The 57,671-nt window shown below is 50.1% G+C and carries 41 protein-coding genes and 1 pseudogene (2 of these 42 only partly in view); 24 read left to right on the forward strand and 18 right to left on the reverse strand.

From position 1 onward, the window contains the following. The 8 genes from QUF18_RS03580 to QUF18_RS03615 form a co-directional block, all read right to left on the reverse strand. A protein-coding gene (locus QUF18_RS03580) for an arginase family protein (RefSeq protein ID WP_289385270.1) crosses the window boundary here: on the reverse strand, positions 1–532 show its 5' portion. It extends 275 nt beyond the left edge of the window; 532 of the gene's 807 nt are visible here — the first part of the coding sequence; it begins with the start codon at positions 530–532; its stop codon lies beyond the left edge, outside the window. A gap of 96 nt (positions 533–628) precedes the next feature. Then, the gene (locus QUF18_RS03585) at positions 629–2,470 is read right to left on the reverse strand and encodes an ABC transporter ATP-binding protein (RefSeq protein WP_289385272.1); all 1,842 of its coding nucleotides are present in this window, start codon (positions 2,468–2,470) and stop codon (positions 629–631) included. 15 nt (positions 2,471–2,485) lie between these two features. Continuing rightward, on the reverse strand, positions 2,486–3,340 hold the full coding sequence (locus tag QUF18_RS03590) for a sulfite exporter TauE/SafE family protein (protein ID WP_289385274.1): 855 nt from the start codon (positions 3,338–3,340) through the stop codon (positions 2,486–2,488). A 17-nt stretch (positions 3,341–3,357) separates the two neighbouring features. Continuing rightward, on the reverse strand, positions 3,358–5,160 hold the full coding sequence (locus tag QUF18_RS03595; protein WP_289385276.1) for a gamma-glutamyltransferase family protein: 1,803 nt from the start codon (positions 5,158–5,160) through the stop codon (positions 3,358–3,360). 19 nt (positions 5,161–5,179) lie between these two features. Then, entirely contained in the window at positions 5,180–6,040 is an 861-nt protein-coding gene (nikC, locus tag QUF18_RS03600) for a nickel transporter permease (protein WP_289385279.1), read from the reverse strand. After that, a complete protein-coding gene (locus QUF18_RS03605; RefSeq protein WP_289385282.1) occupies positions 6,037–6,984 on the reverse strand; it encodes an ABC transporter permease in 948 nt (315 codons plus the stop codon). Before QUF18_RS03605 ends, nikC begins: the two co-directional genes overlap by 4 nt. Before the next feature lie 131 nt (positions 6,985–7,115). Then, positions 7,116–8,633, reverse strand: a complete 1,518-nt coding sequence (locus QUF18_RS03610; RefSeq protein ID WP_289385285.1) for an ABC transporter substrate-binding protein — start codon at positions 8,631–8,633, stop codon at positions 7,116–7,118. Between the two features lie 137 nt (positions 8,634–8,770). After that, on the reverse strand, positions 8,771–9,496 hold the full coding sequence (locus QUF18_RS03615) for a FadR/GntR family transcriptional regulator (protein ID WP_289385287.1): 726 nt from the start codon (positions 9,494–9,496) through the stop codon (positions 8,771–8,773). Between the two features lie 312 nt (positions 9,497–9,808). On the opposite strand from QUF18_RS03615, the gene QUF18_RS03620 reads away from it, so the two are divergent. From QUF18_RS03620 to QUF18_RS03675, 12 genes are all read left to right on the forward strand, one after another. Next, positions 9,809–11,059, forward strand: coding sequence for a Zn-dependent hydrolase (locus tag QUF18_RS03620; RefSeq protein ID WP_289385289.1), 1,251 nt, complete (start codon positions 9,809–9,811; stop codon positions 11,057–11,059). Between the two features lie 290 nt (positions 11,060–11,349). After that, the gene (locus tag QUF18_RS03625) at positions 11,350–11,859 is read left to right on the forward strand and encodes a MarR family winged helix-turn-helix transcriptional regulator (RefSeq protein ID WP_374806463.1); all 510 of its coding nucleotides are present in this window, start codon (positions 11,350–11,352) and stop codon (positions 11,857–11,859) included. Positions 11,860–11,978: 119 nt separating this feature from the next. Further along, on the forward strand, positions 11,979–13,598 hold the full coding sequence (locus QUF18_RS03630) for an AMP-binding protein (RefSeq protein ID WP_289385294.1): 1,620 nt from the start codon (positions 11,979–11,981) through the stop codon (positions 13,596–13,598). A 58-nt stretch (positions 13,599–13,656) separates the two neighbouring features. Continuing rightward, the gene (locus tag QUF18_RS03635; protein WP_289385296.1) at positions 13,657–15,978 is read left to right on the forward strand and encodes a bifunctional salicylyl-CoA 5-hydroxylase/oxidoreductase; all 2,322 of its coding nucleotides are present in this window, start codon (positions 13,657–13,659) and stop codon (positions 15,976–15,978) included. Positions 15,979–15,991: 13 nt separating this feature from the next. Beyond that, positions 15,992–16,792, forward strand: a complete 801-nt coding sequence (locus tag QUF18_RS03640; protein ID WP_289385298.1) for an SDR family NAD(P)-dependent oxidoreductase — start codon at positions 15,992–15,994, stop codon at positions 16,790–16,792. After that, positions 16,789–17,640 (forward strand): enoyl-CoA hydratase family protein, encoded by an 852-nt coding sequence (locus QUF18_RS03645; RefSeq protein ID WP_289385300.1) that lies wholly within the window; start codon positions 16,789–16,791, stop codon positions 17,638–17,640. The genes QUF18_RS03640 and QUF18_RS03645 overlap by 4 nt, the downstream gene beginning before the upstream one ends. A gap of 1 nt (position 17,641) precedes the next feature. Next, positions 17,642–18,820 carry an acyl-CoA dehydrogenase family protein gene (locus tag QUF18_RS03650; protein ID WP_289385303.1) on the forward strand — a complete coding sequence of 393 codons (1,179 nt, stop codon included), beginning with the start codon at positions 17,642–17,644 and terminating at the stop codon, positions 18,818–18,820. 9 nt (positions 18,821–18,829) lie between these two features. After that, complete coding sequence (locus QUF18_RS03655) at positions 18,830–19,246, forward strand: acyl-CoA thioesterase (RefSeq protein WP_289385305.1); 417 nt, start codon at positions 18,830–18,832, stop codon at positions 19,244–19,246. Further along, complete coding sequence (locus QUF18_RS03660) at positions 19,239–19,634, forward strand: RidA family protein (protein ID WP_113944233.1); 396 nt, start codon at positions 19,239–19,241, stop codon at positions 19,632–19,634. Before QUF18_RS03655 ends, QUF18_RS03660 begins: the two co-directional genes overlap by 8 nt. An 11-nt stretch (positions 19,635–19,645) precedes the next feature. Continuing rightward, positions 19,646–21,652: a 3-hydroxyacyl-CoA dehydrogenase NAD-binding domain-containing protein gene (locus tag QUF18_RS03665; protein ID WP_289385309.1), complete on the forward strand. Its 2,007-nt coding sequence runs from the start codon at positions 19,646–19,648 to the stop codon at positions 21,650–21,652. Then, positions 21,649–22,851, forward strand: a complete 1,203-nt coding sequence (gene pcaF, locus QUF18_RS03670; RefSeq protein WP_289385312.1) for a 3-oxoadipyl-CoA thiolase — start codon at positions 21,649–21,651, stop codon at positions 22,849–22,851. Before QUF18_RS03665 ends, pcaF begins: the two co-directional genes overlap by 4 nt. Before the next feature lie 411 nt (positions 22,852–23,262). Beyond that, a complete protein-coding gene (locus QUF18_RS03675; RefSeq protein ID WP_289385314.1) occupies positions 23,263–23,991 on the forward strand; it encodes a GntR family transcriptional regulator in 729 nt (242 codons plus the stop codon). Positions 23,992–24,109: 118 nt separating this feature from the next. Here QUF18_RS03675 and QUF18_RS20475 read toward each other — a convergent pair whose 3' ends face one another. From QUF18_RS20475 to QUF18_RS03690, 4 genes and pseudogenes are all read right to left on the reverse strand, one after another. Continuing rightward, on the reverse strand, positions 24,110–26,086 hold the full coding sequence (locus tag QUF18_RS20475; protein ID WP_377700460.1) for an AAA domain-containing protein: 1,977 nt from the start codon (positions 26,084–26,086) through the stop codon (positions 24,110–24,112). A gap of 513 nt (positions 26,087–26,599) precedes the next feature. Beyond that, positions 26,600–27,316: pseudogene (locus QUF18_RS20480) on the reverse strand (AAA domain-containing protein); the annotation flags it as partial. Positions 27,317–27,885: 569 nt separating this feature from the next. Then, complete coding sequence (locus QUF18_RS03685) at positions 27,886–28,476, reverse strand: 3'-5' exonuclease (protein ID WP_289385320.1); 591 nt, start codon at positions 28,474–28,476, stop codon at positions 27,886–27,888. A gap of 90 nt (positions 28,477–28,566) precedes the next feature. Continuing rightward, entirely contained in the window at positions 28,567–29,475 is a 909-nt protein-coding gene (locus QUF18_RS03690; protein WP_289385322.1) for a LysR family transcriptional regulator, read from the reverse strand. 123 nt (positions 29,476–29,598) lie between these two features. Between QUF18_RS03690 and QUF18_RS03695 the strand changes: the two genes are divergently transcribed. The 4 genes from QUF18_RS03695 to QUF18_RS03710 all read left to right on the forward strand — a co-directional run bounded on the left by QUF18_RS03695 (position 29,599) and on the right by QUF18_RS03710 (position 34,121). Beyond that, positions 29,599–30,801 (forward strand): M20 aminoacylase family protein, encoded by a 1,203-nt coding sequence (locus QUF18_RS03695; RefSeq protein ID WP_289385324.1) that lies wholly within the window; start codon positions 29,599–29,601, stop codon positions 30,799–30,801. A 131-nt stretch (positions 30,802–30,932) separates the two neighbouring features. After that, complete coding sequence (locus QUF18_RS03700) at positions 30,933–32,243, forward strand: MFS transporter (protein WP_289385326.1); 1,311 nt, start codon at positions 30,933–30,935, stop codon at positions 32,241–32,243. Between the two features lie 147 nt (positions 32,244–32,390). Continuing rightward, entirely contained in the window at positions 32,391–33,323 is a 933-nt protein-coding gene (locus QUF18_RS03705) for a glutaminase (RefSeq protein ID WP_289385330.1), read from the forward strand. A 138-nt stretch (positions 33,324–33,461) separates the two neighbouring features. Continuing rightward, entirely contained in the window at positions 33,462–34,121 is a 660-nt protein-coding gene (locus QUF18_RS03710) for a lysozyme inhibitor LprI family protein (RefSeq protein ID WP_289385333.1), read from the forward strand. Between the two features lie 159 nt (positions 34,122–34,280). Here QUF18_RS03710 and QUF18_RS03715 read toward each other — a convergent pair whose 3' ends face one another. Next, positions 34,281–35,267 (reverse strand): 3'-5' exonuclease, encoded by a 987-nt coding sequence (locus tag QUF18_RS03715; RefSeq protein WP_289385335.1) that lies wholly within the window; start codon positions 35,265–35,267, stop codon positions 34,281–34,283. Positions 35,268–35,579: 312 nt separating this feature from the next. On the opposite strand from QUF18_RS03715, the gene lplAB reads away from it, so the two are divergent. Continuing rightward, the gene (gene lplAB, locus QUF18_RS03720) at positions 35,580–36,635 is read left to right on the forward strand and encodes a lipoate-protein ligase LplAB (protein ID WP_289385337.1); all 1,056 of its coding nucleotides are present in this window, start codon (positions 35,580–35,582) and stop codon (positions 36,633–36,635) included. Between the two features lie 60 nt (positions 36,636–36,695). Here lplAB and QUF18_RS03725 read toward each other — a convergent pair whose 3' ends face one another. Next, a complete protein-coding gene (locus QUF18_RS03725) occupies positions 36,696–36,899 on the reverse strand; it encodes a CsbD family protein (protein WP_289385339.1) in 204 nt (67 codons plus the stop codon). A gap of 484 nt (positions 36,900–37,383) precedes the next feature. Here QUF18_RS03725 and QUF18_RS03730 point away from each other — a divergent pair, with 484 nt between their 5' ends. The 3 genes from QUF18_RS03730 (at position 37,384) to QUF18_RS03740 (ending at position 46,272) form a co-directional block, all read left to right on the forward strand. After that, a complete protein-coding gene (locus QUF18_RS03730; RefSeq protein WP_289385341.1) occupies positions 37,384–40,704 on the forward strand; it encodes a S41 family peptidase in 3,321 nt (1,106 codons plus the stop codon). A 195-nt stretch (positions 40,705–40,899) separates the two neighbouring features. Further along, a complete protein-coding gene (locus tag QUF18_RS03735; protein WP_289385343.1) occupies positions 40,900–44,331 on the forward strand; it encodes an autotransporter family protein in 3,432 nt (1,143 codons plus the stop codon). Positions 44,332–44,601: 270 nt separating this feature from the next. Further along, the gene (locus QUF18_RS03740) at positions 44,602–46,272 is read left to right on the forward strand and encodes a sensor domain-containing diguanylate cyclase (RefSeq protein ID WP_289385345.1); all 1,671 of its coding nucleotides are present in this window, start codon (positions 44,602–44,604) and stop codon (positions 46,270–46,272) included. 144 nt (positions 46,273–46,416) lie between these two features. Here the strand turns inward: QUF18_RS03740 and QUF18_RS03745 are convergent, their stop codons facing one another. Beyond that, positions 46,417–47,106, reverse strand: coding sequence for a hypothetical protein (locus QUF18_RS03745; protein WP_289385347.1), 690 nt, complete (start codon positions 47,104–47,106; stop codon positions 46,417–46,419). Here QUF18_RS03745 and QUF18_RS03750 point away from each other — a divergent pair. The 3 genes from QUF18_RS03750 (at position 47,087) to QUF18_RS03760 (ending at position 53,790) form a co-directional block, all read left to right on the forward strand. Continuing rightward, positions 47,087–48,514 (forward strand): alginate export family protein, encoded by a 1,428-nt coding sequence (locus QUF18_RS03750; RefSeq protein ID WP_289385349.1) that lies wholly within the window; start codon positions 47,087–47,089, stop codon positions 48,512–48,514. The genes QUF18_RS03745 and QUF18_RS03750 overlap by 20 nt on opposite strands. Positions 48,515–48,641: 127 nt before the next feature. Next, positions 48,642–49,880 carry a serine hydrolase domain-containing protein gene (locus QUF18_RS03755; protein WP_289385351.1) on the forward strand — a complete coding sequence of 413 codons (1,239 nt, stop codon included), beginning with the start codon at positions 48,642–48,644 and terminating at the stop codon, positions 49,878–49,880. A gap of 583 nt (positions 49,881–50,463) precedes the next feature. Beyond that, positions 50,464–53,790: an autotransporter outer membrane beta-barrel domain-containing protein gene (locus tag QUF18_RS03760; RefSeq protein WP_289385353.1), complete on the forward strand. Its 3,327-nt coding sequence runs from the start codon at positions 50,464–50,466 to the stop codon at positions 53,788–53,790. A 257-nt stretch (positions 53,791–54,047) separates the two neighbouring features. Here QUF18_RS03760 and QUF18_RS03765 read toward each other — a convergent pair whose 3' ends face one another. The 3 genes from QUF18_RS03765 to QUF18_RS03775 form a co-directional block, all read right to left on the reverse strand. Beyond that, positions 54,048–54,362 (reverse strand): DUF2834 domain-containing protein, encoded by a 315-nt coding sequence (locus QUF18_RS03765; protein WP_289385355.1) that lies wholly within the window; start codon positions 54,360–54,362, stop codon positions 54,048–54,050. 240 nt (positions 54,363–54,602) lie between these two features. Then, positions 54,603–55,217: a class GN sortase gene (locus QUF18_RS03770; RefSeq protein ID WP_289386123.1), complete on the reverse strand. Its 615-nt coding sequence runs from the start codon at positions 55,215–55,217 to the stop codon at positions 54,603–54,605. Further along, positions 55,217–57,463, reverse strand: a complete 2,247-nt coding sequence (locus QUF18_RS03775; protein WP_289385356.1) for a marine proteobacterial sortase target protein — start codon at positions 57,461–57,463, stop codon at positions 55,217–55,219. The genes QUF18_RS03770 and QUF18_RS03775 overlap by 1 nt, the downstream gene beginning before the upstream one ends. Before the next feature lie 167 nt (positions 57,464–57,630). On the opposite strand from QUF18_RS03775, the gene QUF18_RS03780 reads away from it, so the two are divergent. Further along, a protein-coding gene (locus tag QUF18_RS03780) for a helix-turn-helix domain-containing protein (RefSeq protein WP_289385359.1) crosses the window boundary here: on the forward strand, positions 57,631–57,671 show its 5' portion. It continues 724 nt past the right edge of the window; the window shows 41 of its 765 coding nt (coding positions 1–41); its start codon is at positions 57,631–57,633; its stop codon lies beyond the right edge, outside the window.

Consider the following 57,671-nt stretch of genomic DNA (forward strand, 5'->3'; position numbering starts at 1 on the left):
CAGGGGCAATAATCCGGATACCGGCTTTTGCCAGCATTGCAGCTTCTTCTTCATCAATATCACGACCGCCGATGATGATAACCTGTTCAGGGCGCAAACCTGCACCATGGCCGCTGTCCCACAAACCGCTGGCGGCAGCGACAACCATGCCGCCGAGATAGCCGGAGCCGGTGGTCTCTGGCGTATTGAAATCACCGTGCGCATCAATCCAGAGCAGAACACTGTCCGGTCGCTCACGCGCAACAACCGGCAGGCTTGCCAGACTGGCAGAGCAGGTATTGGCAACGAGCACCGGTATCTGATTGTTTTTGAGTGTGGCGTCCAGAGCGTCGCTGATGCCGTTTAATGTGTCACGCGCTTGCGGCAGGCTGACGGACCAGTCATCAGTGACGACCGGTGAAAGAGAGCCGATTGTTGTTACAGGAGCAGAGGTGAGTTTCTCTACCAGTTTTGCTGTCAATGCCGCACCCGGAATTGCGCCTACGGTGCGATCGGCAATGCGACCCTGTGAAAGAATAATATTATAGGCCATGCCAACTCCCGCTTTATGCCTGTTTGATTGGACAGTTAGAGCGCATGCGAAAAAGTAGCAACCGGCTTTAACGCCGGTTGCTTGTTGATGTGTGAATTAATGCCACTCATCGCCCCATTGTTGCACATAGTGGTCAGGTCCCGCTTCCAGCATCTGGCGAACAGGCGGTTGATAATCCATAGCGCGTACAGGGCTTTTCAACTCATTAACTTTGAGCTTCGGCTTGGAGCCGCGTGTTGCAGGATCAGGCACCGGCACCGCTGATAGCAGGCGCTTGGTATAAGGATGCTGCGGATTGCTGAAAATGCTTTCCCGTGCGCCGATTTCAACAATTTCTCCCAGATACATCACGGCCACACGGTGACTGATCCGCTCCACTACGGCCATGTCATGGGAGATGAAGAGGAAGGCCAGATCAAGCTTGTCCTGTAATTCCAGCATCAGATTGACAACCTGTGCTTTGATGGAAACGTCGAGCGCAGACACGGCCTCGTCAGCAATAATGATCTGCGGATCAAGTGCCAGTGTGCGTGCAATACAGATACGCTGACGCTGCCCGCCGGAAAATTCATGCGGGTAGCGGTCATACATAGCCGGATTAAGCCCGACCTGATTCAGCAATTCTTTGGCTCTTTCCCGTGCTTGTGAGGCACTGGCCAAACCATGCACGATCATCGGTTCTGCAACAGCTTCACCGATTTTCATACGCGGGTTAAGGCTGGCAAAAGGATCCTGAAAGATCAGCTGCATCTGACGACGCTTATCGCGAAACTGCGACTGGCTGATACCAAGAATATTCTCGCCGTTGAGAAGAATTTCACCGGATGTCGGCTCATTCAGCCGGATGATCGAGCGGCCGGTGGTGGATTTGCCGCAACCGGATTCCCCGACGAGCGACAGGGTTTCCCCTGCTTTAATCGCGAAGGAGACATTCTCAACGGCATGAACCCGTCCTGCCGGTTGCCGGAACAGGCTCTTTGGCAGATCGAAATATTTACGCAGATTGCGAACTTCGAGAACGGTTCTCGGTTCTGCGGTACTGGTTTCCTGTTTTGCAGAAGAATGATCTTCCTCCGCGGGTTCCACCGGCAAGCCTGTGCTGCGATCAATCTCAGGGAATTTTAGCGGTGCGCTTTCCCCTTTCATTGAGCCGAGTTTCGGCACCGCAGACAACAAAGCACGGGTATATGGATGCTCCGGTGCCGCAAAAATATCGGCTGTGTCTCCGGTTTCAACAATATTACCGTGCAGCATCACGATGGTACGGTCTGCGATTTCTGCCACTACACCCATGTCGTGGGTGATGAAGAGCACAGCCATGCCTTCTTCTTTTTGCAGCTCTTTGATCAGATCAAGAATCTGCGCCTGAATAGTCACGTCCAGCGCCGTGGTCGGCTCATCGGCGATCAGCAGTTTTGGTTTACAGGCTAGCGCCATGGCAATCATGACACGCTGGCGCATCCCGCCCGAGAGCCGGTGCGGATAATCTTTGACACGTGTTGCCGCAGACGGAATCCGCACACGCTCCATCAGATGAACCGCCTCAGCCTCGGCTTTCTCGCGGGACATGCTGCGATGGGTCATCAGCACTTCCGCAAGCTGGAAACCAATGGTCAGGCTCGGATTGAGCGAGGTCATTGGCTCCTGAAAAATCATGGCGATTTCATTGCCGCGGATTTGGCGCATTGCGCCATCATTAATCTGCGTGAGCGATGCACCGTTGAAGACTGCATTGCCTTCAATCTTGCTGTTGAGCGGCGGCAGCAAGCGCATCAGCGAGAGTGCCGTAACACTCTTGCCAGAGCCGGATTCCCCGACAATGGCAACGGTTTCACCAGCCTTGATGTCAAAGGAAATGCCATGAACAACCGGCGACCATTGACTGCCGGTGCGGAAGGAAACTTTGAGATCTTTGACGGACAGAAGAGCTTCTTGCATGCTAAAACCTTTCTATCAATAAAAGACGCTGATTAGAAAACGCAGACAAATCAGCAGCAGGAAGGTGCCGAAAAAGACTTCGAGCTTACGTTTTGACAAGCTATGTGCCAGTTTCACGCCGATAGGGGCGGCGAAAATACTGGTCGGAATAACCAACAGAAAACCGAGCAGGGAAACATAGCCGAGTGCCAATGGTGGCTGAAGCGCCGCAATTTCCGGAAACTCGGCGGCACGCGGCCAGCCTGCATAAATATAGCCCAGCGCACCCGGTATCGATATCAGGATGCCTAAGCCCGACGATGTGGCAACAGCCTGATGGATCGGCCGGTTATAGAAGGTCATGAACAGATTGGAGAGTTGTCCGCCGCCAATACCCATCAGCGATGACAGGATACCGATCACCAGACCGACCATACGGATTGCCAGCTTGCCCGGCAGCTCGTCTGCAATTTTCCAGCTGTCTTTACCAAACAGCAGACGGATTGCGGAAACACCGGCAACCAGAATGAAGATGAACTTAAACACTTCCGCCGGTGCATAACGCGCAATAACACTACCGGCAATAACGCCAAGAACAACCGGCACCGCCCAGAGTTTGAGCAGGCTGGTATCAACCATGCCACGGGCACGATGTGCATTATAAGAGCGGATCGACGTCGGGATAATAATCGCAAGCGATGTACCGATGCTCAGTGGCATCAGGACATCATTGGGAACGCCCATAATCCGGAACAACTCATAGAGCACCGGAACCGCGACGGTACCGCCGCCGACACCAAACAGGCCTGCGAGCAGGCCGGTGATCCCACCGGCTGCCAGCATCGCCAGAGCAAGCCAAAGCAGCTGCTGTATTTCAATACCCATTATCACTGTGAAGCTTTCCCGAGTTAGCGACCAACCGCATAGGCCTGCATCAGGCGTGGTGTTGCAGCGGCACGCAGCAATCCGTTATTTTCGCGCTCTGCTGCGGTCAGACGGCCGACTGTCCACTCATCAACAATCTCGACATCATGGCCGCGTGCCTTCAGCTCATTGAGCACGGCTTCACCAATGGATTTTTCAATCACAAGGCGACCCGGAATAGCTTCACGCGGATAGAAAGATGACGGGAAATGCATGGTGTGGAACAGCGGAAGATCAATGCCTTCCTGCAGGTTCAGGCCATGATGGACACGGCGCAGGAACAACAGTAGCTGCCATTGGTCCTGCTGATCGCCGCCCGGTGTGCCAAAGACAAGGCGCGGTGTGCCCTGATAGCTGGCGAGCGACGGGGTGAGTGTGGTGCGCGGGCGCTTGCGTGGCGCAAGGCTGGTTGGCAGATCAGGCTCCAGCCAGAACATCTGCGCACGGGTATTGAGCGGGAAGCCGAGTTCCGGAATAACCGGAGAGGACTGCAACCAGCCGCCGGATGGCGTGGCAGAAACCATATTGCCCCAGCGATCAATCACGTCAACATGCACGGTATCACCGCGTTTTTCAGTACGCAGGTGCGCCATGGTCGGTTCACCGGCACCCGGTGCGAGATTGGCGTTGGCATCGGCATAGCGGAACTGTGCGACGCCACGCTCATGCTGGGCTTCATAACCTGCAACCAGACCCGGACGCAGCTCATGAGAGGCACTTGTGCCGATCATGTTACGGCGTTGTTCATTGTACTCTTCCGATAGCAGGTGCTCCATAGGCACATCGACAAAATTCGGATCGCCATAATAGATTTCACGATCTGCATAGGCCAGTTTCATGGCTTCAATAGTAGTGTGGACAAATTCCGCACTATCCGGTGCCATCGCTGCAATATCGGTGTTTTTCAGCAGAGCGAGGGTTTGCAGGAATGCAGGGCCCTGGCCCCACGGGCCGGTTTTGGAAACTGTCCAGCCGTGATAATCATAGGTGAGCGGTTCTTCATAAGTGGCACTCCAGCGCGCCATATCATCGACTGTCAGAATGCCTTTATGGCGTTTGCCGCTGGTATCCATGGCCTCTGTGCTACGGCAGAAATCCTCAATCGCCTGTGCAACAAAGCCACGATAGAAACCGTCGCGTGCATGATCGATAATCTCTTCACGGCTGCCGCCTTTGGCTTCAGCTTCATCCACCAGACGCTGATAGGTCTTGGCCAGCACTTCATTGGTGAACAGTTCATGAGCCTGCGGGAGATTGCCGTTGCGAGCCCATGTGGCATAGGAGGTCGGCCATTCTTTTTCAAAGAACTCAGCCTGATCGTGGATTGTATTGGCAACGCGCGGCAGCATCGGATGGCCGGTGCGGGCATAATAGATCGCCGGTTCCATCACATCGCGCAGGCTCATGCTGCCGTGATCGCGCAGCATCAGCATCCATGCATCAAAGGCACCCGGAACGACGGTTGCAAGCAGGCCCGAACCCGGAACCAGATCAAGCCCTTCCTGTTTATAGCGCTCGATTGTTGCTGCACCCGGTGTTACGCCCTGACCGCAAACCACTTCGGTTTTGCCGGTTTTAGCGGAGTGAAAAATAATCGGCACTTCACCGGCAGGGCCGACCAGATGCGGCTCGACAATCTGCAGAACAAAGCCTGCTGCAACTGCGGCGTCAAATGCATTGCCGCCGCGCTCAAGCAGCGCCATACCGGCAGAAGAGGCCAGCCAGTGGGTGGACGTGACAACACCAAAGGTGCCGAGAATTTCAGGACGGGTTGTAAACATACTCATCGGAATTTCCTCAAAATTATTAATATTCGCGCGGATCAATAGCGTCGCGCAGGCCGTCGCCAAGCAGATTGAAACCCAGAACCACGAGGAAGATTGCGGCTCCCGGCCATACGGACATCCATGGCGCTTGTGAGATGAAGTTTTTCGCTGTGTTCAGCATGGAACCCCATGACGGGTTCGGTGGTTGCTGGCCAAGACCGAGAAAGGACAGGCTGGCTTCGGCAATGATTGCCGCTGCAATGGTCAGCGTTGCCTGCACGATAATCGGTGACAAAGCATTGGGCAGAATATAGCGCAGGATAATGCGCGGATGACGCAGACCCAGAACCTGAGCGGCCTCAATATATTCCTCATTACGGATGGAGAGCACCTGACCACGGGTCAGGCGGGCAAAGACTGGTGCAGCAGACAAACCAATGGCAATCATCGCATTGGTGAGGCTGGCACCGAGAAAAGCCGCCAGTGCAATCGCCATAATCAGAAACGGAATGGCGAGCATCGCATCAATCAGCCGCGAGATAATACTGTCTGCCCAGCCACCAAAATAACCGGCGATAATGCCGAAAGGCACACCGACAATCATTGCAATGAAGACGGAAACAACACCCGCCATCAGCGATGTGCGTGCGCCATAGGCCATGCGCGAGAACAGATCACGTCCCAACTCATCGGTGCCTAACCAGTGCAATGCTGACGGTGGTTTGCGGATCGCGGTGAAGCTGGTTTGCAGCGGGTCATAACCGGCAATGAGCGGCGCCAGAATAGCGAGAAGGGCGAAGAAGCCAACCAGAATAGCGCCCAGAACAGCGGCTCTGTTTGAGAGGAATTTCTGTAAGGTGCGGTTGGGTTGTTTCTTAACCGGAATTGCGAGCGCACTCATGTTGCATCCCTCAGTCTCGGATTGACGATAATATAGAGAATGTCGGCGAGGAGATTCATCAGGATGAAGCCAACCGCAGTACACAACACCACGCCCTGCACAACAGCATAGTCACGGGTGAAAACCGCATCGACGATCAGTTTGCCAAAGCCCGGAATGGTGAAAATTTGTTCGGTCAGAACCGCACCGGCGAGCAATTCACCAAACAGCAAAGTGGTCAGTGTGATGATCGGAACGAGGGCATTACGCAGTGCATGGCGCAGGATAACCGTCTTTTCATTCAAGCCTTTGGCGCGGGCTGTACGCACATAGTCTGAGCGTAATACGCCGAGCATGGCAGAGCGGGTATGGCGCATCAACACACCGGCAAGGCCGGTGCCCAGCACAAAGGCCGGCATAATCATGGTGCGGATATTCTGTCCCAGATCTTCAAGCGGCGATGTGTAGCCGGACGAAGGCAGCAATTGCCATTGAACGGACACCACCAGAATAAGCAGAATGCCAAGCCAGAAATTCGGAATAGACAGGCCGGAGAGTGCCGCCACATTGATCGAGTAATCGGTCAGCGTGCCTTTGCGCACGGCAGATATGATCCCCGCAGGCACACCGATGAGCAGCGCAACGATCATGGCAAAAGCTGCAAGCTGCAAGGTTACCGGCAATTTTTGTACGATCAGTTCCAGCACCGGTTTTTCTGTGCGGATGGAAATACCGAAATCACCGGTCAGAATACGGCCAAGCCAGCTGGTATATTGCGTGACTATCGGGTCGTTGAGCCGGTATTTTTCCTGAAGATAAGCAATGGTTTGCGGATCACGGTCTTCACCGGCCAGCGCCAGAATAGGGTCGCCTGGCAGCAATTTTTGCATGCCGAAAACGATGACCGAGACCAGAAACAGGGTCGGGATCACCACTAAGCAGCGCCGGATAATTAATTCGAACATAGAGTGAGTTCCATTATCTTGAAAACAGAACAGCGGGCATCAGGCCTGAAGCGGTAAAGCTTAATCAGTCTGTGTTGCAACAAGGTACCCGACGATTATGCCAACCGGCATAATCGTCGGGTAACGCGCTGTTATTGTTCCAGAGTCACGCCTTTCAGGCGGATCATGCCATCCGGATGAGCCGAGAAACCTTTGAGGTTTGCACGGGTCGCAAAGATCCATGGTTGGTAATAAAGATAGATAATCGGCAGTTCATCCTGCAGGATTTCCTGTGCCTGATCGTACAGTGCTTTGCGTTGTGCCTGATCCTGAAGGCCACGGGCTTCATTCAGCAATGCATCAATTTTTTCATTGCAGAAACCGGCATCATTGAGGCTGCCTTTGCAGGTGTCAAACTGATGGATATTGCCGTCCGGATCAGCACGGCCTGACCAGCCGCTCTGGCCGACTTCGTAGCTTTTTTCTTTCAACGTGCTCTGCAATGCCGCAAACTCGGTCGGGCGCAGGGAAATGTCGAAACCGGCTTCGGAAGACATCGCCTGAATAAGCTCATAGACCTGCTGGGATGTTGTTGAATTGCCGAAAGCCAGTTCAAAACTGATGCGCTCATGGCCGGCTTCTTTCATCAGCTGTTTGGCCTTTTCAACATCACGCGTCACCGCGTCATATTTTGGATTATAGGCAAAGCTTGAAGGCGGGAAAGGCTGATGTGCAGGCTGGAATACGCCTTGTCCGACAACTTCATTGATAGCATTGCGGTCAAGGGAAAGCTCGAAAGCCTGACGGATGCGTTTGTCATGACCAATCGGGAAACTGTCTTTGTCACCTTTAGTCATGTTGAAGGTCAGCGCCTGATAACCGATGCTGGTGACCGGCAGATATGTCAGGTTGCTGTCGCCTTTGGCGGCTTCAATATCCGAAGATGCAAGGCGCTCGATCAGGTCAAAATCACCAGAGCGCAGATTGGCAAAGCGGACTGTGGAATCCTGAATTGGCAGATAGGTCACTTTATCAAAGTGATAATTGGCGGCATCCCAATAATCGGCAAATTTTTCCAGAACAATACGGTCATTTTGAACGCGGCTGGTAAATTTATACGGGCCTGAGCAGATCGGATTTTTTGTAAAATCGCCATCCGTAAAGGCTTTAGGCGACAAGATCATACCGGCACGGTCTGAAAGCTGGGTGAGCAATGCCGCATCATGTTTTGTGACGTGAATGTCGAGCGAGGTGTCATCAACCACCTCAATCGTATCAATAGCTGCGACCTCACTTTTGCGCAGGGATTCCGGCAAAGTTTTAGCGCGTTCCAGATTGGCTTTGACATCGGCGGCAGTAATCGCTGTGCCATCATGGAATTTGCCGTCGTCGCGCAGTTTGATGTGCAGCGTCTTGCCGTCTTCAGACCATTTCCACTCTTTAGCGAGCTGCGGCTGGATTTCCAGCTTGTCATTGATATCAAACAGCTTATCGCACATGGATGACAGAACAATACGACCGACAAAGGTGCGGGCGCGGTGCGGGTCCAATACGTCCGGATCATCCTGCAGGCCGATACGCAAATCGGCAGCCAGTGCCGGTAAAGTTAAAGCGATTGCTGCGGCTGATAATGTCGCGCTTTTCAGCGCAATCTTATAGATTGATTTCATCTCCACCCCTTATCTTGTTCTTTTGAACAGTCACATCATGCGTTGGTTTTCATAAAGTCTGGACAGAACGGGTTTTCTCCTCCGGTCGAAAAACCGTTCTGCTGGTGATCCGCATTTCTTAATGCGGATCGGAATTGTTAGTCTGTGTTGTTGATCTGGCGCGCCTGCGTCCGCGCAAAGCCACCGATTTCTTCAACAACGGCCTCGCGCAGCGAGATCAGATGCGTGCGCATTGCTTCCTCGGCATCCAGCGGATGAAACCGCCGGATGGCATCAAGAATGGCATTGTGCTGGGTCACTGATAGCGAGTTACGGCCTGTGGAACGGACGCGTGCCCGAAATTGCTGCCATGCTTCATTGCGACGGATTTCATCAATAATGCTCATAATGGCGATGAAAAGCTGATTGCCGGATGCATCGGCAATCTTGCTGTGAAATGCTGAATCCCACTTCTCCCATGAGGCGACATCGTCGGCCTGCTCCGCTTTTTGCGCCAGTTTTTCCAACTGCTCAATCAGAGCCGGTGTTGCACGCGCTGCTGCCATGCGCGCCAGCGCTGGCTCAATTTCGATGCGCACATCCATCACTTCAATCGGATTGGTAAAAGTCGCAATCTGGTTGACAGGCATATTACCGGTCGGACGACGTTCGCCGCTGAACGTGCCTTGGCCTTGGCGACGCCAAATCTGGCCTTCGTGTTCCAGAATATCGAGCGCTGCACGTAACGCGCGACGGCTGACATTGAACTTTGCAGCCAGATCCCGCTCAGATGGCAGACGGCTTTCCTGATCTGCACCCTGATCGGCCAGCAGAGCGCGTAATTTTTCTAAAGCGAAATCTGAATTGTGGCTGAGATCATTCATTCTATTAAACAGTGCGGATCAGTTGAACCAATTAATTTATTGGTAGCATGATTCTCGGAGATGTGAATGATTTAGTGCATTTTATGTCCTAATAATTATATTTTAAGCGTAAATAGCAAAGTTAATGTCGCGAAATTAGTAATTTTAAGAAGAATAACGACGAACCAATTTAATATTGGTTCAAAATAGTTTGAGTGTTGCGCTGCGTTTTCATAAGCATCATAAATGGCTACAGCATAAAATGCTTGAGCGGCCTTTGTGCGTCCAAGAGTACGCATGGCGCTCTAGTCCCAATATTCGCAGGTTTTCGTAATGCCCAAGTTTTCTGATCCGCAACGCCTTCAAATTCTGATTGACGGGCTGAACCAGTTCAACGCTACTCCTGATAAAGGTACAACCCGACTGACCTATAGTCCGGAGTTCCGTCAGGCTAGCGATTATCTGCGTGTGCAGATGGAGGCGGCAGGGCTGACTGTGCGTGAAGATACGGTCGGCAATCTTATCGGGCGTCTGGAAGGGCGTACCCCTGATTTAGCGCCCGTTCTGATCGGTTCACATTTTGACTCGGTGCCAAATGGTGGCAAATTTGACGGTCAGGCAGGTGTGATCGCAGGGCTTGAAATTGCCTTTCAGCTACAGGAGCGCGGCCTTGCGCCGGAACGCCCGATTGAGTTTATCGCGATGATTGAAGAAGAGGGAACGCGTTTCGGCGGCGGCCTGCTGGCTTCACGTATTATGACCGGCAAAGTGGATATGGCTGAGTTGCTGGATTATGCAGATGATGCAGGCGTGCTGTTTCGCGAGGCGATGCAGAGCTATGGTCTTGACCCTTCCAAAGCGCATGAAGCCGTGCGCGAGGCGGGTTCGGTTCACGCGTTTCTGGAGCTGCATATTGAGCAGGGACCGGTGCTGGAGACGAGCGGCGATGATGTGGCTATTGTCGACCGCATTGTTGGTCTCGGACAGCTGAAGGCAATATTTCGCGGGCAGGCGGGACATGCAGGCACGACGCCGATGAATGCGCGTCGGGATGCTCTGGTCGGTGCCGTGACGGCGCTGGCGCAATTGCCGGATTTAGCGCGGACAATTGGTGAGGATGCTGTTTTGACTGTGGGTAAAATGGAAGTTCATCCGGGTGGTGCGAATGTCATACCTGATCGTGTGGTCTTTACCGCAGATATCCGTGCGCCAAAAGAGAATGTGGTACGTGCACTGCTGGATCAGGCGCGTGATATTATTGAACGCGCAGGCGGTAATGATTTGTCGGTTGATGTGGAGCAGCAAATCTACATCTCGCCGGTGCCGCTCTGTGCGCAAATGCATCAACGCTTACAGTCTCATGCCAATGCACTTGGCCTGAAAAGCCGGACGATGGTCAGTGGCGCAGGGCATGATGCAATGGTGATGGCCGATTTCGCACGAACCGGTCTCGTTTTTGTGCCGAGCCGCAATGGTATTTCCCATGCACCGGAAGAATGGACGGATTACGATCAGATGGCCAAGGGCGTTGATGTGCTGTTTCTGATGCTTTGTGAGCTCACAGGTATAGAACTCGCTACTTGAGTTATTTTTAGTTCATATTTGTAGATGCTTTAATCACAAAGGCTTGCAGTCAGATCTGGCTGCAAGCCTTTGTCGTTTGTGTTTTGCAATGCTCAAACTATTGAAAATAATTGTATTAAAGCGAAAATTTGTAAAATAATTTTAAGTATGAAACTTTATGCTTGAAATTATTTTTGAAAGTGACACCATGAGATCAGATTTTTTTTGGTGTCAGGATTCCCGTTGGTTTTGGTTCCCTGACACGTGATGCAAGAGGCGATCCGGATCGCGGATCGCAACGAGGTCAGATGATGAAAAAAGCAGAAGGGCAGTTAGCGGAGCAAAGTCCGGTAGCGGAGACTGTGCCGTCTAAACAGAGCCTGCGCGCATGGCTTAAATTGCTGAAATCAACAAAGCATGTTGAAGCCGTGATCCGTGAAAAACTGCGTACGGAGTTTGATACGACCCTGCCACGCTTTGACGTCATGGCTGCGCTTTATCGTTTTGAGAGCGGGCTGAAAATGACAGAATTGTCTGCCGCCCTGCGTGTTTCCAATGGCAATGTTACCGGCATTATCGAGCGTTTGGTCAGTGATGGTCTGGTGCTGCGTGTACCTGTGGAAAATGACAAGCGTGCAATGCTGGTTTGCCTCACCAAAAAAGGCCGCGAAGAGTTCGCTAATCTGGCCGCAGCGCATGAGCGCTGGATCAGCGAGATTTTCAGTGTTTTGTCGCCGCAACAATCAACCGAGCTGGTCACAGTGATTGATACGATTGAGCATGCTCTGGCGCTGCAAAACGATCATGATCATCTGCCTTAAAACAGGTAGAACACCCGCTCCAGTGCCAATATCAGGATATGCATGACACGATAACAATTTGAAGTTTCTGACATTTTTAAAAATAACGATGCGGGCATAAGCTTGCCGGGGAACAAAAAATGCTTGGACCAACAGCACATACGGACCATTTTACGCGCAATAATTTGCCGCCGGAAGACCTCTGGCCGGAACTCCCATTAGGCTCTATTACCTATCCGCAACTACTCAATGCCGGATATGAACTTTGTGATGCCATGGTGGAAAAGGGCTTCGGAGATAATACGGCGCTGATCGGCAACGGGCGACGCCGGACTTACAAAGAACTGGCCGATTGGAGCAATCGTATCGCTCATGTGTTGGTCGAGGATTATGGTTTGCAACCCGGCAACCGCGTTCTCATCCGTTCGGCGAACAATCCGGCAATGGTTGCCTGTTGGCTGGCGGCAACAAAGGCCGGTGCTGTGGTCGTCAATTCGATGCCGATGCTGCGGGCCTATGAGTTGGGGCAAATCGTCAATAAAGCTGAGATTTCCATTGCCCTTTGCGATACGCGCCTGATGGAAGATATGCAGCTTTGTGCGGCAGAGAGTGCTTATCTTAAAACTGTGGTCGGTTTTGATGGCAGCGCCAATCATGATGCGGAACTTGACCGGCTGGCATTGAATAAGCCGGTGCGTTTTGATTGTGTGAAAACCGGCCGTGATGATGTGGCATTGCTTGGTTTTACCTCCGGCACAACCGGCGAGCCAAAAGCCACAATGCATTTTCACCGTGATTTGCTGCTGATTGCCGATACTTATGCCAAAGAAGTATTGAATGTGCAGCCGGACGATATTTTTGTCGGCTCGCCACCTTTGGCCTTTACTTTCGGCCTTGGCGGTCTGGCGATATTTCCTCTGCGTTTTGGTGCTGCCGCGGCATTGCTGGAACAGGCAACGCCACCGAAAATGGTGGAGCTGATTGAAACATATAAAGCAACAATCAGCTTTACCGCGCCGACCGCCTATCGTGTGATGTTGCAGGCGATGAGTGAGGGCGCGGACTTGTCATCATTACGCATTGCGGTTTCTGCCGGTGAGACCTTACCGGCACCGGTTTATAATGCATGGATGGAGACGACCGGAAAGCCGATGCTTGACGGGATTGGTGCGACAGAGATGCTGCATATTTTTATCAGCAATCGTCTTGGGGATTCCGCTCCGGGACAAACCGGCAAGCCGGTGACCGGCTATGAAGCTAAAATCGTTGACGAGACTATGCAGGAAGTGCCGCGCGGTCAGATCGGGCGGCTGGCAGTGCGCGGCCCTACAGGCTGCCGCTATATGGCTGATGAGCGCCAGAAGGTCTATGTCCGTGATGGCTGGAACCTGACCGGTGATAGTTTCATTCAGGATGAAGACGGCTATTTCCATTTTGCGGCACGCGCTGATGATATGATTATTTCATCCGGCTATAATATTGCAGGGCCTGAGGTTGAGGCGGCTCTGCTTGTCCACCCCGATGTGCGTGAATGTGCGGTTATCGGTGTGGCGGACGCAGAACGCGGCCAGATTGTCGAAGCGCATGTCATCTTACGGGATGGTGTTGAGCCATCGGCAGAGATGGCTAAAGCCCTGCAAGAACACGTGAAAAGCATTATCGCGCCCTACAAATATCCGCGCTCGGTGCGCTTCATTCAGGATTTGCCGAAAACGGTAACGGGCAAGATTCAGCGCTTTATGCTGCGGCAGAGTGCCTGAAGGAAATGACCATGATTGATGCCGTTACAGTTCGGTCAGACAAAGGGAGATACTAAAGATGCGTATCGTTTGTATTGGTGGTGGTCCGGCCGGACTTTACTTCGCTCTGCTGATGAAAAAGAACCATCCGGAACATCACATCCGTGTTGTGGAACGCAACAAGCCTTATGATACTTTCGGTTGGGGCGTCGTATTCTCAGACGCAACCATGGATTCCATGAAGATATGGGATGAAACAAGCGCCGCACAAATTCAGGATGCTTTCAATCATTGGGACGATATCGAGGTGCTGTTTAAAGGCACACGCCAACGTACCAGTGGTCATGGTTTTGTCGGCATCGGCCGCAAAAAGCTTTTGAATATTCTGCAAAAACGCTGCGAAGAGCTGGGCGTTGAACTGGTTTTTGAAACCGATGTCGATGCCGATACACAATATCCGGATGCAGATTTGATTATCGCTTCGGATGGTCTGAATTCCAAAATCCGTAATCATTATGCTGATATTTTTGAGCCGGATATGGTGGTGCGGCCAAACCGTTATATCTGGCTTGGCACGGATAAATTATTTGATGCTTTCACCTTTGATTTTCGCAAGACGGATCATGGCTGGTTTCAGGCGCATATTTATAAATTCGATGACAAAACATCGACATTCATCATTGAAACGACGGAAGAGGCTTACCAGAAACACGGTCTGGGCGGCATGTCCCAGCAGCAGTCGATAGATTTCTGTCAGGATCTGTTCTCGGAAGTACTGGAAGGCGCGCCGCTGATGACCAATGCACGGCATCTGCGCGGTTCGGCATGGCTGAACTTCAACCGTCTGATTTGCGGAAAATGGAGCCATTATAACGGCAATTCCCATCTGGTACTGATGGGCGATGCGGCGCATACGGCGCATTTTGCAATCGGTTCCGGTACCAAACTGGCGATTGACGATGCAATTGAATTGACCCGTCAGTTCCAGCTGCATGGCCATGATAAGAGCAATATTCCGGCAGCACTGGAAACTTACGAAGAAATTCGTCGTGTGGATGTCGCACGCATTCAGAATGCTGCGCGCAATGCTATGGAATGGTTTGAAGTAGTCGGGCATCGTTATGCCGATACGCTGGAACCGGAACAATTTATGTATTCCATGCTGACCCGCTCGCAGCGTATCAGCCATGAAAACCTGCGCCTGCGCGATAAGACCTGGCTGGAAGGTTATGAAAAGTGGTTTGCGGAAAAATCCGGTCTGCCGGTTAATACCAATACTGGTAGTCGTCAGACACCACCGATGTTTACACCTTATCGCCTGCGCGATGTGACCCTGCCAAACCGTATCGTCATGTCACCTATGGCGATGTATTCGGCACAGGATGGTTTAATCAATGATTTCCATATGGTGCATTTAGGCGCGCGCGCGCTCGGTGGTGCTGGATTGATTTTTGCGGAAATGACCTGCGTTTCACCCGATGGCCGTATTACCCCCAATTGCCTTGGTCTGTGGAATGATGAACAGGCAGCAGGCTGGAAGCGGTTGGTGGATTTTGTGCATCAGAATTCTGATGCTAAAGTTGCGATTCAGCTTGGCCATGCAGGGCGCAAAGGCGCGACCAAACCGGCATGGGAGGGCATTGACCAGCCGGTGAGTGACGATCAGAGCTGGCCGTTAGTTTCGGCATCTGCCGCGCCATATTTGGTGAATAGTCAGACACCGAAGGCAGTTGATCGCGCGGATATGGATCGCGTTCTGGCTGATTTTGTCCGCTCTGCTGAACTGGCTGTGACCACAGGTGCAGACTGGCTGGAATTGCACTGCGCCCATGGCTATCTGCTCTCCAGTTTCCTGTCGCCGTTGACCAATCAGCGTACCGATGAATATGGTGGCAACCATGAAAATCGTGCCCGTTATCCGCTGGAAGTGTTCCGCGCAATCCGTGCTGTCTGGCCGGAAGGCAAACCGATTTCAGTTCGTCTTTCCTGTCATGACTGGGCTGAAGGTGGTAATACGCCGGATGATGCAGCGATTTTTGCGCAAATGTTTAAAGATGCCGGTGCTGATTTGATCGACTGTTCTTCCGGTCAGGTTGTGAAGCATGAGAAGCCGGTTTATGGCCGCCTGTTCCAGACCCCGTTCTCGGACAAAATCCGCAATGAAGTGAATATTCCAACCATTGCTGTTGGTGCGATTTCGGAAGCCGATCATGCCAATTCGATCATTTCGGCAGGACGTGCGGATTTGTGCGCGGTCGCCCGCCCGCATCTGGCAGATGCGGCCTGGGTATTGCATGAGGCTGCCAAAATCGGCCTGACCAATGTGGCTTGGCCGAAGCAATATTACTCCGGAAAAACACAATATGAGACGAATTTAAGCCGTGCGGCGCAGGCTAAGTGAAGTGAGACAATTCATGAATGATATGCAGTTTACGGACAAACATATCCTGATTACCGGTGCTGGCAGTGGCATCGGAGCGGCTATTGCCCGTGAATTTGTTGCCAAAGGTGGTAATGTTACGCTGGCAGGCAGACGGCATGAGCCTTTGACGGTCTTGGCAGCAGAACTTGATCAGGCAGCAGGGCGCAAAGCCTGCCATGTTGCCGGTGGTTTTGATGTGACGGACGCGCAGGCAATTCGCATCGGTTTGCAAGCGGCGCAAGCCAATTTCGGTGCGGTTTCAATTCTGGTCAATAATGCCGGTGAAGCGCCTTCCGCTCCGTTTGAAAAGACCACCGAGGACATGTGGGCGCGGGTGATCTCCGTTGATCTGACCGGTGTTTTTCAGGTCACACAGGCGGTTTTATCGGACGTTAAAGCCGCTGGCGGTCATGGCCGGATTATCAATATTGCTTCAACTGCCGGGCTGACAGGCTATGCCTATGTGTCTGCCTATTGTGCCGCGAAACATGGTGTTGTCGGGCTGACCCGCGCTTTGGCACTGGAACTGGCGACCAAGGGCGTGACGGTCAATGCCGTTTGCCCCGGATTTACAGATACGCCGATTATCCGCGATGCCATTGCGCAGATCATGGAGAAAACCGGACGCAGTGAGGAAGAGGCGCTGGCGCATTTCGTGCAGAGCAACCCGCAGAAGCGGCTGATCCGGCCTGAGGAAGTGGCACATACAGTATTATGGCTGGCATCATCGGATGCCGCCTCCATCAATGGACAGGCAATTGCGGTTGCCGGTGGCGAGGTATTGGCAGGATGAGTGAACAGAGCATCAGCATGAACAGTCATTTGAAAGCGTTCAAAACCTATCAGGCGCAGCATTTTCTCTGGGAAGTGAGCGAAAACGGACGGGTGGCAACACTGACACTGAACCGCCCTGACCGTAAAAATCCGCTGACTTTTGAAAGCTATGCCGAGCTGCGCGATTTGTTTCAAAATCTGACCTATGCTTCAGATATCCGGACAGTCGTGCTGATAGGTGCGGGCGGTAACTTCTCTTCCGGCGGTGATGTATTCGAAATTATTGAACCGCTGACCCAAATGCCGATGCCGGAATTGCTGGCTTTTACGCGTATGACCGGTGATGTGATTAAAGCCATGCGCAAATGTCCGCAGCCGATTATTGCGGCTGTTGACGGTATTTGCGCCGGAGCAGGCGCAATTCTGGCGATGGCATCGGATTTGCGCCTTGCAACACCGGAAGCCAAAACCGCTTTCTTGTTTACCCGTGTCGGTCTTGCCGGTGCGGATATGGGAGCCTGCGGTATTCTGCCACGAATTATCGGGCAGGGGCGTGCCGCAGAACTGCTCTATACTGGCCGGTTTATGAGTGCTGAAGAGGGCAAAGACTGGGGCTTTTACAATCATCTGCATGCGCAGGAAAATCTCCTTGGTGAGGCGCAGAAACTTGCCGGAACGCTCGCTGATGGCCCGTATTTTGCTCATGGGATTACCAAGACCATGATGCGTCAGGAATGGGCGATGGGCATTGAGGAAATGATTGAATCTGAAGCGCAGGCACAGGCGATTTGCATGGCAACGCAGGATTTCCGCCGTGCTTTTGAAGCTTTTGCAGCCAAACGCCGTCCAGAATTTGAGGGGAACTGATATGACAGCCAGCCTTTGCCGTTCAGCCCCCGTATTGGAGCATCTGGAACTGCCGTTTTTTGAGCCGCAGCAACATGAATTTGTGCAGAAGCTCAACGCATTTGCAGCCTCCGGTGTTTTGCAGACAATTGATCACAGCGATACCGATGCTGCTTGCCGTCAGGTGGTGAAGCAGCTCGGGCAAGCCGGATTGCTTACAGCAGTGACCGGCGACAATGGCCGGACAGAGATTGACTCGCGCTCCGTTTGTCTGGCGCGTGAAACGCTGGCATGGCACGATGGTCTGGCTGATTTTGCCTTTGCTATGCAAGGGCTTGGTACCGGAGCGATTGGTCTTGCCGGATCAGATGAGTTGAAGCGGCAGGTGCTGCCAAAGGTGACGTCCGGCGAATGGCTGGCGGCTTTTGCACTGTCAGAAAAAGATGCCGGTTCCGATGTCGGCGCTATGCAATGCGCGGCGATCCGTGACGGTGATGATTATATCCTCAATGGTGAGAAAACGTGGATTTCCAACGGCGGCATCGCTGATGTTTATACGGTGTTTGCCCGCAGCGGTGAGGCGGCAGGCACCCGCGGTATTTCTGCTTTTGTAGTCTATGCCACTGATCCCGGCTTTTCGATTGCCGAGCGCATTGATGTGATTGCACCGCATCCTTTGGCAACAATCCGTTTTGAAAATTGCCGCATTCCGGCTTCCCGTCGCTTAGGTGCAGGTGGCGAGGGCTTCAAAATCGCCATGCGCACGCTCGATATTTTTCGTGCATCGGTGGCTGCTGCCGCTCTCGGCTTTGCCCGTAGGGCATTGGATGAGGCTTTGCATCACGCTTGCAACCGAAAAATGTTTGGCTCGGCATTGAGTGATCTGCAATTAACGCAGGCTATTCTTGGTGAGATGGCAACGGAACTGGATGCCGCAACGCTGCTGACTTATCGCGCTGCATGGCGCCGCGATGTGCAAAAACTGCCGACAACCATGCAGGCCGCTATGGCGAAAATGACCGCCACAGAATCCGCGCAGATGATCATTGATCGCGCTTTGCAGATGTTTGGCGGGCGTGGTGTCAAAACCGGCGAGATTACCGAAAAGCTGTATCGTGAAATCCGCGCTCTGCGGATTTACGAAGGGGCAACGGAAGTACAAAAGCTCATCATCGCCCGCGAATTGCTGAAATCAATGTAAGGGCAGATCATGGCATTTCACACGACAAGACCTTTGCGTTTCGGGGATTGTGACCCTTCGGGCATCGCTTACTTCCCTTCCTATCTGAATATTCTGATAGGCGTGCTGGAGGACTTCTTTGCCTCGATTGGTGCGGACTGGAAAACACTTAACCAGCAAAGGCAGATTGCAACGCCGACCGTTCGCCTTGATCTGACTTTTGTGAAGCCCGGCTTTCATGCAGACCAGCTGGAATTTACGCTCAAAGTTATGGCTGTCGGCGGCAGTTCAGTGTCGCTTGAGCATGAAATCCACGCCAATGGCGATTTATTATGGTCGGCAAAACATAAAATTGTCGCCACTTCTATGACCACTCATAAAGCCTGCGCATGGCCTGACGATATTCGCGCTGCGCTCTCAAATCATCTGGAGACACAGAATGCATAAGATTTTACAACCGGATAACTGGGTTGCGCCGATTGGCTATTCGAATGGTATTTCTGCCCGTGGCCGCACAATTTTTGTCGGCGGACAAATCGGCTGGAACGAACAATGCGAGTTCGAAACCGATGATTTCGTTGAACAGGTTCGCCAGACGCTTAAGAATATTGTTGCTATTCTGGCCGTTGACGGCGCGGGGCCTGAGCATATCACTACGATGACATGGTACTTCACCGATAAGCAGGAATATAAATCCAATATGCGTGGTCTCGGACAGGCTTATCGCGATGTGATCGGTAAGCATTTTCCGGCAATGGCGGCGATGCAGGTGGCGGGGCTGATTGAAGATCGTGCCAAAATTGAAATTCAGGTCACAGCTGTCGTGCCGGACTGACGGGAGTGAACATGCCTGCCAGTTCTGAAACAAAGATCATTCATTTTTCAGATGCCGTTTCGGGTTTTGTTGATCATGGCCTTTTGCAGGTCACGATCAGCAATCCGCCGGTCAATGCGATTTCAGCCGCTATTCGTGAGGGGCTGATGCAGGCCATGGATATGGTTGAGACCTATAGTGTTGTGCACGGGCTGATCATTCGCGGTGAGGGGAAGTTCTTCGCAGCGGGGGCGGATATTCGGGAGTTTGATCTGCCACCGTCAGAGCCGACACTGCCACAGGTTACCGCGCGGATAGAGGCATTAGCAAAACCGGTTATTGCAGCGATTAACGGGCCTACGCTGGGCGGGGGCTGTGAAGTTATTCTGGCTTGCCATTACCGGATCGCTTCAGAAACGGCAAAGTTTGGTCTGCCGGAAGTGAAGCTGGGGCTTGTGCCGGGCGCGGGCGGAACACAACGCCTGCCACGTTTGACAGGGCTGACTGCTGCTTTGGATATGATTGGTACAGGATGTACGATTTCAGCGCAGGAAGCATTGAAGAATGGTCTGATTGATGAGGTTGTCGCTCCGGAAAATCTAATGCTGACGGCGCAAAATGTTGCAAAAAAGCTGATTGGTACACAGCCGCGCCGCACATTGGAGTTATCTGTAAAAACAGAAGATACCGAGCAAACCGCAGCAAAAATTCTGAGCAAAGCGCGTGGTCGTGGTGCGCCATCAGAAGCATTGCGTCTGGTTTCGCTCTCTGCAACATTGCCAGCGCAACAAGCTTTGGCCGAGGAGCGCGCAACCTTCCTGCGCTTGCGCGAAAGTGAAGAAGCCCGTGCGTTGCGCTATGTGTTTTTTGCTGAGCGCGACGCCGGAAAACAGAGCGCTGACAGCACAGTTGCAACCCGCAAAGTGACAACCATTGGCATAGCAGGTACCGGTCTGATGGGTTCAGGTATCGCGGTATGCGCGTTAGCCGGTGGCTATCAGGTTATTGGTTATGAGCAAAGCGAAGAGGCTGCGCTTGCCGGATATCAGCGCATTACTGCCTTGCTGGACAAGCAGTTCCAGACGGGGCGCTTGAGCGAACAGGCATTGCAGCAACAGAAGGCTAATCTCAGCGTCAGCGCGGATATTGCAGCACTCTCAGCTGCTGATCTGGTTATCGAAGCCGTCTTTGATGATCTGACAGTTAAGTCTGAGCTATTCGCTAAGCTGGACAAAGTGTTACGTCCTGATGCGATTGTGGCGACCAATACCAGCTATCTTAACCCTGATGAGCTGGCTGTACAGATCAGCCATCCGTCGCGGGTTGTCGGCATGCATTTCTTCTCTCCAGCACATATTATGCGGCTGCTGGAGATTGTGAATTGTGCGCAAACTGTGCCGGATGTTTTGGCAACCACCGTTGCTGTGGCCAAAAAGCTTAACAAGCTGGGCATTGTTTGCGGCGTGTGTGAAGGCTTTATCGGCAACCGGATTTTCTCGGCCTATCGTCGTGAAGCAGAATTTATGCTGGAGCAGGGCGCTCTGCCGCACGAGATTGATGCAGCCTTGGAAGATTACGGTTTCGCGATGGGATTATTCGCGGTCTATGACATGGCCGGATTGGAAATCGCCTGGGCAAAGCGCAAACGGCAGGCGGCAACACGTTCTCCAGATGAGCCTTACTCCCCGATTGCCGACCGGCTTTGTGAGGCAGGTCGGTTCGGTCAAAAAAATGGCAAAGGCTGGTATCAATATCAGGATGGCAAGCGTCAGATCGATCCTGATGTCACAACATTGATTGAAACCGTGCGGCTTGAGAAAAACATTCAGGCACGCAGTTTTACGTCAAAACAAATTATCGCTCAGCTCTTGCAGGTCATGGCGGATGAAGGCACGCAATTGCTTCAGGAAGGCATTGCTGCATCCCCAAGTGATATCGATCTGGTGCTGATCAATGGTTATGGCTTTCCCGCCCATAAAGGCGGGCCGATGTTTACCGCAGCACAAAGCAAAACAAAAACGACGGGAACAAGTGCATGAGCGAAGCCTATATTATCGGCGGTGTCCGCACACCTATTGGCCGTTATGGCGGGGCGCTTGCATCGGTGCGGCCGGATGATATGGCAGCCCATGTTATCCGTGAGGCACTGGCTCGTTTTCCGTCACTTGGCAATGCCGTGATTGATGAGGTGGTGTTTGGCTGTGCCAATCAGGCCGGTGAGGACAATCGCAATATTGCCCGTATGGCGGTTTTACTGTCTGGCCTTGGTGAGAGTGTTCCGGCAACAACCATCAATCGTCTTTGTGGTTCGGGGCTTGATGCGGTTGGTTATGCCGCCCGTGCAATTAAGCTTGGGGAAGCCGATATTATTATTGCCGGTGGTGTTGAGAGCATGTCGCGCGCACCATTCGTGATGCCCAAGGCAGACGCGGCCTTCCAGCGGCAGAATGCGGTTTATGACACAACCATTGGCTGGCGCTTTATCAATCCGCTGATTGACGGCAAATATGGTTCTGAATCCATGCCGGAAACGGCTGAAAATGTGGCGCAGAATTACGACATCAGCAGACAGGATCAGGACGCTTTTGCCCTGATGAGCCAGACCCGTGCAAGCCATGCCATTCAAAGCGGTCGTCTCGCACAGGAAATTGCACCTTATGTGATTGCGGGGCGAAAGGGTGCTACAACCATTGTGGCACAAGATGAGCAACCGCGCGAAACCTCGCTGGAAAAACTAGCCGCACTCACAACGCCGTTCCGCCAAAACGGAACTGTAACGGCAGGTAATGCATCGAGCGTCAATGATGGTGCGGCAGCTGTGATTATTGCCTCAAAGCAAGCTGTTGAGCGCTACGGACTGACAGTGCTTGCACGTGTTGAAGGTATGGCGACGAGTGGTGTTGCCCCCCGAATTATGGGGATCGGCCCTGTATTCGCAACACAGAAGCTGCTGCATCGCCATAATCTGAAACTTGCTGACATTGGTGTGATTGAGCTGAATGAAGCTTTTGCTGCACAATCCTTGGCGTGTATGCGCCAGCTCGGGCTCTCCGATGATGCAGCCCATGTTAATCCTAATGGTGGTGCAATTGCGCTTGGCCATCCGCTTGGTATGTCTGGTGCCAGACTGGCTTTAACCGCCGCAATGGAACTGCAAAATCATGATACGCAACATGCTTTGGCAACCATGTGTGTAGGCGTAGGGCAGGGGATATCACTTTTACTTAGCCAGCCTTAAGGCAAATACAGAGATAGCGTCCCAAACTGAGTAAGCCGCCATTGCATATCAGTGCCTGCGGCGGAATAATCAGAATATTGGTTTTGACAGCGTAGCGACACAGCGCAATGGCCGCTTTATTCAGGTCTTACACGGCACTGATCCCGCCGGAATACTGTTTTATGCTGTAGATATAAGGTGTTATATCAAAGCTCATTGAGTGAAACTCATTGGACTTTGGTTAAGCCTGTGTGGCAATGGAACATTTTCAAGACATGATGCGTTAGCATCTTGAGCCGTCTTGGTATTAGAGTGCCATATCCTTTTCGGATGAAGGTACCCGCGATTTGAAGCTCATATTGATAATGACGCAAATTATATAATTTACTTTTCACCCAATTATGAGAGTAATGGTGAGAAGGGGACAAGTTGTTGAGCCAAGAAACTGTGACAAAAACAGAGCATGCCTACCAAACCTTACGGCAGGATATTTTAGAAGTGCGGTTGGCGCCGGATACTCCGCTCAGGCTCGGTGCAATCCGCGAGTCTTATGGTGTTGGGTGGACGCCATTGCGTGAGGCATTATCTCGTCTTGAAGCTGAGCATTTAGTGCAGTCTACCGCGAATAAAGGTTATGTCGTTGCTTCGGTTTCAATTGCTGAATTAGCCGATTTGACTAAAACGAAAGGCATGATTGAGCTTCAGTTGCTGCGTGAATCTATGGAATTTGGTCATCAGGAATGGGAGGCAAGGATAGTTGCAGCGCATTACCGGTTGTCGCGGGAGGTTCCGCCGTTCGAGCAAGAAGGTGATCAGGAACATTTTACAAGCTGGTCTCATCTTCATGATGCTTTCCATAATGCGCTGATTTCTGCCAACCAATCTCCGTGGTTGAGCCGGTTTTACCGTCAGGTGACAGATCATATGCGCCGTCATGGGCGGGCTTTACGCACAGCGATGCCGCATATGGAGTCTGAAGCCTCTTCTGCTGCTTTGAAAGCTTCACCGGCATTGCGGATGTCTTTTTCGCTAGAGCCGCATACGGCCTTGATGGATGCTGTGATCAACCGCCAGATTGCGCAGGCGGTGAATCTGATACAGGAACATAATAAGCTGACTATGCTTGCTTATGACGAAATAAATGACGGCTTCGCAGAATGAGATGTTTATGGGCTGCGCCAGTTTAAATCTATATGTTTAGTTTGAGCCTATAGATCTAGACCAGAGCATCACATCAGTATATTGGCGTCAATATTTCTGTCGGGTGTAGTGTTCATTTTTATTCGTCGGGAAAAACCGGCTCCGAAGTCTTTCTTTGCTCTAGGCTTTCCTGAATAGTTTTGATCTCGTTGTTTAATACATTGCCTTTGTAGACAAGTGATGTTTCGTGTCTCGTATATTCGCCATTCCGGTCTGCGCTTAACCAGTTAAACGATCCTACAGAAAGTATTTTCTTATCGATAATAACGATTTTACTATGCATCTTACGGACATAAACAATCGTAACGCCAATGTTTGTGAGTGCCTTTCTGATAAAATTTAAATAATTGTAAGATAATGATGCGCCATTCATTCGGTTATCTGCATTCAGCTCAGGATCGATATAAACGCTTATGCGCGTTCCGCGTTGCACAGCTTCCTGAAAGGCTTTGAGAAAGCCAAATTGTTGTAGTGGCTTCAATTTTATCCAGGGTGACACAATATGGATGTCACGCGCATTTAATTTCAGAGAGTGTAAGAGAAATTGGTCATGTTCTTCTGCATTCTGTAAGTGGATAAGTTCAGAATTGCTATCTTGAAGGTCGCCGCGAGCGGGAACGGAAAATGGGAGCGCATTCTCCTTTCTGGCAAACATATAACTTGCCAGCAGACCACGCGAAGTACCGGGCGAAGCTGATGCAAAAACATCCATGTCGCCAAATAGCAAAAAACTGTCCTTGGCTCTGGATACAGCAACATTGAGCATGCTTTTTGACAGATCAATGAAATTACCGTCTTCATGTTTGGAATAGACTGACGAGAAAAGAATGATCGCGCGCTCTGCGCCTTGCAGTGCATGGACTGTTCCGACAGTTATATCATTTTTACCGGTTCCTGCTGCGATATTCTGTTTGTGGCAGGCATTGATGATTGTACGGCTTTGTGCAGCAAAGGGCGTTACAACGCCTACAATATTTTCAATGTTCTGGCCGTAATGTTGTTCCAGAACCTGCTTATTCTCGGCTAACCAGAGTGCTATTGTTTCAGCTTCCAGATGGTTGACACGGCTTGTGCCGCTGGTGCGGCAGAACCCGTGAATATGAAGATATGCCATAGGTGGAAATGGCGGCTTTGTATCTGGAATCCGCTTTGGCAGGAGTTTGCCCTGATAAGAAAGCTCGTTGCAGTAATTGATGATTTCAGTGAGACAGCGGTGATGCTCATACAGGTAGAAGCCACGCTCCATTTGCGGATCATAATGATAGCGGCATGCATGTTGTGCAACTTGCATTACGCTGCCGGAGGAAGCTAATTTGCCGGTTGTTTTTAAACGCTCCCAGCCGTCTTCACTAATTTCTCCCTCAATGATCCCGCTGCCCAGTAAGTTACCCAGATCGACACGCTGAGAGATCGCCCATATAGGTTCAATCTGGCGCGTATCACCGATCACGATGGCTTTTTTGGCTAATGTAAAAGAGGCACCGGCAACTTCCGGCAAGACTTGTCCTGCTTCATCAATAATCAGGAGATCAATGTAGTTATAAAGATAATCATCACTGTACACATCGTTTATACATTGACGTACCCGAAGTTTCTGCGGCAGCATTGCAAGGGTGGAAACGGCACAAGGTGTCAGCATCATACGCCTGCGCCACCGCGCTTCGATTGTCTTACGGCCAGTTTTTCCGCGCTGTTGCTCAATGGCCGGTAAATTGTTTTCCATTTCAAGCAGCCAGCGACCTTCCCAGTAATGGGTGGTCAGCAGAAATATTTTAAACCGCACAAGCTTGTCAGTCTCAGCGTCAATTTCTGAAAAGTCATTTGATGACGGCAAGCCAATAGATGTCAGCGTGTTGTCCCACTGTTTTTGACACTGTTCTTGATTGTGAATTAAGGACTGAGCCTGAGATACCGCTTGGTATTGCAGGCTCAGCTCCTGATCGAGCCGTCTGACATCTGCCTTGATCGTATTTTCAATTTCGGCAAATTGCCGGATACTTTCCAAAGAGCGCGGGTCAGGCCAGATGTCGCGTAAAAACAGGCGTGCTTTTTGCATCCGCTTTTTGGCCACCACAGGCAGCCAGCCGAAGGCAGAAAGTAAAATGGATTCCTGAGCCTGATATTCTTCCCAGCGCCGGTTCAATGTTTCAATGCCGGTTTTCTGTGCGGATATAATTGCTGCTTTAAGTTGACGTGCTGCAAGCTCGCCTTGCGGGTCATGAGAAAGTACTTCTGTACAGCTGGCTGTAGCCGATGACAGGGATGCCCACGCGTTTTGTAAGTGCTGTAACTTGTCCGCTTCATTATGGAGTGCGGATTTCAGTTCGTTGACGATTGCTTCAACGGTCACTGTTCCCAAGTCAGGAAATGCGCGTGCGCCTGCTGCAATAAAGGCGGCTTTTGCTCTGATGACATAATCCGGAGTTTCGATTTTTTCAAAGAAGGATTCTGTCTGGTATTTCTTGCTCGCGTCTTCTTCGCGCGCTTTTGATGGCAAATATGTACCGAAGCTTTTCAGTTCAGGTAGCCAGCGGCCTGAAAAGGAGCCGGTTCTTTGCGAGAAATTCTTTGCAAAAGCATCGAGAATATTTGTAACGGCCTGATTGTTGGTTGATGCAGCGACAATGACAGGCGGTTCTTTTCCCCGCATTGCGGCACGCGCCCATTCCACGGCGACTATGGAAAGCAGCATTGTGGTTTTGCCGGTGCCCGGAGGGCCGTTAACGGCAATAATATCACCATTGTCAGAGGTGCAGCTATGGGAGACGACATCACGCTGTGCTCTTGCTAATGGAAATGTATCGCTGGAATGGCCAAGACGGGCAGCAAAACTCACATCACTCGATAAGCATGGTTCCGGTTGCAAAACCTGCTCGCTGGCATAGCGATCAAACAGGGGCGCCTTGATTTTTGCCTGCCGGAAATGATCGTAGAGTTTTAAAATGTGAAAAGATGCGAAAACGACTTTATCTGATTCCTCGAAATACCATCCCTCTGCAATCTGGTAGCTAGTATCATCGCTTGGCCAGTTACCGGTGATCTGGTTCAGAAGTGTGTGATAATAATCGCGAAATGCATTCCAGTTTTTGGTGTGGACTGCGTGGCGATCATGCGAGTCCTCTGCGTGTTCTTCTTCCTCATCCGTCATAACAGGAACGGATGCTGTGCTGGCGAAATGATCTAAATCCTCAACTTTACCGATTGCGAGACTTCCTTGGCCGACTGGCTCCAGCAAATCGCGGGGAACGGATGCATCGGTAAGAAATAAACGGCCGTCACGTGCCATTGACCCTTTTAAAATGATTGGTGTTACAATAGCAGGCAGTCCGTCATTTCGGAGCTGACCGTGCTCTGATATGCGATGGGCAATGATCGGCCGGATTGTTATTTCAAGTAATTTTGTATCTTTAGGCCTGTCTTTAAAAAGCGCAGAGACAAATTTATGCTCAACAATACCTTCTTTTAGCTCAGAAAGCGGGCGCTCATTGAACCGCCTGGCCTCTTTTGGGGTAAAGCCTCCCTGGTTGAAGGCACTATCTGCAAGGCTATTACGCCAGTATGATGCATAAGACTGTGATTTCAATTTTCTGACTATTATTTTTTAAGTGAATGTACTCATTTGGAAGGTGTTTGAGAGCTGAGACAAAAAATATTTAAATGCGTATTGAATAATTTTATAAGCATATCAGCAATGAAATGCCAATATACATGACGTTTTGGTTTTTATTTGTCATTTTCTGATAGTTTATATTTTAATGTGTAATTTTTATCGTTATTTCAAAGTAATATATTGTAAAATAGGGCGTCAGCTCAAATAATTATATTGCAAATATTTGCTGATTTAATGACTTGATATTATTTTTTGCGACTGGTGCAGGCTTCGTAGCCACTTGAAAATAGGCGGCCAGGGCGCATCCCGATCATTTTTGGTACATCTGATAATGTCGGGGCACGCAGAGATTGTGTCATGGCGATTGTCGCTTGCGCGCAAATCGCGGCATCTTCAGCTGCATTATGATGATGGAAGCTCAAACCAAGATAATTGGCCAGAACATTCAGTTTGTGGGATGGCAAATGCGGCCAAACTTTCTGCGCCATTTTAACTGAGCAGAGATATTGGAACTCAGGGTAATTCTGCCGGTACAAATCCAGAGACGCACGCCAGACACTGAAATCAAAAGCCGCATTATGAGCAATCATCATTGCGCCCGCAAAATCATCGGCAAATTCGTCCATAACGTCCGGAAACTCTCCGGCATCTTCAACATGCTCAGGGCGAATGCCATGAATAGCGATGTTAAATGAAGAAAATCGCATATCTTTTGGCCGGATGAAGCGTTCTTCAACCCGCACAACCTGATCATTCTCGATCCATGCCAATCCGACAGAGCAGGCGCTGGCGCGTTGTTCATTGGCGGTTTCAAAATCGACAGCGATGATTTTCAAGAGATGCTCCGGTTGTAATCAGACGCTTGTGTTACTGAAGAAAAATCATGGAAGGGTCAAGAACGGAAGTTGCTCAAGCGCGTATGGCTGTCAAATCGCACTCCATTCCTCCATTCTCCCGCGGATAAGATGGCGCAGGATCGGAAACATCGGTGGTTGAGAGCGCCCCGACAACCGGATGATCGCAAATTGCGAGGTGTCAGAAACAGGGCGGACAGGCACTTCTACCAGCTGGCCCGATGTTATCAGATCATGTGCGGGAGCGATCACGCCGTAATAAATGGTCTGACTGCTAAGTGTGGTTTGCAGCAAGCCGTCAATCGCATCAGAATGGAACGTGACGCTTTCATCGGGATGCGCCTCCGGCCCGTAGATCGCAATCATATTGCGGATTTGCTCCGGTGCCAGAATTGTCGTTGCCAGCGGCCATGGTCGCAGATCAGAAAATTGCACTTGCTGTTGTTGTAATAAAGGGTGGCCTTGGCTGACAAGGAAACCTGTGCGCAATGCAGGCAACATCTCAATTTGAAGATCAGCTGTTACCGATACACCTCTGATTTCGACCACCAGCATGTCCAGCGTTCTGTCCCGCAGCGCCTGAACCTGCAACGGAATAGACCCGCGCATCAGCAGAATGTGCAGTGACGGATTGGTGGTTGAAAAGCGGCTGAGCAATGGTGCTGTGAGCAGGGCACTCGGCGTCGAGCCTAAGCCAATTCGTATCCGTCCGGCACTGCCTTCATGTTGTTGTTTGACGACACGATAGAGCTCTTCTGTTTCAAACAGAACCCTGCGTGCATGATCTAGAACCACATTGCCAAAAGCGGTCACTTCACAGCGTTTGCCAATGCGGTCGACGAGCTTCATTCCCAGTTCTGATTCCAGTTGCGCAATGCTGCGCGATAAAGCCGGTTGTGTCAGATGGGCATGTTCGGCTGCCCGTGTGAAGGAACCCTTCTCAGCAAGCGCAATAAAATGTCGTAATTGCTGTAGGTTCATGAAATTTTCCTAAATTGATATGCGCTCTATGCATGATTATCAAATTTACTATGCATTGGACAAATGAAAATGCAACTCGTAGCTAACATTGGAAATGGTTTTGAAATCTAGGAGGGTGCAATCATGAACGACATCAGAGCACTGATAGAACGTGATGTTGAGGAATTTACGACGCTTAGGCGCGATCTTCATCAGCACCCGGAACTGGCTTTTCATGAAATCAGAACCGGTGGCATTGTCGCTGATCTTTTAGAGAAGTGGGGCTATACGGTTGAGCGCAATATCGGCACAACCGGTATTGTCGGACAGTTACGCCATGGTGAGGGTTCAGCGGCCATTGGCCTGCGCGCCGATATGGATGCGCTGCCGATTTTGGAAGCGACCGGTTTGCCTTATGCCAGCGTTAATAGTGGTGTGATGCATGCTTGCGGACATGACGGTCACACAACAATGCTGCTCGCTGCTGCGAAGACACTGGCCGAGCGCCGTAATTTCAACGGCACTGTAAATTTGATTTTTCAGCCGGCAGAAGAATATGGCCGTCCGGACAGTGGCGCAGCGCGTATGGTTGCTGACGGTTTGTTTGAAAAATTCCCGTGCGATGCCGTCTTTGGTATTCACAATATGCCGGGTTCTCCGCAAGGCCAGTTGCAATTTTATGACGGGGCGATGATGGCATCGTCCGACAGTGTTTCCATCAAAATTACTGGTCGTGGTGGCCATGGTGCGCAACCGCATACAACGGCAGATCCGATTGTTGCAACTGCCGCTATCGTGATGGCATTGCAGACTGTCGTTGCCCGCAATGTTAATCCGCTGGATGCCGCCGTGGTAACAGTCGGCGTGATGCAGGCAGGTATTGCGAATAATGTGATCCCTGAAAATGCGCGCATTGAACTGACAGTACGCTGCTTCAAACCGGATGTGCGCGATCTCCTTGAGCAGAGAATTCGCGATCTGGTGGCTACGCAGGCACAGAGTCTGGGTGTGAAGGCTGATATTGATTATTGCCGCGGCTATCCCGCCTTGCAGAATTCCACTGAAGAAACAGAGTTCGCACGCGCGATTGGTGAACAATTTGCGGCTGAGGGTAATTTCGTTGCCCAGACCACACCGATGACCGGGAGTGAAGACTTCGCGTTCATGCTTGAGAAGTGCCCGGGTTCATACATTTTCCTCGGCAATGGCGATCAGCCGGGACCAGTCAGCCGTGCGCTGCATAATGACGGCTTTGATTTTAATGACGCGAATATCGTTGAGGGTGCCGCTTATTGGGTTGCTCTGACGGAAGAATTCTTAAACGGCAAAACAGGCCGTAAAAACTAGAGCATTTCCGGTTTATTTTGAACCGCAGGAAATGCTCTATCCATTTGTTTCTACGCGTATATTATTCGAAAACTGCTGCACATTTTTCGGAATACGCTCTAAATATTGACTATATCTGTTGGAGGATAATCATGAGCGCTTCTACCATGCATGCGCCGCATACGGCTTCGGGCAATGTGCCCGAACATGCCGAAAAACCACCGGTTAAGGCTATTGCCGCAGCTGTTGCCGGTAATGCTCTCGAGTTTTACGATTTTATCGTCTACTCTTTCTTTGCCGTTTATATCGGGCAGACCTTCTTCCCGCTTGGCAGTGAAACCGCAAGTCTGCTGGCGTCCGTTGCAGTCTTCGGCGTGGGCTTTTTCACGCGCCCGCTGGGTGGCGTGCTGATTGGTGCATTTGCGGATAAAGCAGGCCGTCGTTCCGCAATGATCCTCACTGTTGCCCTGATTACCGTCGGTACTCTGGGACTTGCAGCAACACCAAGCTATGAAACCATCGGTATTGCGGCACCAATCATCGTGTTGATGTGCCGCCTGTTGCAGGGCTTGGCACTGGGTGGTGAAGTCGGACCGGCATCGGCGATGCTGATTGAATCCGCACCGCGTGAAAAGCGTGGTCTTTATGCCAGCTGGCAGATCGCCAGTCAGGGTATTGCGGTTGTTGCCGGTGGTCTGATGGGTGTTTTAGTTTCGTGGTATCTTCCGCATGAAGATCTGGTGTCATGGGGCTGGCGTATTCCGTTCCTCGTGTCTCTGGCTCTGATCCCGATTGCGATTTATATCCGCCGTGCATTGCCGGAAACACTGGAAAAGCCGAGCGATAAAACCGGCACACAGATCGTGACCTCTGTTTTCACCAACCACACCCGTTATCTGGTGCTAGGTATTCTGGTGATGATCGCGACCACAGTGTCAACACAGGTCGGTAACTATATGACCACCTATGCCATTCAGACATTGAAACTGCCTGCAATTCTTGCGCAAGCCGGAACCGTGCTTGGCGGTACAATGACCTTCATCTTCGCTCTGGTTGCCGGTTATCTTGCGGATAAATATGGCCGTAAGGGCGTAATGATCTGGCCGCGTATTGTGCTGATGATCATTATTATTCCGCTCTTCTTCTGGCTTGCGGAATCTAAAGATCCGGCAGTCCTGCTGCTGGTCACTGCCGCAATTACATTGCTCACTTCCATGACCGGTGCTGCAAGCCTTGTTGCTATTCCGGAAATGATGCCTATCGCATTGCGTGCAACCGGTGTTTCACTGATCTATGCGATCGGCGCGACATTGTTTGGTGGTACAACACAGTTCGTTATCACATGGCTGATTGACATTTTCGGCGCTGTTGCACCGGCCTATTATGTGGTTGCAACCAGTATCATCTCGCTTATTGCGATGTTTATGATGCCGGAAACCCGTAATTTTGACGTTAAACGTTAATAGAGCATGCATTTGAGAATGGACAGAATGGCTGGCATTGTTTAGCCATTCTGTCTCACAAAGCGGCGGTGATGCGGTATAAACGGATCATCGCCGCTTTAATGACTGTTGGTTACGCAAAAGCGGCATCTCAAAGGTGAATAATAGTTGAAACAGCGTTTGCGCGCCGTCCTCGATGAAATCGCGGCTGAACTCAAAGATACCACGATACGGGGCAAAGTCGCCGACTATATCCCGCCGCTTGCGCAGGTTGATCCTGCAAAATTCGGCATTGCGATCATGCTCCATGACGGCACATTGATCTCTGCCGGTGACGCACAAGAAAAATTCTCAATTCAAAGTATTTCTAAAGTCTTTGCTCTGACCTTGGCTCTTGGCAAAAGAGGCGATAGCATTTGGCAACGGGTTGGCCGCGAGCCATCGGGCGATCCCTTTAACTCCAGCATTTTGCTGGAACTGGAAAAGGGACTGCCGCGGAATCCGTTCATCAATGCCGGTGCGATTGTTATTTCAGACATTTTGCTCAGTTCTCATCAGCCACGCGAAACCATTGGCGAGATTGTACGCTTTGTTCAGTCGATTGCCGAGGATGATGATATCTATATTGATGAGGTGGTTGCAAAGGCTGAAGACCGCACCGGTTTCAATAATGCAGCGCTTGCAAATCTGCTGAAGGCCAATAAAAATCTCGACAATCTGCCCCCTCATGTTTTGGGGGTTTACCATCACCAATGTGCCTTGGCGATGTCTTGTGAGCAGCTTGCCCGTGCGGGGCTGTTTCTCTCTGCGTCCGGTCGTAATCCGGTCAGCAATCATCGTATTGTGAGCGTTGAACGTGCGCTGCGTATTAATGCGCTGATGATGACCTGCGGTCACTATGACGGTTCAGGCGATTTTGCATTTCGTGTTGGTGTGCCTGCCAAAAGCGGAGTGGGCGGCGGTATTCTCGCAATCGTGCCCGGTGTTTCATCGGTTGCCGTGTGGTCGCCCGGACTAAACCAGCATGGCAACTCACTGCTCGGCACCCGCGCTTTGGAACTGCTGTGCCGCCGTATGGGGTGGTCGGTTTTCGGGCGATAATATTGTAGAGAAATAATTATTTATTGTTTTCTGTCGCTGGCGTAGCGTAATGAAGTATCTCATTTTTACAAATTTGTTACTGATCAAACCTATGCATGGTCGTTGCAGAACAAAATACCGAGAGGGAAAATGTTTCATATGAATTATCGCGTTGTCTTATGTGCCGCTTTAGGCGTTTTCACACTTTCTCATGCACCGGCATTTGCGCAGGCAGGCTTTGATTGCGCTAAAGCTTCGACAATGACGGAAAAAGCAATTTGTGCTTCGCCCGATGTCGCTGAAGCAGATCGTGCTATGTCCATTGCCTATAAGGAGCTTATTAAACGCGTTGACCCTGTATTAAAGGAAGCGCTTCAGGTCGATCAGGCCGAATTTATTAAGCTGCGCGCTGAAGCCTTTGAAAGCCATCTGGCCAATGAGGCTATGAGGCAAGAAAGCTTGCTGTACAGGACAGAAACGCGCGCAGAATTTCTCAACTGGATAGCGGTTACAGATAGTGTTTCTCTTGAAGGCACATGGAGAAACGTATGGGGTCTTATTAAAGTCGAGAAAAAAGCCTCTGGCAAACTTGCCGTGAATGTTGACGTTGCGGATCAGGCAAATGGCAGCTGGGTGTGCAGTTTTGAGGGTGAGCTTGAACAAAAATCAGCAACTGAGGCAAAATTTAAAGGTGAGGGCGGTCCTCTGATCCTGCAGCTGAAGGGAGCAACCCTTAATATTCCGACGCCTTTTTGTGATGCCTCTACATCAGGAGGTTTTGGCACAGCCGCCGGTAGTTATTTCCGCGTTGGCGAATAACGGAAATCTGTCTTCTTGATGCTGTTGTTCTTATTGGAGCATCAAGAAGACGTAAAACCGATTAGCTGATTTGAGCGTTCTAAACGCATTGCTCAACACAGCTTGATCGTAAGAACTATGTTGAAAGGCTATAGCGCAATCATACAGCGCAGGCTTGTTTTATTTTTTATAACGCTCAACCGCTGTTAGTTTGACGGATAATGGCTCAGCATCTTTCCAGCGATAAATCTCTGTTTTCAGATAATGTAACTCACTCTCATAATCGCTTTCGTCAACCTCAATCCACCACGCCTTGGGGCGCGCGTCGCTGCCGTCTGACCACCTGTAGCCTCTTTTCTTGAGATGATCTTTTAAATCAAAAGGGCTGTTTTCTGCATAAATGCGTATGCGGGATTTGCGGCTTGATTTGAGCAGTTCACTAAACGGAACTGTGTTGGCACCACCGGCTGGCCGTGCAAGCACTTCGAGCAGAGCATGGCAGTCGTCTGTCGCGCGATGCCCGTTATGAAACAGGCCGGCCTGCCCAACCAGATATCCTAGCTTGCTGCCCTCAAAGCCGAAGGCGGCCCATTGTATTTCGGCTACTGAACATGCCCAGGCTTTTGTAACAAAAACAGGGGAGAGCTTTTCGCAGAAGGGTCTGTCAAAGCGGGCATTATGCGCGATGATCAAATCTGCTGGTTCAACCATATTTTTCAGCGCTTCAAGATCCAGAGACTGTCCCTGTACCATTTCATTGGTAATGCCTGTGATGCGGGTTATTTCTGCGGGGATCTGGATTGATGGTTGTTGTAAGCCGCTAAATACACCAACAACATCGCCTAAAGCCCCGTCATCACTATAGGTAAAGGCGACAGCACCGACCTCAATAACCTGATCCGTTGCATGATCCAGTCCTGTCGTTTCCGTGTCGATCAGAACGGCAAGCTTGTCAAACTGACTATCAGCTCTGTTGATAATGTTGCGGGGTACCAGTTTGCGCAGAATGCGGAAACGACCCGTTTGCTCTAATTGGCGTGCCAGGGTCTCTTCTTCACTGTCTTGCTTAGGCTTACGCTTCGCTGGAGAGGCAACGACCGGAGAGGCAGGAGTCGGATGTTCAGTTTGCGTTTCAAACATATCAAACTGGCTGGAATTCGAACTCATGCTGCTGACTTTCATGCGGGAGAGGCAATGATACTCTGTGAAACTCTTGTCATATTCCACCAGAGTCCTGTTTCAAACTGATCCACTTATCAGGATTTGTGCGGAACAACGCTTACAATTGTAGTGATATCTTCTTTAGTCGCAAATGAATTATTAAAATGTGTTGATGCTGTTCAATTGCTCAAGGATCGACCTTCACTGCGATCCTCTGTAGGACTATCTGAAAGCAAATCGTGTGAAAATTTAACTGGATAGTTCCCTCTTTGTTAAATACACAAAATGCGGTTCATTTTCTCTCTTCAGCAAGGTTTTATGAAAATGCATGGTGAATACAAGGTCCACGGTGGTAAGCTGGTCGTTATTGATCTGGAAGTTCAGGACAACAAACTGCATGAGGTTCAGGTTGCCGGTGACTTCTTCCTCGAACCGGCAGAAGCCCTTGATGATATAAGAAATGCATTGAACGGTTTGTCTGTCACATCTTCTGCAGAAGAAATTGCCGGCGCTGTCAGAAAAGGACTGCGACCTGATGCTTTCATGATCGGTTTCAGCCCTGAGGCCGTTGCTATTGCTGTTCGCCGTGCGCTTGGCGTTGCCAGAACGTGGCGCGATTATGAATGGCAGATTATTGATATTCCACCTTTGTCACCAGCGATGCATCTGGCACTGGATGAAGTTTTGGCACGTGAGGTCGCCTCCGGTCGCCGTGCGCCGACCTTGCGTTTTTGGGAATGGGAGCGTCCGTCGATCATCATTGGTGCGTTTCAGTCGCTGCGTAATGAAGTGGATATGGATGCAGCCAAAGAAATGGGCGTGGAGACCGTTCGTCGTGTCACCGGTGGCGGTGCCATGTTTGTTGAGCCGGGAAATACGATTACCTATTCTCTTTATGCGCCGGGTGATCTGGTGCGCGATATGAGTTTTGCAGACTCCTATGCATTCCTTGATGAATGGGTATTAAAATCGCTGAACTCTCTCGGCGTGGATGCGTTTTATAAACCACTCAACGATATTTCGAGTTCAAAAGGCAAGATCGGCGGCGCTGCGCAAAAGCGTTATTCAGGCGGTACAGTTCTGCATCATGTCACCATGGCATACGATATGGATGCTGATAAAATGGTGAAAGTTTTACGCATCGGCCGTGAGAAACTTTCAGACAAAGGAACGGCAAGTGCAGTGAAGCGTGTTGACCCTGTTCGCAGCCAGACGGGCTTGCCGCGCCGTGAAGTCATTGATCGTATGACGGAAATGTTTGTTTCGCTTAATGGTGGTGTCAGCGGGACAATTACACCAGAAGAATTTGCCGCTGCTGAGCAACTCGTTGCGGAAAAATTCTCAACTGAAAAATGGTTGCATCATATTCCGTAATTGGCACATGATATTTGTTGGTAAAAAGTAAAAGCTCCCGAATAGGGAGCTTTTTTAAAATTACCATTCTTGCCGGTTGTACCAATTATCAATATCTTTTTTAACACGGTCTTTTTCGATGCCGTAGCGTTCCTGAATTTTTCCTTCAAGCTGCTCACGCCGACCATTGACTTCATCAATGTCATCATCAGTAAGCTTGCCCCACTGCTCTTTGACCTTACCTTTGAACTGTTTCCAATTACCTTCAACTCTGTTCCAATCCATTGGATTCTCCTTCGTTTTATGGTGTTGGTACACTTAGCTAACGATGCAAAAGCGAAATGGTTCAAATTAAATTTGATATTTGAGATTGCCGGTTCATCATGGAGCAGAAGTTTTACTTCGCCATTTCTTTCATGAATGGCGACTGTGCCAACTGAACATGATATTCGCAGAAAGCGCACTGATTTTCGGTTTCTGAGGGTGGTCAATGAAATGGCAGACGTGTTGCGACCCATCGGGTCGCGTTAATTTAATCTTCAAAACGACAATGACGTTGGTCATTTCACCGGAGAGGATCAGTGCTGCATAGATAAAATCATCTGCGCACGATCAAATGTATTTTTATCATAATTACCAAATTTCAGTGATGGCTTTTTCTAATATTCTACTCTTTTATATTCTGCGATAGATCTTGTAAGGCAAAGGGGCGGATTAATGAAATTAGCATCTGCATTCGTCTTAACATGAAATTCTGAGGGGGATAATCATGGGCAAGCGCGGGCTGATCGTCTTCGCCGCATTTCTGACGCTGGCAGGTGCCGCGGGCAGTCAGGCAATAGCTGACTTTACCGGTGAACCGGCGCGCTGGATTCAAAATCCGGCGCTTTCGCCAGATGGTACGCTGATTGCTTTCACGCATCGCGGGCAGGTTTTTCTGACGGACAATGATGGTGGTTTGTCGGTGCCAGTGTCGCCTGCGGATGCCTATAGTCATAGTGTTGTCTGGGCGCCGGATTCCAAGCGGCTTGCCTTTGCGTCTGATGTGAATGGCGATGATGATGTTTATCTTGCGGATTTCTCAGGAAAACTGCAACGCATGACCTATTCATCAGCAAAGGAGATACCGACCAGCTTTTCACCCGATGGCAAGACTGTGCTGTTTACAGCAGTCCGGTTGGGGGATGCAAAACGCAGTGTACAGGCGGCATTGAGCTGGCGGCCGCAACTTTATGCTGTCGATACTAAAAGTGGTCGTGAGCGATTGGTGCTGCCGAATTATGCAAGTGAGGCAAGCTGGAATAAGGATCAGACAAAGCTTGTTTACAGCTATGACCCATCGGCCGATCCGGCTGAACGTCAGCATCGTGTTGCAGCCAATGCGCGTCAATTATGGTTCTATAATCCGGCGGGCGATAAATATGACCGTCTCTTTGAGGTTGACGGTGTTGACCGGCATGATCCGCATTGGAGTGCGGACGGCAAGTTCCTTTACTATCTCTCAGAGGCGTCTGGTTGGCTGAACGTCTGGCAGTATGATCTGAAGACCGGTCAAGAGAGACAGCTGACCCGTCTTGAAGGATCGCCGGTACGGGATTTGTCTGTAGCGGATGACGGCACCATTGCCTTCTCCTTTAAAGGGCAGGTGCAGGTATTGGCAGCTGGTAGCGATAAACCGGAAGTGGTGGACATCAACACGCTGGAGCAGGGGATGAACCATCTCCCCAATTACGAAGCTATATCCAGTCAGGACTTTCAGTCCTCACCGGATGGCAAGCATTTTGCTTTGATTGCCAATACAGATGTATTTCTGATCGATCTCAAAGGGAACTACCGCCAACTGACCAATACAGCGGGCGAAGAGCGGGATATTACGTTTTCTCCGGACGGCAAGTGGCTGGTTTATGCGGCGCTGCGCAACCATAAATGGGGTATTTATGGGGTTGATCTGTCGGAAGATCAGCAAAGCGGCAAACTGGGATTGTCCCATCAGGAAGTGCCACTTGTTGTCGCCGATAAAAGCAATGCACTTGATCCAAAATTCTCTCCCGATGGCAGCAAACTGGCATTTTGGTCAGATCGCCGCGAGGTCAAAGTTCTTGATTTAGCCAGTGGCAAGATCACTGCATTATATCGTGAGAGTGATTATAATTCCGATTATTTTGATAAGGGCGGAGAATTCAGCTGGTCGCCGACATCAAAAGACTTGTTGGTGCCTTGGCGTACAATTGATGGCACGGTGCTGAACAGAGTGGCAATTGTGCCTGCCGATGGCAGTTCTCCTATGCAGCCATTGCCGGCGATGGTTCCCAATTTTTACAACGGCTTCTGGAGTGCTGACGGTACGCAGCTTATTGGCTCTACGACCCTTTATACTTCGCGCAGTGCGGATAATTTTCACGCAGACGCTAATCTTGATCTATACCGGATTTTTCTGTCTTCTCAGGCGCGGCAGGATTATATCGCTGCCCTGAGTAATCCTGCTGATCCCGATAGTGGCGGTGAGGCGGCCAAGCGGGAAATTACCCGCTATGTACCGGATCGTCAGCGCACGAGCCTGCTTGAAGGTCGTCTGACGACCAATTTGCCGAAACCGGAGATATTGACGAATGCACCGGACGGGAAAAATCTGCTCGCCATTTTGACTGGAGATCAGCATCTGGCAGTCAATTTGATCAGCCTTGATAAAGGCGAGTTGCAGGAAGTGACTAAGATCCCTGTTGCAGAGCCTGAACAGATACAATTCATCAGCTATAATGATGCCTTGCAGACTGTCGATATAAAAATGCCGAAGCAGATTATTCGTGTTTCCGTTAGTGATCCGGCACAAAGACTTGAAATACCACTCAATATTTTATTTACCCGCAATGAGGATGCAGCATTGGTTGCGGCTTTTGAACAGGCATGGGCGGATGTGAATGACAGGTATTATGATGCCGTCCATGAAAACCGCGACTGGCAGAAAATTGGTACGCAATACCGCGCTTATTTGCCTTCTATTGCAGGCCGCCGCGATCTTGAACGACTGTTGGCGTCGATGTTCGGTGAGTTGTCAGCATCTCATTTATTTACATCAGTGACTGGTCAAAATCCTGCACTTGTGGGTATGGGGACGCAAAATGATGCACTCGGTATTTACTGGGATGACAGCTATACCGGAGCGGGGAGGAAGATTGCTGCAATTCTTCCGGGCGGACCGATGGATCAGCAGAATTTCGGTATTGGTACAGGCGACATTGTTATCTCTATTAACGGCCAAGCTATTCCCGAGGCGGGCGGTATTGCACGTCTGCTTGATGTTAATGCCGGACGACAGGTTGTCGTCGGTATCACCAATGGCAAGGCTGGCAAGGAGCGTTTTGTAGAGGTTACGCCAATTGGCTGGCGTGATGAGTTGATTTTATCCAGCAGGTATTTAAGCGATAAGCGTCGTGCAATGGTCAGCCAGTTGTCCCGCCAATGTGTTGCCTACCAATATATGGATGCGATGGATAATGAAAATTACCTGTCGTTGCTTGGCACTTTGTCATCGCAAAGGGGATTGGCCAAAGCAGCGCTGATTGATGTGCGTTCAAATACCGGCGGTAACCTGACACGCGAACTGGTCACAATGCTCAATGGCAAGCCTGCCTTCAGCTATGGTGTGGACGGACGTGCCCGTAATTTCGGACCGGATAATGTTTGGTTATGGCCGAGTGCGGTTCTGGTCGATAGTTTCAGCTATTCTGATGGTTCGATCTTTCCGCAGGCCTATCAGGATCAGAAAATTGGCAAGCTTATCGGCGATGTCGTTCTGAATACCGGCACAGCGGTAACAACAGTAAACAGTAAGGTTTTGCCTGGTTTGCAATATCGCTTTCCTGTCTTGCCTTATCGCCATGTCGACGGACGCAAATATGAGAATGAGGTGATTACACCGGATATTGTTGTCCCGTTTGATCCAAACCGGTTCAGCATGGATACCGACCCGCAACTGGAAGCAGCCGTTGCTTCGCTGATGCAGCAATTCGGTTCTGACAGCGATTGCCGCAATGAGATGCCAGCGGAGCGCCCTGCCGAAGTTAAGGCAAAGCCTGCCATCAAAAAATGACGTTTAAACAGAATTTATATCTGTTTGACGGCAAGTTTATTACGAAAACACCCAGTTTAAGGGATAGCGCATTTTCCGGCTTCGTTTCATAGGTGGATAGAGAAACTGTTTTAGTTGTGGGTATTTGAGCGACCTTTGTGTGCCAGGTCTGGCACACGGTGCTCTGATTTGTGCCGGTTTGGTATGGGGAAAATAATGACATCCAGATTAATCGCTATGCTGACCATGTCAACTTGTCTGTCTACCGGTCTTCTTTACGGAGCAATGGTTAACCCAGCTAGCGCGATCACCCCTTATGTTGTTAAGGATCCACAGGGCAATCCCTTTATTCAGTTACGTTTTTTTAATGTGGGCGATGGTTTTTATGGTGATAATGCCCAATCAACCTGGAATTTGAGTGATTTACATAAAAGACAGATTATCGATGCGACACAATATTGGTCGGAACTTATTAAATTGGTTCCGGGGGGAAATCCGGCCATACTTAATGTAGGTACAGTTACTGGCCCTTACGGGGCCGCCGCCTTAAGCCATAATGCCACTATGCAGGATGGTGCCCCGACGACAGTGCAAGCGGCATTGACCAATCAATATTATACGAACCTGAGTTATGGTTCCCATGGCTATATTATGGTTGCGGACAAAGTCGGCACGATGGACTGGTCGGAAGCTCCATATACGCCATCCCATATAACGCTGACCGGTGAAACATCACTCGGCACCGTGCTTATTCATGAAATCGGCCATGCTCTTGGCATTTCTTCAAATGCCTACAGTTGGATAGATGAAGACAAAGATCGAGTTGCAGTATTTTACGGGGGCTTCGATATCTGGAGCGCGCATTTGCGCGACGATAACGACAATGCAGCAAGACCAAATCAAGAGATATTGTGCAAAGACTGTGTCGTTGATTCAGTAGATGATGCCTTTGATGTCCGGAAAGATCAGGCCTATTTTACCGGTACGTATGTGAGTGAAGTACTGAATGGGGCGATGAAGGGTCTGCCTATGCGTGTTGCCACGGATTATGGCGACCATGATTCACCTTTATTCAGCCATATCGAGTTGAAAAATGGCTTGATGAGCCATCAATATTATCGCAATTACAGCACCTTGATGGAAGCCGAACTCGCAGCGTTGCAGGATATTGGCTACACGATTGACCGGCGCAATTTTTATGGAAATTCCGTTTATGGTGATGAGCTGACCATAATCAATAATAACCCATATTTTGCACGAAACGCCGAAGGCACTGCTTACATCGCTAACACCTATAATACTGCCACTTTGGGTTTAGGGCTGCATGTCTATGGTAGTCATAACACCATTACCCAGAGTGCAGATTTACTGTCCGCCGGTGCTGGCGGTGGTGGTATTCGTGTTGATGGTGAAGGCAATAATCTGATTATTGCACCTGATGTGCGGGTCTATGTTGATGGTGCGAATGGCCGTGGTATTATGTTTGCCTATGGTAAGGACCACACCTTAACCCATCGCGGTGATGTGCAGGCGCTGGGTGAAAACGGTATCGCAGTCAGTTTTGACTTTGGCCATAATGCACGTGGCGATGCGACCGGCTATCGGGGTTCCTATATTCTCTCTACACACGAGAGCACGCCTGAGAAAGACGCACTCATCTGGTCAGAACTGAACGGAGCTTTGGTTTCAAACTTTGACCTGACTGGACGTGTGGCCGGTAAAAAAGCTGCAATTTTTATGTCCAAGAATGCCTATGTTGAGGATATCAACATTATGCAGGGCGCCAGTATAATCGGTAATATTATTTCCGATTACGCAGAGCTTGATGAGGATAATAATCTGCGTTTGACCCAACTGCGCTTCGGTTCGAAGGCCGACAGTCAAGGGCTAGTCACGTCTCAGGCCGATGAAAATTTCAGGATCAGCTATGCTGATGATATTGTCGGGAAAAACATCTCCTTGCAGTTCTCAGGTGGCAACTCTGTCCTGACCGGTGATCATGATCTCTATGAAGTCATTGTGAACAAAGGCACGACATTGGCAGGGGGTGGCGAGTACACGATCGCTAATGGGCGTTATTTTACCAATCATGGTACGGTTTATTCATCTCTGATTGGCGGTGCAATTACCGTTAATGGCGATTATACGCAGAGCCAAGATGGACGGATACAATTTGCCTTTAACAACGAAAAACAGATCAGTAGTCTGATTATAGATGGCCATGCGGATCTTGATGGGACAATAGCTTTTGCACCGGTGCAGGGTTTTTATCAAAACGGCTTTACGATCACTTCTGATCAATGGCTGCAGGCGAATGCGATCAATGGCGGATTTACGGACGTCTCAACCACGCTCGCATCGCCGACACTCAGTGCGACGGTGACTACTAATGATCCGCTGAGCTATACAATTGTCTTAAACCGACAAGATGATGCTTATTCCCAATATGCTGATAATAAAAATGGTTATGGGGTGGGCGCGGCGATTGACGCTGCTGCGCGGCAGGGCATTGCAAGCTTGCATGATGTCATTGCAGCAATGGATTTTTCTGCGGCCGATGGCTCGGATATTCGGTCAGCGCTGCCGCTATTGTCTGGTGAGGCATATGCTTCGGCTGCAGGTGTATTAGCCAATGCGAGTGGTGCCACGCGCTCTGCTGTCAATAACCGTCTGCAACAGGCTTTTGGTGGCACAGTTTCGACTGCTGTTTCCGTTATGAGTTTCGCACCTGCCGCGCAACAGAAAGCGGCTGCCAGCGCTATTCAGGCATTTGCACCTGAGGCAATCAGCAAGGGCGATTTGAGCCGTTATACAGCTTGGGGCTCTGTCTATGGCAGCTGGGCAAGCCAGTCCGGTGATGGCAATGCAGCGCGCACAAAATCAACGCTCGGCGGTTTCACAACCGGTATTGATACGGCGGTTTATGATAATTGGCGGCTGGGTGTACTGGCTGGATACAGCCGGTCAACTTTTAAGACCGGAGAGCGCGGCGCTTCCGGCTCCAGCGATAATTATACACTCGGTGCTTATAGCGGAACAGAATGGGCTATTGCAGGTGGAACTGTCGGGTTACGCTCAGGTCTGGCCTATTCATGGCATAATGTGGAGATGAGCCGCTCGGTCGCTTTCGCGGATTTCAGCGACAAACTATCTGCTGATTATCATGCAGGCACGTTCCAGATTTTTGGTGAGGCAGGATATAAGCTCAATATAGACGAGCGTTCACTCATCGAGCCTTACGCCAATCTTGCCTATGTCCGTGTTCGTACAGATGGTTTTGATGAAAAAGGTTCGAATGGCGCAGCATTGTCAGTCCGCTCCGGCTCAATGGATACAACAGCCTCAACGCTAGGCATGCGTGTTTCAACGGGCTTTGATCTTAGTGGTCTGATGACCACTGCGCGTGCCGATCTTGGCTGGCGTCATACCTATGGTGATGTCATCCCAGCAGCAACAGCCGGTTTTGTGGGGACTGCCAATAGTTTCACCTCGTTCGGAACCTCACTTGCGCGTGATACAGCGCTGATAGAAACCGGTTTTGATATGCAGCTTAATCCGGCCACGATCCTCGGTCTCACATATCAGGGACAATTCGGCTCGGGGTATACCCAGAACAGTGTAAATGCTAATCTGAGTGTGAAGTTTTAAGTCGGCTAAATGCAGCCTGATTGCATAAATCTTATGGCTGCAAGTGGAGCCGCAGGCAGATACGTTGATGTCATCACGTTCTCTTTTCGAGGCGCAGCAGCAGCTCACAAACCAATTGGTGCTGGCTTTGACCGATCTCTCTTTTTGAGGGCTATAGGAGGCACCCTTTTTACGGGGATTAACGGCATCAAAAGCTTTTCGCTGTAACGAGAGGTGATGACTTCGAGTGCACTCCGAAAAAGATTTTTGACCGCATTTTTACTGTGGCTGATGTTGACGCTCTTTAGCGCTGCATCAGCTGGAGCTGCGGATTCACTCGATATCCGTAGCGCCTGTTGGGCATCCGGCAGTTTGTCGGAAGACATCATTACAGTGGCACGGCAAGAAGAACGCTGGTCGTGCGGTGGTCGCGAATTCTCTATTCATGCTGAACGTGTGCTGCTCCGTTTTGACGTTGCGGCTGATGATGTCCTGCCCCGATATTTGTTTTCAAGGCGGAGCGCACTTGAGGCCGTGCATCTGTTCGTCTTCGACAGGGACGGTTCGGTTCGCCAAAATAGAATTCCTGCTTCTGCGCTGGCCAGTTCAATAATGGGCGGCTACTTCAAGGCTTCCCTGCCGGAGGTGACGCGCCAGACACGGCAGATTATCGTTGCGATTGATATGCCGAGCCATACTATGACTCTAGAGAGAGCATATCTTGCCGCGACAGATGCGGTTGATGGTACGGGTGATACGCGTTTTTTAATTGTTTTGGCAGGGCTTGCGGGCATGCTTGTTATGCCCTTAATTTTTAACGCAGCGTTTTACCGGATTTTGCGTGAACCCTTTGTGCTCTGGCATTCAGCGCTCACACTGTCGCTGTTGATGACTATTCTTGTCTCATCCGGCCTTTCGGTTATACTTTTTGACCCGCCTGCTATGGCATTGAGCTGGATGACCACGCTGATCTTCGGGCTGACAGTCGGGGCAGGGGCTATGTTTACCTATAGCTTCATCGAACCGGGTCTGATGCATCCGATTTTACGGCGTTTGTTACCCTATTGCGCGCTATGGGCAATGTCTCTGAGTATGTTCCATGCGGCATTTCCCTTTGTTGCGCGTTCTGCACAGACAAGCGCATATACGGCGGCTTTCGCACCGGTTCTGGCTATTTTTATTGTGTCGATGATTGATGCATTACGTCGGGGGAGCCGTGCCGCGAGGTTTCAGGCTATAGGCTACACCCCGATCGTTTTGGTCGGGTTGATCCGCTTGGTAACCGGTATCGTTCCGGGCTTGCAGAGCAACGATGCCATGCTTTTGTTCTACATTGGTTGCGTATGCGAAGTCCTTTTCACGACACTGGGTGTGGCAGAGCGTTTTGTGACTATGAAGCGCGAGAGAGACCGCGCACGTGATGAAGCCGAGTTGCTTGAACGACTGTCTGAAACAGACCCGCTAACGGGCTTATTTAATCGGCGAGCCATTGAACGTCAGTTCAATCAACTTAGAGCTGAAGGTTTTGACGCGCTGGCTGTCATAGACATAGATCATTTCAAGACGATCAATGATCGCAACGGCCATGGTGTCGGAGATGAGGTGCTCAAGTCTGTGGCCAGTGCACTCCAGACAGGTCCGACTGTTCGCGCATATCGCCTTGGCGGTGAAGAATTCGTACTTCTTTTGTGTGGCTCGGATGCTGAGCTACAGGCTGAACTGCGGCGTCAGGCAATTCCGGTGGTGGTTGCTCAAACAGTCTCAGGACTCGCATGGCCGGTGACTGCCAGTATGGGCTTCGCTAATCTGGCTGGAAATGAGAGTTTTGCGAGGCTTTATGAACGCGCCGACAAGCTGCTTTATGAAGCGAAAAGCGCGGGAAGAAATCGAAGTGCAAACGAGACGAAATCGTCATTTAACGGCTTGCCGGATGACGGGGAGATGATCCTGAGGACAGATTAGTCTTTGTCGCTTCATAAGCGCGCTATTCAACGGCTGATGCAATGGGCTTGATGTTCCCATCCTATCAGCCGTCATGTTGATTTTATGACTTAAAATGATGCAGTCAGCTTGTATAGATTGAGTATAGCTCTGGCATCTGCATCTTTAGCCACCTGGCTGGCAGTTGGATTTTGTAAACTCTCCAAGCGCAGCTTTATTTACGCTAAATCCGTAAGCCTTTATTGTCAGCTTGCCGATCATAGTATCGTTGCACAGCATGATGGCAGAAGATTTCTTGCCTGAAATATGCAGGTCACAGATTGCGCCAAAGCTTTCATCACTGCCTTGAGAATTATCCTGAATACCGATCACGGTTTTACAATCGAGTTGCGCTGGCATTCCCAATTGAATGAGGTCTTTTTCAAAATCATCCGTTCGAGCCGATATTTCTTTCTGATCGGTGATGTCGCGTGTGTTTAGCTCAGCAGCAATCCCTTGAGTGCCGGATAAAATAACTCCCGCAGCAATAATGGCACCTAGTCGAATAAGCATTTTTTCTCCGATGTTAGAAACTCTGACTGTAATAAGGGGGGCAGCCACGTTGATACACTTGGTGTTAATGGCAAGCCCATTAATGGGGACTGTACTATCTCTGCTTTTTCCGCATCCTTGCGAGCAATGTGAATATTCGCCTCTGGTATCATTGTGGCAATTTGTTATTGTTGAACGATAGGGTTCCGCAAGTGGAAAAGGTAAACGGAATAAAACGTCAATACCATTCCTTATTTCATTTAACTCAGGCGGCAATATCATGATGAAATGTTCCGCATACCTCATGACTGCCAGAGTAGCCATAACTGCATTGCTTTTGCTTTGCTTGCACTTTGCACCAGCCTTAGCGAATGACCGCATGCTGCTCTATGATGCTGAAGGTCTTAAAATACGCGCTCATCTACAGGCCGGCCTCAACGGAGTTATAGAGAATAACTTGTTCTGGAACTTTGCGGATAGTTTGGCACCGTCCGCAGACTACAATCCGCGCAAACAATGGCTCGAAGGTTACATCAAGCCCGGCATCAGCTTCAATAATGATCTTAATGAGCGGTTTCATTTCTATGGTAAGGCTTCAGTGGTGGCTTCAGGAACGCTTGGAACAGATGCTTATGATACGGGCAATACCGGAAGGATCACATTGGAAGAAGCCCATTTGGGGTTGCGCACGGAGATCAGTGCGGGAACAGTTTTAGATTTTTCTTACGGGCCGCGGGAATATAAGATTGGCACCGGTATGCTGATCGCAAACGGCGGTAATAGTGGCTTTGAACGGGGCGCACTGAAATTCGGCCCTCGCAAAGCATGGAAATCTGCAGCAATTGCAAAACTGAGTTATGAAGATTTCAGTGTCACGAGTTTTTATTTGCAACCCAATGAATTGCCAGACAGTAGCAGTAATACGCAATTACTCGGCACTGAACTGCGCTATGACTGGGGAACAGATAGTTTTGCCGGTCTTACCTACGGCCATGTTATCAAATCGAACGCTCCTTACCCGCAAGCCGCACCTGATGGTATCGGCGCCCCGAGTATCATCCCGGATGCACGCAAAGGTCTGAATTTCATCAATGTCTATGCAATAGGAAAACCACTGCCTCATATTATTGAGAACCTGATTGCGGGTGGTGAATTCGCTTATGAATGGAATGATCGGGTTGATCTTTCCGCTTGGGCAGGACGCGTTTATGTCGGCTATAATTTTACAGATACCGCATGGTCGCCAGAATTTGCAGTCGCGTATCAAACATTCTCCGGTGACGATCCTTCCACCTCACGGCTCGAGCGGTTTGATCCTCTTTTTTATGAAGGCAATCCCAGCTCATGGTCAACCGGTTCGAAATCTTCGATGGTCTTTATCAACTCCAATGTCAGTGCTTATCTTGTTAGCTTGCGCGTCAGGCCGACGGAACGCGATACATTCACATTGCGCTATGCACATATTCGCGCCAATGAATTACGCAGCCCTATTCAGTTTGGTCAGGGTACACGGGTTGAAACCAATGACGGCGTGCCCAACCCGATAGCTGGCGTAACCAAACATCATCTTTCTGATGATGTAATTCTTGAATATAATCGTGTTTTAAATCCGCACACCTATCTTACAGTCGGGCTCAGTGCATCATTTCCTGGTTCAGGTATTGATTCAATAACACATAATAAAGCACCAATCTGGGCCGGAGGATTTGCGAATGTTGTCGTTAATTTTTAAATTGAATTGCATGAAGAATAAGGCTTCAGCCGCAATTTTCTCAGGAGCAGTGCTGGTTGCCGCGCTGACCACAAGTTTCGGGTTAACCTTCAGCTTACAGCAAGCGTTTGCGCAAGAAGCAATCACGATGACAGCTCAACAATCTGATCCGCAGCATTTACGATGGATGGAGGGTTCTCCGCCACCGGCAGACAAAATAATCCGGCTTACCGATCCTGATTATTTTAGTTTCCCGAAATTACGCTGGACGGTTTGTCATTTTCGCGACCTCATGCCAACCGTCAATGTCAGTCGCGGCATTGGTGCGCCTGCGATAATGGAGCAAAAGCTTGACCCCGCTATTGATGCTTTGACATTTGTCCCTCTTGGCGGCTCCCAAACGATGACATGGGCGCAGTCACTGGAGGCCAATTATACTGATGGTATTATTGTCTTGCATAAAGGCACTGTCATCTATGAACATTATTCGGGTTGCCTCAATCAACTTGGCCAACATGGTGCTATGTCGGTTACTAAGTCCATCACCGGACTGCTGGGTGAAATGCTCGTTGCAGAGGGCGCACTGGATGAAACAGCAAAAGTAAAAGTCATTGTGCCGGAGCTGGCAGACAGCGCTTTTGGTGATGCAACGATCCGTCAGGTCATGGATATGACGACGGGGCTGCACTATAGCGAAGATTATGCCGATCCCAATGCAGATGTCTGGATTTATTCTGCTGCAGGCAGCTCGTTGCCAAAACCGCAGGATTATCAAGGGCCTAAAACCTATTACGAATATCTGCAAACAGTGCGTAAAGAGGGCGAACACGGGGTTGCTTTTGGCTATAAAACCATCAATTCAGATGCACTGGGCTGGATCATTGCCCGTGTTACCGGAAAATCCGTAGCTACACTGCTATCAGAAAAGATCTGGCAAAAAATGGGTGCCGAACAAGACGCCTATTATACGATCGACTCCATTGGCACTCCCTTTGCCGGTGGTGGTTTTAATGCCGGATTGCGTGATATGGCGCGTCTTGGACAAATACTGCTCAATGGCGGGGTTATCAACGGACAACCCCTGATACCGGAAGCTGCGATTGCCAGTATTCGAGGCGGCGGCAGCAAAGAGGCATTTGCCAAAGCTGGCTATAGTCTGCTCAAAGGCTGGAGTTATCGTGGTATGTGGTGGGTCTCACATAATGAAAATGGTGCGTATATGGCGCGCGGCGTCCATGGTCAGGCACTCTATATTGACCCAAAAGCTGAAATGGTTATTGCCCGCTTTGCATCGCATCCACAGGCAGGAAACGCAGCAAATGATCCGACTTCATTGCCTGCTTATGAAGCCCTTGCACATTATCTGTTACAGTGTGGCGCTCAGTAATAATTACAGGCTTGTCCGGCGTTGTTATCTGAAGAAGCATCTGGCCGTGGATTGTAGGTAGGCAATCTGCGGTCACTTGCATTTCCGGTGGCAGGGCAGCACAAGACTTTAAATCCGATAAAAACAGTGTGAATAGTTTAAAGCCTATTCAAAGGTAATGTATCGCATTTTTATAAGCTTATATTGATGGACATTAATATTCATGGTAATTACGTCAGCCTTTTATTTATGGCTGGGGGACACTATGTCGGTATTAACGGGGAATGCGCTCGCGAATGCTTGCGCGAAAAAACGAATATTAGTTAGTGATTACTTTATTGTATTAGAAAAATATAAAACAAGTAAAAAAACTAACAATAATGATAATTTAGATAGTCAAAAACGTGTCAGAAGATTGCTCGGATCTCCGCCGTTTTTTCAACTAAGAAACACAACGGCCTTACCATATCTATGTGCGTTAGGCCTCGTTTCGGCTCTGGTGAGTCTCTCAGCAATACCCGCAGCAGGCGCTGCTGATCAGACTTATAATGTAAATGGTGGGGACACCCAGACTATTAATTCAGAGATTTCCGGTGCTGATGGCTTGATAAAATCAGGTGCCGGTATTTTGGATTTGCGTCAGACTAACAGTTATACTGGCCAAACACTGGTTGAAACCGGAACACTAAAGCTGACGGGGTTAGGCCGCATCGCGAATTCAAGTGCAGTGATTGTTAATGGCACATTGGATACGTCTGGCGCTGGTAACGCAGTCATTAAAAATCTGTCAGGCTCAGGGCAGGTTAATATCGGCGATAAATCGCTCGCCATTACGAATGCTAATGGCATCTTTTCCGGTACATTGAACGGTACGGGTACAATACAGCTGCAAGGTGGCACGCAGATACTGACCGGTGAAAACACTGCTGCTGTAAATGTCGGTATTACGTCTGGCGCCACTTTGCAAATCGGCAATGGCGGTACAACAGGCTCGTTGGCCGGTAATATAACCAATTACGGTGCCGTTGTATTTAATCGCTCGGATGAGACGACTTATAGCGGTAAAATTACCGGAGATGCGACAGGATCCTTCTCGCAAATTGGTAGCGGCAAACTGATTTTGACGCAGGACAGCAGCACAAGCGGTAGCATTACGATTGGTACCGGCAGTACACTGCAATTGGGTGCTGGTGGCACGACTGGCTGGATTGGAGTACGCGGTAACACCACAAGCGGCGCAATCCTTAATAATGGGTCTCTGATTTATAATCGCTCTGCAACCGATACCTATAGCGGTGTTATTTCCGGCACCGGATCGGTTACACAGACGGGGACTGGTGAGCTTAGCCTGAGAGGCGCGAATACTTATCATGGCGGCACCACCATTACCGGCGGTGGCAGTGTTAATGTTATCGCAGATAATAATCTCGGCGAAGGTGGCGTCACGCTTAATAATGGTAAGCTAACAGCGGCAGCATCATTTTCGACAAATAAATATATTACGCTGGCAGGTAACGGCACAATCAATACCGCCGGGAATTCCGTGTTGACGCTGGGAAATGCTATCTCCGGTGTGGGTGGTCTGATCAAGGAAGGCAGCGGCAAGCTGGAGCTTAAGGCGCGCAGTACTTATACCGGCCAGACATTGATTAGTAATGGTACACTTGCGCTTTCGGGGCAGGGCAGCCTTGCCTCATCAAGCGGTGTTGTTGTTAATTCAATATTTGATGTTTCCGGTGTCACAGGAACGCAGGTTAAGTCTCTCAGCGGTAGCGGACAAGTTACGCTTGGTAGTGCTTCCTTTCAGATTAATGATGCTTCCGGAATTTTTTCCGGCCGGTTTAACGGCACCGGTGCTGTCTTAGTTATGGGCGGCACACAGATTTTGACCGGTAATAATACTGCAGCAACGCCGTTTTCAACCGGTGAAAATGCTACTTTGCAAATCGGCAACGGTGGTATCATCGGTTCGGTTGCCGGTAATATAACAAATTACGGAGCTGTTGTTTTTAATCGCTCTGACACTGTAGTTTATGGTGGTGTTGTTACTGCAAATGGTTCGTTTGCCCAAGTTGGCAGCGGTACATTGATACTGACTGGCAATAGCAGCACACGCGGCAATGTCAAAATCGGAACCGGCAGCACTTTGCAAATCGGCAATGGTGGCACATCCGGTTGGATCGGCGGCACTAATGGTTTCGCAGGCTCCATCACGAATAGTGGTACATTGGTTTATAACCGGTCTGATAATGTGGCTTTTACCGGCAATATTTCCGGTAGCGGCTATCTTCGTCTGTCAGGCAGTGGCAATGTGACTTTGTCCGGTGTGAATAGCTATACCGGCAATACCGATATTATGAACGGCTTACTGACGGTCAACGGGTCAGTTGCTCAGTCTGCTCTTACAACGGTTTATAATGGGGCCAAGCTTGGCGGAACCGGCACACTTGGCAACACTGTTATCGCTTCCGGTGCGACACATGCTCCGGGAAATTCGATCGGTACACAGATAATTGCCGGTAATTATACCAATTCCGGTATCTTACAGATTGAAGGCATACCGACAAATACAGATCGCTTAAACGTAACGGGCGATGTGAATATATCCGGTGCGATCCTTGATCTGGTTTTATCCCCGAATAATGCCGCTAATTGGCAGGTTGTAAACGGCCCGTTCACGCTGATTAATAAAGAGAGTGCCGGCGCGGTTACAGGCCAGTTTGCAAGCATCAGGAACAATCTGGTTTTCCTCGATCCAACTGTGAACTATGCGGGCGGCGATGGTAATGACGTAACGCTGAAGTTGCAGCGTAATGATATTAAATTTGCGAGTTTAGGTCGGAATTTTAATCAAATCTCCGTTGCAAATGCCTTGGATGCACTGCCGCATAGCAGTGATCTGTGGCTGGCTATGGCCATGACGAGCAATGCGGATATCGCTCGCACAGCTTTAAACCAGTTGTCGGGTGATGTGCATGCCTCATTACCTGTTGTGCTGATCGAAGACAGTCGTTTCCTGCGTGAAGCAGCGAATGATCGTTTGCGTCAGGCTGCAAAAACTGTTGGCGGAGACGCAACCTCCGTTGCAACCGGAAATACCGATACGGCTTCAGGCATGACTGTTTGGGGGCAGGGCTTCGGTTCATGGGGTGTCTGGGATGCCACGTCCAATAATGCTAAAATGGATCGCTCTGTCGGTGGTATGTTTATCGGGGCGGACACTGTCGTCAATAATTGGCAACTCGGTGTTTTGGCCGGATATTCTCATTCATCCGTTGATTTGAAAGATATACCATCTTCAGCGAAGGCCGATAATTATCACCTTGGCGTCTATGCGGGAACGCAATGGGATGCTGTTGCATTCCGCACGGGACTTGCACATACATGGAATGATATTGAAACCAGCCGCTCGGTGCATTTCCCCGGTTTCTCGGATAGTCTGGAGGGTGATTATCGTGCCGGTACAACACAGGTATTCGGTGAGCTAGGCTATGGCATCTCAGCGGGTACTTATCAGTTCGAGCCTTTTGCAAATCTGAGCTATGTTCATATCAACCGTAAATCGTTTTCAGAAGCCGGTGGTCAGGCTGCATTGTCTGTCGGATCACAATCTCTGGACACAACATTTACAACGCTCGGTCTGCGTGCGGAAACTGTTTTTGATCTTGGTAGCGTGAGCACAAAAGCACGCGGTACTGTGGGCTGGAAACATGCTTTTGGCGATACGGATACATTGTCATCGCAGGCTTTTCGTACCGGCAGAGCTTTTGACATCAGCGGTATGTCTGTTGCCAAAGATGTAGCCGTTGTTGAAGCCGGACTGGATTTCTCTCTGACAAAGAATGCCACATTCGGGCTTCTCTATTCCGGTCAACTCGCCAGCAAAGCGAAAGATCAAAGTTTTAAAGCCACATTGGCGGTTAAATTCTGATCCAACTATCAAGGGGCCCTGTTGTTAATGACAGGGCCTCGATTATCTTCGATAAAACATGCTGTTTCTGATCAGATCAGAACACACATTCTAAAGCAGGCAGAGGGTTAAGCTAGAGCGCCGTGTGCCAAACTTGGCACACAAAGGTCGCTCTAACACTTTAAAATTAGAGCATAATTTCACCTTAAACTGGTCCAAGTTTAAGGAATTATGCTCTAATCTCTAATCTCTAATCTCTAATCTCGCCTTAACAATTGTCAGGTTGAATGCGGTTCGCGCAAGTAGAGGTAGAGCGGCAGTGCCAGTGAAAGGCCAACAAAGCAGCTCGCCGGAAGAACCAACCACCAGTGTGTGACGTTGTTCTTGGCCGCATCCCGCCATGACCATATCCAAAATACGACAATGGTAATCAACACATCAGCAGAGAAGCCACCGGCTGCACCGTTTGCAAACAGTGATTGCAAAAAGAGCGGAATATCAAGCCCGTTCAGTGCGAAAAAAGACCCGAAGAACAACCAAGGAACCAATGTTCCGATGATAGCCATAGCTAAATAAAAATTCTTGGCGTTCATGTGTTCCTTACTTTCATCGCAATCATCTCAATGCATGAATATGTTATTTTTCCGGTACAGAATGTCCAGTCTATCCCTGCGTATTTACGTTAGCTGATGAATAGCAAGTGAGGTTCAAGTGGTATTCTGGAATATCCAGATATAAAGGCGATGTCTATTCTCTGAGCCATTGGTATAATTGTGCGTAATATAACACTCCGGTCATCGCTATGAGAATATCTCTCATGTCGCAGCCTCAAATCACTGAATCAAACTCGCATAGACGAGATAACGAAGCGGGCCTTGCGTAATTGCATCAAAAGGATAGCAGGTTGCCAGCACCAGATGAGAGCCTGCTGCGTGAACATCAATCTGCGCCTCATCCCAATGCGCGATGGTCATTTGAGTGGCGCGATAGGTGTATGTTTTTCCGTCATCGCGGGTAATGCGAATAAGGTCGCCTTTCTCTATATCTTTGAGAAAAGCAAAATGCGTGTCGCGGTGAGCTGCATAAACCGCAGTTCCCGTTTCACCGGCTTTAGGCGTGTTCTGCAAATGGCCGGGGCCAAAAGCCAAGGCCTGTCCGCTTGCGCCATTCAGCGCGATTGCTGATGCTGCCAGACGCGGCGCTTCAATCCGCGCTACCGGCCAGATATCGGCCCATGCCCACGGCTTCACCTTTTCGCCTGTGGCAATACTCTGCGTGAAAGCGCGTTCAAGCAGGATTTGAGCCGCATAGGCTTTGGCATGGATCCACAGCCCCTGACCGAAAAGAACAAGGCCGCAGGCCATGACAGCAACAGAAAGCAGGACGAGAGGGGAGCGCAACCATGTGCGCTCCTTTGCCGTTGTATTTTGGGTAATAAGGATACCCATCATGCATTCTCCCTGCGGCGTGCTAACCAGAAGATGAGAAATCCAATGAACATAACGCTTAATCCCTGAAGCATATTCAGCATTGCCGGAGTTGCGGTTTGTGGCAGCGGCATGGTGGCTGCCGGAGTGACAGGCGAGGCGGGGCGGTTCTTGCTTCGAACCACGATCTGCTCTTTGCCCGCATCGGCATGATCGAGCACGCTGCGATCTGCACGAATGCCGAACAGCGTCTCAAAGTCCCAACCGGCTGGCAGCTGCAAAGGTATGTCTGCACGTGTGAGCGGAACATTCGCCGGACGAGCTGGTGTCTGGTCAACGGCAACAAGGCTCGTCAGACGTGTTACCAGATGATGCTCCAGTGCGAGGTTGAGGATACGCGTATCGGCTGCCAGTGCTGTAATCTTGCCGAGTTTCATGTCCACTTCAGCATCGTCGATCTTGCGGCGTGCCCAAATTTTGGAAATGCCTTCCGCCGGACTGGCTGCATCGAGCGGCAGGGTCACAGTCCATGGGCGGCGTCCGACTGTCCCTTCAATCGTCATCGTACCAGTTACCTGTTTTGTGCGTGCGGCGAGCACCAATGGTTCGCCCTGATAAAGATCAGGAAGCAGACCCGGTGTCAGACTGATACCCTCTTGCGAGAAACTGGCTTTTACATTGGTGACGATCGGGCTTTCGAGCTTCTCGAACAGTTCACGCATGCGTTCATTAACTTCTTCCACCGCGCCGATATGGGTGAAGGTGCCGCGGCCAAGTTCAGAGGCTTTGTTCATCAGATAGGTGTTAGGGGCCGAGCCGATACCAACCATGAAGAGGCGGGAGCGGTCACGACGTGATGCAATGACATCAAGCATTTGCCGTTCATTGCTGATCTCGCCATCGGTCAGAAACACGATCTGGCGCAAACCATCTTTTTGGTGGCTATCATCAAGAGCTGCGTGCAGTGCCGGCAGCATTTCTGTTCCGCCAACCGCTTCCAGTGTGGCGACATAGTCGCGGGCATTGGTAATATTGAGCGTTGTGGCAGGGACAGAGTCATCAAAAAACTTGGTCAGCGTGTCATCAAAACGAATGACATTGAAGCGATCTGTAGGTTTCAGACGGGAGAGGGCATAATCGAGACTGGCTTTGGCTTGCTTGATCGAGGTTCCACCCATCGAGCCGGAATTGTCGATGACAAACACGATTTCTCGCGAAAGATTTACAGAGCTTTTGACAAGTGGCGGGGTCACATAGGCCAGCAGGTAATCGTCATTGCCAACGCGTTCGCGAAACAGACCGACAGTGGGCATTACGGATTCAGCCGCTTGCCATTCAAGGACGAAATCACGATCTGCCGCAGCCTCACCAGCCAGAGTGATCTTTGATGTTTGCTCATTCTGCTGATCAATCCGGACAGGATGATAAAGGCTTTTAATATCGGTGGCGGGGAACCCGGCTTTGAGATTGACGGTAATTGTCACCGGATTGATGCGATCTTCGTCCGGCATCACAAGGGGCGTTTCAATGGCATTATTGTCTGAACCTTGTGTTGGTTTTGTCTTTTGCTGTCCCCAGCCGCTCTGAATATCCGTTGTTTCAACAATCGGTTCGTTGTTTTCAGGATTATAGCGCGGCGCAACAACGAGCGGCACACGCAGAGAAAAGCGATTATCGCTCAGACGAACCGCCTGCTGATATTCAATCTGGATGATGATTTTTTCATTCGGACCAAGATTTGCAACCGCATTGGTAAAAATGTTAGGCCGTTGTTGTTCAATGAGAGCCGCCTTTTTGCCTTCGCTCTTGGCTTTCTCATAGATCTCACGAGCGGCCTTTTTTTCTTTGATGTCTGCAACGATCACGCGGTCGCCGACAATCATCTTCAGCGAATAGACGGCACTATCGTCAGGCAACGGAAAGACATAGAGCCCTTCGACCCAGTTATTGGTCGGGTTTTCAAAAACCTGACTGAGGCGCGCGCGGGCGGTAGGGCCGTTGACATCAATGTTGAAATCGGTGGCAAGGCGCTGCGCTTCCACATATTGGCCGGCTTCACCGCTTTGCAGAAGCAGGCTGCCGCTTTGCACGGCATTCGGTGTCAGATAGGCCGGTGTTTCAGCGCGGGCTGAGGCCATGTTGAGCAGTGAAAGAGTAACAGCCAGAATTGGCAGGATCAGCATATTCACAAACCAGATGAGTTTGCAGAACTGGGAAAGGCTGATGGCCGTTGCGTTATTACGGGAGTGTCTGATGGCGGGCGACATGATGTTGCTCCTGTATCTGTCGGATAATTGGAGACAATTTCGCCGGAATGCCGGTTTGCTGCCAGCGTAAGCTTTGCCAAGTTTTGTCCGTAGTTTGCCGCAAGCCACCTTGCAGGCACCGCTTATGTGTGGAATTGTGAAGGAAAGTACGGTTTCAGGAAGTTTTTATGTCTCAACACGATGCGGTTTTGTCCGATCAATTGAATTT

The sequence above is a fragment of the Pseudochrobactrum kiredjianiae genome (assembly GCF_030362795.1).
In the GTDB taxonomy this organism is placed as follows: Bacteria; Pseudomonadota; Alphaproteobacteria; order Rhizobiales; family Rhizobiaceae; genus Pseudochrobactrum; species Pseudochrobactrum kiredjianiae.

What these genes read in the sequence shown, in the direction of transcription:
- QUF18_RS03660 (WP_113944233.1), top strand. Translation starts at nt 19,239, where the DNA reads ATGCATAAGATTTTACAACCGGATAACTGGGTTGCGCCGATTGGCTAT.
- QUF18_RS03725 (WP_289385339.1), bottom strand. Translation starts at nt 36,899, where the DNA reads ATGGATTGGAACAGAGTTGAAGGTAATTGGAAACAGTTCAAAGGTAAG.
- nikC (WP_289385279.1), bottom strand. Translation starts at nt 6,040, where the DNA reads ATGAGTGCGCTCGCAATTCCGGTTAAGAAACAACCCAACCGCACCTTA.
- QUF18_RS03655 (WP_289385305.1), top strand. Translation starts at nt 18,830, where the DNA reads ATGGCATTTCACACGACAAGACCTTTGCGTTTCGGGGATTGTGACCCT.
- lplAB (WP_289385337.1), top strand. Translation starts at nt 35,580, where the DNA reads ATGAAAATGCATGGTGAATACAAGGTCCACGGTGGTAAGCTGGTCGTT.
- pcaF (WP_289385312.1), top strand. Translation starts at nt 21,649, where the DNA reads ATGAGCGAAGCCTATATTATCGGCGGTGTCCGCACACCTATTGGCCGT.
- QUF18_RS03585 (WP_289385272.1), bottom strand. Translation starts at nt 2,470, where the DNA reads ATGCAAGAAGCTCTTCTGTCCGTCAAAGATCTCAAAGTTTCCTTCCGC.
- QUF18_RS03620 (WP_289385289.1), top strand. Translation starts at nt 9,809, where the DNA reads ATGCCCAAGTTTTCTGATCCGCAACGCCTTCAAATTCTGATTGACGGG.
- QUF18_RS03700 (WP_289385326.1), top strand. Translation starts at nt 30,933, where the DNA reads ATGAGCGCTTCTACCATGCATGCGCCGCATACGGCTTCGGGCAATGTG.
- QUF18_RS03595 (WP_289385276.1), bottom strand. Translation starts at nt 5,160, where the DNA reads ATGAGTATGTTTACAACCCGTCCTGAAATTCTCGGCACCTTTGGTGTT.
- QUF18_RS20475 (WP_377700460.1), bottom strand. Translation starts at nt 26,086, where the DNA reads ATGCAAAAAGCACGCCTGTTTTTACGCGACATCTGGCCTGACCCGCGC.
- QUF18_RS03625 (WP_374806463.1), top strand. Translation starts at nt 11,350, where the DNA reads ATGAAAAAAGCAGAAGGGCAGTTAGCGGAGCAAAGTCCGGTAGCGGAG.
- QUF18_RS03715 (WP_289385335.1), bottom strand. Translation starts at nt 35,267, where the DNA reads ATGAGTTCGAATTCCAGCCAGTTTGATATGTTTGAAACGCAAACTGAA.
- QUF18_RS03735 (WP_289385343.1), top strand. Translation starts at nt 40,900, where the DNA reads ATGACATCCAGATTAATCGCTATGCTGACCATGTCAACTTGTCTGTCT.
- QUF18_RS03635 (WP_289385296.1), top strand. Translation starts at nt 13,657, where the DNA reads ATGCGTATCGTTTGTATTGGTGGTGGTCCGGCCGGACTTTACTTCGCT.
- QUF18_RS03605 (WP_289385282.1), bottom strand. Translation starts at nt 6,984, where the DNA reads ATGTTCGAATTAATTATCCGGCGCTGCTTAGTGGTGATCCCGACCCTG.
- QUF18_RS03765 (WP_289385355.1), bottom strand. Translation starts at nt 54,362, where the DNA reads ATGAACGCCAAGAATTTTTATTTAGCTATGGCTATCATCGGAACATTG.
- QUF18_RS03650 (WP_289385303.1), top strand. Translation starts at nt 17,642, where the DNA reads ATGACAGCCAGCCTTTGCCGTTCAGCCCCCGTATTGGAGCATCTGGAA.
- QUF18_RS03690 (WP_289385322.1), bottom strand. Translation starts at nt 29,475, where the DNA reads ATGAACCTACAGCAATTACGACATTTTATTGCGCTTGCTGAGAAGGGT.
- QUF18_RS03750 (WP_289385349.1), top strand. Translation starts at nt 47,087, where the DNA reads ATGACTGCCAGAGTAGCCATAACTGCATTGCTTTTGCTTTGCTTGCAC.
- QUF18_RS03645 (WP_289385300.1), top strand. Translation starts at nt 16,789, where the DNA reads ATGAGTGAACAGAGCATCAGCATGAACAGTCATTTGAAAGCGTTCAAA.
- QUF18_RS03745 (WP_289385347.1), bottom strand. Translation starts at nt 47,106, where the DNA reads ATGGCTACTCTGGCAGTCATGAGGTATGCGGAACATTTCATCATGATA.
- QUF18_RS03695 (WP_289385324.1), top strand. Translation starts at nt 29,599, where the DNA reads ATGAACGACATCAGAGCACTGATAGAACGTGATGTTGAGGAATTTACG.
- QUF18_RS03775 (WP_289385356.1), bottom strand. Translation starts at nt 57,463, where the DNA reads ATGTCGCCCGCCATCAGACACTCCCGTAATAACGCAACGGCCATCAGC.
- QUF18_RS03710 (WP_289385333.1), top strand. Translation starts at nt 33,462, where the DNA reads ATGAATTATCGCGTTGTCTTATGTGCCGCTTTAGGCGTTTTCACACTT.
- QUF18_RS03740 (WP_289385345.1), top strand. Translation starts at nt 44,602, where the DNA reads ATGTTGACGCTCTTTAGCGCTGCATCAGCTGGAGCTGCGGATTCACTC.
- QUF18_RS03730 (WP_289385341.1), top strand. Translation starts at nt 37,384, where the DNA reads ATGGGCAAGCGCGGGCTGATCGTCTTCGCCGCATTTCTGACGCTGGCA.
- QUF18_RS03615 (WP_289385287.1), bottom strand. Translation starts at nt 9,496, where the DNA reads ATGAATGATCTCAGCCACAATTCAGATTTCGCTTTAGAAAAATTACGC.
- QUF18_RS03640 (WP_289385298.1), top strand. Translation starts at nt 15,992, where the DNA reads ATGAATGATATGCAGTTTACGGACAAACATATCCTGATTACCGGTGCT.
- QUF18_RS03770 (WP_289386123.1), bottom strand. Translation starts at nt 55,217, where the DNA reads ATGGGTATCCTTATTACCCAAAATACAACGGCAAAGGAGCGCACATGG.
- QUF18_RS03630 (WP_289385294.1), top strand. Translation starts at nt 11,979, where the DNA reads ATGCTTGGACCAACAGCACATACGGACCATTTTACGCGCAATAATTTG.
- QUF18_RS03755 (WP_289385351.1), top strand. Translation starts at nt 48,642, where the DNA reads ATGACAGCTCAACAATCTGATCCGCAGCATTTACGATGGATGGAGGGT.
- QUF18_RS03665 (WP_289385309.1), top strand. Translation starts at nt 19,646, where the DNA reads ATGCCTGCCAGTTCTGAAACAAAGATCATTCATTTTTCAGATGCCGTT.
- QUF18_RS03610 (WP_289385285.1), bottom strand. Translation starts at nt 8,633, where the DNA reads ATGAAATCAATCTATAAGATTGCGCTGAAAAGCGCGACATTATCAGCC.